This is a genomic window from Acidobacteriota bacterium (assembly GCA_020853395.1).
Lineage (GTDB): Bacteria > Acidobacteriota > Vicinamibacteria > Vicinamibacterales > SCN-69-37 > JADYYY01.
This window is the reverse complement of the sequence record JADYYY010000018.1, coordinates 1-57,671: the sequence shown is the minus strand read 5'-3', so window position 1 is coordinate 57,671 and position 57,671 is coordinate 1. Positions and strand designations below refer to the sequence as shown.

51 protein-coding genes (1 of these 51 running past the window's edge) are annotated in these 57,671 nt (G+C 70.4%); 31 read left to right on the top strand and 20 right to left on the bottom strand.

All coding sequences use genetic code 11. From position 1 onward, the window contains the following. On the bottom strand, nt 1-251 hold the 5' portion of the coding sequence (locus IT184_16530; protein ID MCC7010417.1) for a hypothetical protein. 961 nt of this gene lie to the left of the window's left edge; only the first 251 of its 1,212 coding nucleotides appear in the window; it begins with the start codon at nt 249-251; its stop codon lies beyond the left edge, outside the window. A gap of 167 nt (nt 252-418) precedes the next feature. Then, complete coding sequence (locus IT184_16525; GenBank protein MCC7010416.1) at nt 419-2,419, bottom strand: ABC-F family ATP-binding cassette domain-containing protein; 2,001 nt, start codon at nt 2,417-2,419, stop codon at nt 419-421. A gap of 262 nt (nt 2,420-2,681) precedes the next feature. On the opposite strand from IT184_16525, the gene IT184_16520 reads away from it, so the two are divergent. From IT184_16520 to IT184_16500, 5 genes are read left to right on the top strand one after another with little or no spacing between them, the layout of a single operon-like run. Then, nucleotides 2,682-3,290, top strand: coding sequence for a sigma-70 family RNA polymerase sigma factor (locus IT184_16520; protein MCC7010415.1), 609 nt, complete (start codon nt 2,682-2,684; stop codon nt 3,288-3,290). Nucleotides 3,291-3,323: 33 nt separating this feature from the next. Continuing rightward, nucleotides 3,324-3,995, top strand: coding sequence for a zf-HC2 domain-containing protein (locus IT184_16515; protein ID MCC7010414.1), 672 nt, complete (start codon nt 3,324-3,326; stop codon nt 3,993-3,995). 9 nt (nt 3,996-4,004) lie between these two features. Beyond that, nucleotides 4,005-4,694 (top strand): hypothetical protein, encoded by a 690-nt coding sequence (locus tag IT184_16510; protein MCC7010413.1) that lies wholly within the window; start codon nt 4,005-4,007, stop codon nt 4,692-4,694. A 16-nt stretch (nt 4,695-4,710) separates the two neighbouring features. Beyond that, nucleotides 4,711-5,223, top strand: coding sequence for a hypothetical protein (locus tag IT184_16505; GenBank protein MCC7010412.1), 513 nt, complete (start codon nt 4,711-4,713; stop codon nt 5,221-5,223). Then, complete coding sequence (locus IT184_16500; protein ID MCC7010411.1) at nt 5,220-6,629, top strand: amino acid permease; 1,410 nt, start codon at nt 5,220-5,222, stop codon at nt 6,627-6,629. Before IT184_16505 ends, IT184_16500 begins: the two co-directional genes overlap by 4 nt. Here the strand turns inward: IT184_16500 and IT184_16495 are convergent. Beyond that, entirely contained in the window at nt 6,616-7,074 is a 459-nt protein-coding gene (locus IT184_16495) for a PEGA domain-containing protein (GenBank protein ID MCC7010410.1), read from the bottom strand. The genes IT184_16500 and IT184_16495 overlap by 14 nt on opposite strands. 601 nt (nt 7,075-7,675) lie before the next feature. Here IT184_16495 and hslV point away from each other — a divergent pair. From hslV to IT184_16415, 16 genes are all read left to right on the top strand, one after another. Then, a complete protein-coding gene (gene hslV / locus IT184_16490) occupies nt 7,676-8,209 on the top strand; it encodes an ATP-dependent protease subunit HslV (GenBank protein ID MCC7010409.1) in 534 nt (177 codons plus the stop codon). Further along, nucleotides 8,210-9,607: an ATP-dependent protease ATPase subunit HslU gene (gene hslU / locus IT184_16485; protein ID MCC7010408.1), complete on the top strand. Its 1,398-nt coding sequence runs from the start codon at nt 8,210-8,212 to the stop codon at nt 9,605-9,607. It abuts the gene before it with no gap. After that, a complete protein-coding gene (locus IT184_16480; GenBank protein MCC7010407.1) occupies nt 9,604-10,698 on the top strand; it encodes a hypothetical protein in 1,095 nt (364 codons plus the stop codon). Before hslU ends, IT184_16480 begins: the two co-directional genes overlap by 4 nt. A 150-nt stretch (nt 10,699-10,848) precedes the next feature. Then, complete coding sequence (fsa, locus tag IT184_16475) at nt 10,849-11,502, top strand: fructose-6-phosphate aldolase (protein ID MCC7010406.1); 654 nt, start codon at nt 10,849-10,851, stop codon at nt 11,500-11,502. Further along, nucleotides 11,499-13,067, top strand: a complete 1,569-nt coding sequence (locus tag IT184_16470; GenBank protein ID MCC7010405.1) for an acyl-CoA carboxylase subunit beta — start codon at nt 11,499-11,501, stop codon at nt 13,065-13,067. Before fsa ends, IT184_16470 begins: the two co-directional genes overlap by 4 nt. Before the next feature lie 6 nt (nt 13,068-13,073). Continuing rightward, on the top strand, nt 13,074-14,585 hold the full coding sequence (locus IT184_16465) for an acetyl-CoA carboxylase biotin carboxylase subunit (protein MCC7010404.1): 1,512 nt from the start codon (nt 13,074-13,076) through the stop codon (nt 14,583-14,585). Continuing rightward, on the top strand, nt 14,582-15,121 hold the full coding sequence (locus IT184_16460; GenBank protein ID MCC7010403.1) for a hypothetical protein: 540 nt from the start codon (nt 14,582-14,584) through the stop codon (nt 15,119-15,121). The genes IT184_16465 and IT184_16460 overlap by 4 nt, the downstream gene beginning before the upstream one ends. Before the next feature lie 109 nt (nt 15,122-15,230). Next, nucleotides 15,231-15,980, top strand: coding sequence for a hypothetical protein (locus tag IT184_16455; protein MCC7010402.1), 750 nt, complete (start codon nt 15,231-15,233; stop codon nt 15,978-15,980). Between the two features lie 20 nt (nt 15,981-16,000). Next, nucleotides 16,001-16,513, top strand: coding sequence for a hypothetical protein (locus tag IT184_16450; GenBank protein MCC7010401.1), 513 nt, complete (start codon nt 16,001-16,003; stop codon nt 16,511-16,513). A 152-nt stretch (nt 16,514-16,665) separates the two neighbouring features. Further along, complete coding sequence (locus tag IT184_16445; GenBank protein ID MCC7010400.1) at nt 16,666-18,513, top strand: phosphoenolpyruvate carboxykinase (GTP); 1,848 nt, start codon at nt 16,666-16,668, stop codon at nt 18,511-18,513. A gap of 8 nt (nt 18,514-18,521) precedes the next feature. Further along, the gene (locus IT184_16440; GenBank protein ID MCC7010399.1) at nt 18,522-19,574 is read left to right on the top strand and encodes an ABC transporter permease; all 1,053 of its coding nucleotides are present in this window, start codon (nt 18,522-18,524) and stop codon (nt 19,572-19,574) included. A gap of 64 nt (nt 19,575-19,638) precedes the next feature. Then, nucleotides 19,639-23,766: a translocation/assembly module TamB domain-containing protein gene (locus IT184_16435; GenBank protein MCC7010398.1), complete on the top strand. Its 4,128-nt coding sequence runs from the start codon at nt 19,639-19,641 to the stop codon at nt 23,764-23,766. Continuing rightward, complete coding sequence (locus IT184_16430) at nt 23,763-26,738, top strand: BamA/TamA family outer membrane protein (protein MCC7010397.1); 2,976 nt, start codon at nt 23,763-23,765, stop codon at nt 26,736-26,738. The genes IT184_16435 and IT184_16430 overlap by 4 nt, the downstream gene beginning before the upstream one ends. Then, nucleotides 26,738-27,238 carry a hypothetical protein gene (locus IT184_16425; protein ID MCC7010396.1) on the top strand — a complete coding sequence of 167 codons (501 nt, stop codon included), beginning with the start codon at nt 26,738-26,740 and terminating at the stop codon, nt 27,236-27,238. The genes IT184_16430 and IT184_16425 overlap by 1 nt, the downstream gene beginning before the upstream one ends. A 55-nt stretch (nt 27,239-27,293) precedes the next feature. Continuing rightward, a complete protein-coding gene (locus tag IT184_16420) occupies nt 27,294-28,040 on the top strand; it encodes a hypothetical protein (GenBank protein MCC7010395.1) in 747 nt (248 codons plus the stop codon). Then, nucleotides 28,037-30,742, top strand: coding sequence for a hypothetical protein (locus IT184_16415; protein ID MCC7010394.1), 2,706 nt, complete (start codon nt 28,037-28,039; stop codon nt 30,740-30,742). The genes IT184_16420 and IT184_16415 overlap by 4 nt, the downstream gene beginning before the upstream one ends. Before the next feature lie 242 nt (nt 30,743-30,984). Here the strand turns inward: IT184_16415 and IT184_16410 are convergent, their stop codons facing one another. Beyond that, nucleotides 30,985-31,476 (bottom strand): hypothetical protein, encoded by a 492-nt coding sequence (locus IT184_16410; GenBank protein ID MCC7010393.1) that lies wholly within the window; start codon nt 31,474-31,476, stop codon nt 30,985-30,987. Continuing rightward, nucleotides 31,473-31,655 (bottom strand): hypothetical protein, encoded by a 183-nt coding sequence (locus IT184_16405; GenBank protein MCC7010392.1) that lies wholly within the window; start codon nt 31,653-31,655, stop codon nt 31,473-31,475. The genes IT184_16410 and IT184_16405 overlap by 4 nt, the downstream gene beginning before the upstream one ends. Nucleotides 31,656-31,956: 301 nt before the next feature. On the opposite strand from IT184_16405, the gene IT184_16400 reads away from it, so the two are divergent. The 4 genes from IT184_16400 (at nt 31,957) to IT184_16385 (ending at nt 34,688) form a co-directional block, all read left to right on the top strand. Further along, nucleotides 31,957-32,601, top strand: a complete 645-nt coding sequence (locus IT184_16400) for a hypothetical protein (protein ID MCC7010391.1) — start codon at nt 31,957-31,959, stop codon at nt 32,599-32,601. A gap of 447 nt (nt 32,602-33,048) precedes the next feature. After that, nucleotides 33,049-33,492, top strand: a complete 444-nt coding sequence (locus IT184_16395; GenBank protein MCC7010390.1) for a carboxypeptidase regulatory-like domain-containing protein — start codon at nt 33,049-33,051, stop codon at nt 33,490-33,492. A gap of 657 nt (nt 33,493-34,149) precedes the next feature. Further along, nucleotides 34,150-34,479, top strand: a complete 330-nt coding sequence (locus tag IT184_16390) for a hypothetical protein (protein ID MCC7010389.1) — start codon at nt 34,150-34,152, stop codon at nt 34,477-34,479. After that, complete coding sequence (locus tag IT184_16385) at nt 34,464-34,688, top strand: hypothetical protein (protein MCC7010388.1); 225 nt, start codon at nt 34,464-34,466, stop codon at nt 34,686-34,688. Before IT184_16390 ends, IT184_16385 begins: the two co-directional genes overlap by 16 nt. Nucleotides 34,689-34,713: 25 nt before the next feature. Here IT184_16385 and IT184_16380 read toward each other — a convergent pair whose 3' ends face one another. Genes IT184_16380 through IT184_16340 form a run of 9 tightly spaced genes read right to left on the bottom strand, consistent with a single transcriptional unit; the run spans nt 34,714 to nt 46,353 of the window. After that, a complete protein-coding gene (locus IT184_16380) occupies nt 34,714-36,003 on the bottom strand; it encodes a glycosyltransferase family 4 protein (protein ID MCC7010387.1) in 1,290 nt (429 codons plus the stop codon). Nucleotides 36,004-36,006: 3 nt separating this feature from the next. Continuing rightward, nucleotides 36,007-37,278: a glycosyltransferase family 4 protein gene (locus tag IT184_16375; protein ID MCC7010386.1), complete on the bottom strand. Its 1,272-nt coding sequence runs from the start codon at nt 37,276-37,278 to the stop codon at nt 36,007-36,009. Next, the gene (locus IT184_16370; GenBank protein MCC7010385.1) at nt 37,275-38,426 is read right to left on the bottom strand and encodes a glycosyltransferase; all 1,152 of its coding nucleotides are present in this window, start codon (nt 38,424-38,426) and stop codon (nt 37,275-37,277) included. Before IT184_16370 ends, IT184_16375 begins: the two co-directional genes overlap by 4 nt. Then, on the bottom strand, nt 38,426-39,505 hold the full coding sequence (locus tag IT184_16365) for a methyltransferase domain-containing protein (GenBank protein ID MCC7010384.1): 1,080 nt from the start codon (nt 39,503-39,505) through the stop codon (nt 38,426-38,428). Before IT184_16365 ends, IT184_16370 begins: the two co-directional genes overlap by 1 nt. Further along, the gene (locus IT184_16360; protein ID MCC7010383.1) at nt 39,502-40,683 is read right to left on the bottom strand and encodes a glycosyltransferase; all 1,182 of its coding nucleotides are present in this window, start codon (nt 40,681-40,683) and stop codon (nt 39,502-39,504) included. Before IT184_16360 ends, IT184_16365 begins: the two co-directional genes overlap by 4 nt. 52 nt (nt 40,684-40,735) lie before the next feature. Further along, entirely contained in the window at nt 40,736-42,103 is a 1,368-nt protein-coding gene (locus tag IT184_16355; GenBank protein ID MCC7010382.1) for a hypothetical protein, read from the bottom strand. Nucleotides 42,104-42,106: 3 nt separating this feature from the next. Continuing rightward, the gene (locus IT184_16350; GenBank protein ID MCC7010381.1) at nt 42,107-42,895 is read right to left on the bottom strand and encodes a CPBP family intramembrane metalloprotease; all 789 of its coding nucleotides are present in this window, start codon (nt 42,893-42,895) and stop codon (nt 42,107-42,109) included. Between the two features lie 37 nt (nt 42,896-42,932). Next, nucleotides 42,933-44,468: a glycosyltransferase family 39 protein gene (locus IT184_16345; protein MCC7010380.1), complete on the bottom strand. Its 1,536-nt coding sequence runs from the start codon at nt 44,466-44,468 to the stop codon at nt 42,933-42,935. A gap of 46 nt (nt 44,469-44,514) precedes the next feature. After that, nucleotides 44,515-46,353: an O-antigen ligase family protein gene (locus IT184_16340; protein MCC7010379.1), complete on the bottom strand. Its 1,839-nt coding sequence runs from the start codon at nt 46,351-46,353 to the stop codon at nt 44,515-44,517. Between the two features lie 280 nt (nt 46,354-46,633). Between IT184_16340 and IT184_16335 the strand changes: the two genes are divergently transcribed. Both IT184_16335 and IT184_16330 read left to right on the top strand, forming a co-directional pair. Continuing rightward, nucleotides 46,634-49,456 (top strand): vitamin B12-dependent ribonucleotide reductase, encoded by a 2,823-nt coding sequence (locus IT184_16335; protein ID MCC7010378.1) that lies wholly within the window; start codon nt 46,634-46,636, stop codon nt 49,454-49,456. A 168-nt stretch (nt 49,457-49,624) separates the two neighbouring features. Beyond that, on the top strand, nt 49,625-49,780 hold the full coding sequence (locus tag IT184_16330) for a hypothetical protein (GenBank protein MCC7010377.1): 156 nt from the start codon (nt 49,625-49,627) through the stop codon (nt 49,778-49,780). 228 nt (nt 49,781-50,008) lie between these two features. Here the strand turns inward: IT184_16330 and IT184_16325 are convergent, their stop codons facing one another. The 5 genes from IT184_16325 to IT184_16305 form a co-directional block, all read right to left on the bottom strand. Next, the gene (locus IT184_16325) at nt 50,009-50,287 is read right to left on the bottom strand and encodes a ribbon-helix-helix protein, CopG family (GenBank protein ID MCC7010376.1); all 279 of its coding nucleotides are present in this window, start codon (nt 50,285-50,287) and stop codon (nt 50,009-50,011) included. After that, the gene (locus IT184_16320) at nt 50,212-50,598 is read right to left on the bottom strand and encodes a PIN domain-containing protein (protein ID MCC7010375.1); all 387 of its coding nucleotides are present in this window, start codon (nt 50,596-50,598) and stop codon (nt 50,212-50,214) included. The genes IT184_16325 and IT184_16320 overlap by 76 nt, the downstream gene beginning before the upstream one ends. A gap of 8 nt (nt 50,599-50,606) precedes the next feature. Beyond that, on the bottom strand, nt 50,607-51,542 hold the full coding sequence (locus IT184_16315) for a hypothetical protein (protein MCC7010374.1): 936 nt from the start codon (nt 51,540-51,542) through the stop codon (nt 50,607-50,609). A gap of 757 nt (nt 51,543-52,299) precedes the next feature. Then, on the bottom strand, nt 52,300-52,734 hold the full coding sequence (locus IT184_16310) for a type II toxin-antitoxin system VapC family toxin (GenBank protein MCC7010373.1): 435 nt from the start codon (nt 52,732-52,734) through the stop codon (nt 52,300-52,302). After that, nucleotides 52,710-52,937, bottom strand: coding sequence for a hypothetical protein (locus IT184_16305; protein MCC7010372.1), 228 nt, complete (start codon nt 52,935-52,937; stop codon nt 52,710-52,712). The genes IT184_16310 and IT184_16305 overlap by 25 nt, the downstream gene beginning before the upstream one ends. Nucleotides 52,938-53,655: 718 nt before the next feature. Between IT184_16305 and IT184_16300 the strand changes: the two genes are divergently transcribed. The 4 genes from IT184_16300 to IT184_16285 all read left to right on the top strand — a co-directional run bounded on the left by IT184_16300 (nt 53,656) and on the right by IT184_16285 (nt 56,717). Then, complete coding sequence (locus IT184_16300) at nt 53,656-54,423, top strand: hypothetical protein (protein ID MCC7010371.1); 768 nt, start codon at nt 53,656-53,658, stop codon at nt 54,421-54,423. A 125-nt stretch (nt 54,424-54,548) separates the two neighbouring features. Next, nucleotides 54,549-54,848: a hypothetical protein gene (locus tag IT184_16295; GenBank protein ID MCC7010370.1), complete on the top strand. Its 300-nt coding sequence runs from the start codon at nt 54,549-54,551 to the stop codon at nt 54,846-54,848. Next, nucleotides 54,845-55,258, top strand: coding sequence for a type II toxin-antitoxin system VapC family toxin (locus IT184_16290; protein MCC7010369.1), 414 nt, complete (start codon nt 54,845-54,847; stop codon nt 55,256-55,258). Before IT184_16295 ends, IT184_16290 begins: the two co-directional genes overlap by 4 nt. A 28-nt stretch (nt 55,259-55,286) precedes the next feature. Then, nucleotides 55,287-56,717 carry a winged helix-turn-helix domain-containing protein gene (locus tag IT184_16285; protein MCC7010368.1) on the top strand — a complete coding sequence of 477 codons (1,431 nt, stop codon included), beginning with the start codon at nt 55,287-55,289 and terminating at the stop codon, nt 56,715-56,717. Nucleotides 56,718-57,146: 429 nt separating this feature from the next. Here IT184_16285 and IT184_16280 read toward each other — a convergent pair. Continuing rightward, nucleotides 57,147-57,671 (bottom strand): hypothetical protein (locus IT184_16280; protein ID MCC7010367.1); only part of this gene is annotated, 525 nt, incomplete at its 5' end.

The following is a 57,671-nucleotide window of genomic DNA, read 5'->3' as shown; positions in this document are numbered from 1 at the left end:
TCCCGCGGCCGGTGCTGGAGCCCGAGCACGCGGTAGGCGAGGTCGTTCATCGCCGCCACGCGGCCGGCTCGCGTGATCGCCAGCACGCCCGTACGCAGGTTGAAGACGAGATGACGAAAGAACCGGTCGCCGACCTCGTCGGGAGCCGGGGACGCCGGGCCATCGGCGCCGGCAAGCGAAGTGGAATCCGCGCGCCCGGCCTTCGGGCCAGCCGGCGCCACGTCGTCCGCGTGAGTCGATTGACGAGGCATCTCCGTGATCTCCGGCGTTCGCACGTGGGGGCAGCCAAGGCAAGGCGCGTACCGCTCCGCAGCCTGGAAGGCCCACGAAATCTGTCCTGACTTGCCCGCCCGTTCCCCGAGTGGCCGGCCGGATGATGACAGAAGTCGCGCGGAATTACAAAGATGTAAGTTTCAGACTATTCGAGAATTCCCTGCGTTTGAAGGGCTTCCCACTGGTTCATCAGGTCGCCGACTTCCCACATGAGATTGCGATGCTCGGACACGATCGCGTCCGCTCGAGCGCGATCGTCGTAGAAGCCGGCGGCCGCCATCCTGGCCTCGAGATCCCGGATTCTCTGCTCGCGATCAGCGATGCGCGCCTCGAGGTCCGCGATGCGCCGGTCGCGTGAGTCCAGGTCCCGGCGGCGTTTGCGGGCTTCCGCGTCAGCCTTCTTCTTCTGTTCGTACGAGGGCGCCGGTGTGGTGGACGGCTGGGGCTCGGGCGCGCGCTTACGCGGCGCGGCCGGTGGCGTCGCCGGCGACGGCTGGCGCGCAGGCGCGGCCGACGACGATGGCGGCGGGCTCGCCGCCGAGCGGGTCTGGCGGCTCCAGAGGAACTGCTCGTAGGTGCCGGGATAGACCTCGATGGCGCCGTGACCGACGGCGACGATCTTGGTGGCGAGCTTGTCGACGAAATAGCGATCGTGCGACACGAAGATGAGCGTGCCGCCGAAATCCTGGAGCGCGTCGAGCAGCACGTCCTTCGAGTCGAGGTCGAGGTGGTTCGTCGGCTCGTCGAGGAGCAGCGTGTTCGAGGGCACGAGGAGCATGCGAGCGACGGCCAGGCGCGTGCGTTCGCCGCCGGAGAGCACGCCCGCCTTCTTGTAGATGTCGTCGCCGGAGAAGAGGAACCCGCCGAGGATGTTCCGGATCCCCGGCACCATCCCGACCGGCGAGTCGGCTTCCATGGTTTCGTAGACGGTCTTGACGGGATCGAGCCGGTTGGCCTCGTCCTGCGCGAAGTACTGCAGCACCACCTGGTGCCCTTCCCGCCGGGTCCCGCGATCGGGCGCCTCGGTGCCGGCCAGCAGGCGCATCAACGTGGACTTGCCGGCGCCGTTGGGCGCGACGAGCGCGATCCGGTCGCCGCGCTCGATGTGCAGGTCGACGTCGTCGAGCACGACGTTGTCGCCGTACGCTTTGCGCGCGCCCTGCAGCTCGAGCACCGTGCGGCCGCTCTTCGGGCACGACGGAAACGTGAAGCGCACGCGCTTCCGTTCCGGCGGGACCTCGATCGGCACGACCTTCTCGAGCATCTTGATCCGGCTCTGCACCTGGGCGGCTTTCGTGGCCTGATACCGGAAGCGATCGATGAAGGCCCGCATCCGGGCAATCTCCTCGTCCTGCTCCTGCTTGGCCTTGCGCAGCCGATCGAGCCTGGCGTCACGCTCGACGAGGTACTTGGAGTACGACCCGACGTAGTCGGTGATCGTGCGGAGCGAAAGGTCCGCGATGCGCGTGCAGGCCGCGTCGAGGAAGAAGCGGTCGTGCGAGACGAGGATGACCGGATGCGGATAGGACGAGAGGAACGTCTCGAGCCAGTTTCGTGCGTCGAGATCGAGGTGGTTCGTCGGCTCGTCGAGCAGCAGGAGCGTCGGGCGCCCGAGCAGCAGCTTCGACAGGGCGATGCGCATCTGCCATCCGCCCGAAAACGTCTGCGTGAGCCGGCCGAAGTCGGCCTTCGAGAACCCCAGGCCCTCGAGCACCTGCGTCACGCGCAGGTCGATGCTGTGTCCCTCACCCCGGCGAAAGGCCTCCGACACCTCGTGGTACCGGACGAGCAGCATCTCGTGCTCGCCGTCGGGCAGCGCCGGGTCCGCCAGCGCGTGTTCGATGCGATCGATCTCCGCCCTCGCCTCGAGCAACGGCTGAAAGGCGAGCGACGCCTCGTCGAACACGGTGCGGCCGCTGTGCTCGATGCCGTCCTGGGGCAGGTAGCCCACCGTCAGGCCGGCCGGCTTGACGATGGCGCCGCGATCGGGCTCGTCGAGGCCGGCCAGCATCCGGAGGAGCGTGGTCTTGCCGGCACCGTTGGGGCCGCACAGACCGACGCGGTCCCCGTCGCCGACCGTCCACGTGACGTCGTCGAGCAGGACCCGGTCCCCGAAAGACTTGGTCAGGCCGGTGAGCTGAATCATGGACGAGCGGTGATCCCGGCCCTCAGGCCGGTCGGCCCGTCCGGGGGTAATCCTGTACTGTACCATCCGGCCCGGTTCCGGGCCAGCCGCACGAGCCGGTATACTGAGGAGCACCGGCTCATTCGATGGTCGCCGCGGCTCCCGTCCATCTCCGGGTCCGCCGGCGGCGGCGTCGTACCGACTGCCGGGTGCCGCCAGCCGTCTAACACAGCGAGGGACGACGGATGCCAGCGCCTCCGCTTCGATCCCTGCTCGAGCCCTGATGATTCGGACCGATGAGGAACTGGTCGCCCGCGCGACAGGCGGCGACCTCGATGCGTTCAACCAGCTCGTCACGCGCTGGGAACGGCCGATCTTCGGCCTGGCGTACCGCACGCTCGGGCGCGAGGAAGATGCCCGCGACGTCGTGCAGGAAGCGTTCATGCGCGCCTACCGCGGGCTGCGCGGCTTCAAGGGCGAGGCGAAGTTCTCGTCGTGGCTCTATCGCATCACGCTCAATCTCTGCCGCGACTGGGTCCGCAAGGAGCGCCGGGCGCCGGTCGTCCAGATGCCTGAAGGCGCGGACGCCGTCGATCTGGCCGACGCGCAGCCGTCCCCGGCGGAGTCGGTCGAGGAGCTGGTCGCGCGCCGGGAGATGTCGGCTGCCGTCGCCAGGGCGATGGCCGAGCTGCCCGCCGAGCAGCGCCTGGCCATCGTCCTCAAGGAATATCAGGGCTTGACGTTCCAGGAGATTGCCGACCAGCTCGGCTGTCCGCTCAGCACCGTGAAGACGCGGCTGTACCAGGGACTTTCGGTCCTGCGGCGGCGACTGGAGCGGCAGCAGGGGCAGGAGGCCGCGCTCCGCCGGGCGACGTGGGAGAGCACGACGTGAAGCTCGTGGTGGTTGTCGAGAGGCGATGTCCGTATGTGTGAAGACCGGGAACGACTGATCGGGTACGTCTACGACGAATGCGAGCCCGCTGAGCGCAGGACGATCGACGCGCACCTCGGGGACTGCGTCGACTGCCGGCAGGAAGTGCGCGCCCTGCGCGCGACGCGGCAGGATCTGTTGGCCTGGGAGGTGCCGGAACCCGGTCCCCTCTGGCGGCCGTTCGCGGCGCAACGGCCGGCGTGGTCGTCGATCCCCGCATGGGCGATGGCCGCGGCGGCCGGTCTCGTCCTGGCGGTCGGTGCCGCGGGCGGCGCCATGACCCACGCCCTCCGTACTGCTGCGGCGCCTGCCGCGGTGGCCTCGAACGATCCCGCCGCAGCCGCGCCGGCGCTCCAGAGCACGGTGATGCGGCTCGAACAGCGCGTCCGCGATCTCGAGCGATCGAACGAGACGATGGGCGAGCTCGTGCGCGTGTTGTCGAGCCGGCCGGCCGCCGGCGCGCGCGAGGCGGAACCGGGCCAGTCGAACGTGGCCGATCTCGCTCATCAGCTCCGCGCTTTGACGGAACGCCAGGACGAGCTGTCGCGCACGGTGACGATGATGGGCATGGAGACCATGGACCTGAAGAGTCGTCAGGTCGGCCTCCAGCGGCGCAACGAGATGCTCGTGTCGCTCTCCCTTGGCCAGAGCGCGGCAACCCGATAGGTGAGGACCATGACGATGCGGCTGTGTGGGAGAGTGCTGGCGGCCCTGTTGGTGTCCGCTCCGGTCTCGGCGCAGACGGCGCCGCCGAGCGACCCGGCGAAGCCCCAGGTCCAGACGTTCGAGATGGTGCTGAGGACCGCGGTCGAAACCGGCGGGCAGAGCTTCGCCCGGCGCGCGGCCGAGATCACGCCGGACATCGCCGAGCTGAGCTTCTCCACCGGGGAGTCGCCGGTGGTCAGCGGCATCGCCGATCATCAGCTCGGGCTCTACGTCTTCCAGGTGCAGGTGCCGAGCGTGTCGCTGACGCTGCAGGTCATGAACCTGATGATCAATCGGCCGCCGCTCGGACGCCCGGCGTCTGGCCGCGTCGCTGCCGACGTCGTGCAGCCGGACGTGGCGGTGCCCGGCCGGCGCGACGCGGCCGTCGGCCGCCCCGACCTGGTGTGGATCTACCGATCGGCGGTCCGCGATGCGCTCGTCGACGCGATCGTGGACAACTCCGGCGGGCTGCCCGTCGGTCCCACTGACACGTTGCTCATCTACGCCAGCGGCATCGATCCGGCGATGCAGCCGTCGCTCCTCCGGGAGCCGACCAACAAGCTCGTGCTGAAGGCGAGCGGGGCCGACCTCATCGCCTATCGGCAGAACAAGCTCTCGCGCGAGGAGTTGAAGGGGCGTATCAGCGTCGGAAGCTTCTGAGCTAGAATCCCGACACATGTTCCATCGACTCCGGGCTCCGCTCGGGCTGGCGCTCGCCTTGGCCGCAGCCGCGGCATCCAGCGCCTGCGGGCCCGCCATCGACCTCACGAAGATCAGCGTCACCGACACGATGACCGGCTGGTTCGACGCGGGCGTCAAGGACGGGCTCAACAAGCTCGTGCCCAGCGTCAGCTTCCGGCTGAAGAACGACGGCACCGTGCCGGCCACCGAGATCCAGTTGACGATCGGCTTCTGGCGCGAAGGCGACGACGGCGAGATGGACGGAAAGGAAGTGCGCGGGCTGGGCTCCGAGCCGTTGCAGCCCGGCGCCGCCAGCGAGCCGATCCTCGTGCGCGCCGACACCGGCTACACGCTCGAGCAGCCGCGCTCCGAGCTGTTCACCCACAGCATGTTCAAGGACGTCACCGCGCGGATCCTCGCCAAGCGCGACGGCAAGATCGTGCGCATCGGGGACGTCCGGATCGACCGCCGCATCATCCCGCGCCTCGCCGCGTCCGCCGCCCAGTGAGCTCCTCCGCGGCCGGCACCGTTCCGGGCCAGGCCGAGGCCACGCTGAGCCGCCGCCTCGGGCCGGTGGACGCCGCCGCCATCGTCATCTCCAACGTCATCGGCGGAGGCATCTTCTTCGTGCCGATCCTCGTCGCGCGGCTCACGCCGTCGGCCGGTGCGATGCTCGGCGTGTGGCTCTTCGGCGGATTGCTGGCCTTCGCCGGGGCCATGGCCTACGCCGAGCTGGCGACGCTGCGGCCGCGCGCTGGCGGCGAGTACGTCTACCTGCGGGACGCGTACGGCAGCCTGGCCGCGTTCCTGTCGGGCTGGACGTCGTTCGTCGCCGGCTTCTCGGGCGCGATTGCCGCCGGCGCGGTGGCGCTCGCCGACTACATCGGCCGGTTCGTCCCTGCCGCGGCCAGCCGCGAGACGCTGCTCGTGCTGCCGCTGCCCTACGTGCCGCTGACCGTGACGCCGCAGGCAATCGTCGCCATCGGCGCCATCGTGGCGCTGTCGATGGTTCATCTCCACGGCACCGGCCGGATCGTGCACAACCTGCTCGCCGGCCTGAAGGTCTCGGCGCTGGCCGTCTTCATCGCCATCGGTCTGTCGCTCGGAGACGGCCAGGCCGGCAATCTGGCGAGCACGCACGACGTGCCGAATCCCAGCATCAACTGGCTGCTCGCGCTCGTGCCGGTGATGTTCAGCTACTCGGGATGGAATGCCGCGGCGTACGTCGCGGAAGAGGTGAGAGATCCGGGCCGCAACCTGCCGCTCGCGCTGTTCGGCGGCACGCTCGTCGTCGTCCTGTTCTATCTCGCGCTGAACGTGCTCTTTCTCTATGCGATGCCGGTGAGCGACATCGCGGCGCTCGACGGCCGGCTCACCGACATCGTTGCCGAGCGGCTGTTCGGGTTCGTCGCCGGCAACGTCCTCGCCGTGTTCACGATCATCAGCATCGCGGCGAGCGTGAGCGCGATGGTCTGGGCCGGTCCGCGCGTCTACTACGCGATGGCGCGCGACGGCGTGTTCTGGCCGTCGGCCGCGAAGGTGCATCCGAAGTTCCGCACGCCGGCGATCGCCATCGGCGCACAAGCAGCCTGGAGCAGCGTGCTCGTGCTCTCGGGCACGCTGTCGGCGCTCGTGGCCTACACGGGCTTCGCCGTCGTGCTGTTCGCCGGGGTGGCGGTGCTGGCGGTGTTCGTGCTGCGGCGCCGGCATCCGCACGCGGAACGGCCGTTCAAGGCGTTCGGCTACCCGTGGACGCCGGCGCTGTTCGTGCTGGCGAGCGCGCTGATGGTCGGCAACGAGATCTGGAACAGCCCGCGCACGTCGCTCGCCGGGCTGGCGGTGATCGTGGCGGGCGTGCCCCTCTACTGGGTGTTGACGCGCCAGCGGCGCGTTCGTCGTCTCACTTCTTCTTGAGCTTCGCGCGTTCGGTCGTCGTCTTGCCGGGCGTCACCACGACTTCCGTCCGATAGGTTTCGTAGCCCTCGGCGCGCACTTCGATCTCGTGCCGCCCCGCGTCGACCTCGAGGTGATCGCGCAGCCCGTCGAAGTCGTCGACCATGCCGACGAGCGCTCCGTCGACGTACACCTTCGCGTGCCGCGGGTTCATGCGGAGCCTGACCGATCCCATGAGCCGGTCGTCGTCCCGATCGCGGTCGCGATCGTAGGCGCCGCCGCCGGCGCCGCCGTACATGAACGGGTCCCACGGGTCAGAGTAATACGCGCCGTAGGGGACGAAGCCGTAGAGCCCGTAGTACCCGAACGGCGAGTAGCGCCAACCGAACGGGTTGTAGCCGTAGTATCTCGAGCTGTAGACGCTGCCGCCGAAGTACCAGGGCGAGTAGTAGCGCCCGACGAACACTGGTCGGGTCGGCCGAACCTGGACGAACGGCCGCGCGATGGCCTGACCGCGGAACTCCGTCGCCGCTCTCGCGCCGCGGCTCCGGGCGAGGCGGACGCTGCCTGGCTCGGAGGCGCGGGACGCACCGGCGTTTCCGCCGCCGCGTCGTTCAGAGGCGGCGGCCCCTGTCGATACCCCGCCCCGGGGTTGCGCGCCACCCGCGCTCCGCGGCTGCGCAGTGGCCGGCGCGCGCCGTGCCACGGGCGGCTCGTAGCTGCCGCCGCCGCTCGAGCTGTCGCCGCCCGACGAGCTCGAACCCGACCCGGAACCCGAGCTGCCCGAACCGGAAGACGAACCGCCGCCTGCGCTGCGCGGCACTGCCTGGCCCGCGGCCGGCGCGGCGAGCGCCGCGACGAGAAGCGAAGCGCCCGCGAACGTCAGGATCCTGGTCATGGGAGCCTCCTGGTACGTGACTGCCGCTACTGCAACTCTACTGCCACCACGACGCTGATGCGAGAGCGTTCGACGTTCCATCGGCGCGCGGAGTGTCCTCGTCGCTTGCCCTCTGCGGCTGACAGCACTACGATGCGAAGAGTCCCGTCGATCGCCGTCCTCCTTCCTCATGTCCGCCACGCATGCCACCACCGTTCTCGGCGTCCGCCACCAGGGCCGGGTCGCGCTCGCGAGCGACGGGCAGGTCACGCTGGGGCAGACGGTCGTCAAACACCAGGCCCGCAAAGTGCGCCGGCTCTATCACGAGCGCGTCCTGGCCGGGTTCGCCGGCACCGCGGCCGACGGCTTCGCGCTCTTCAGCCGGTTCGAAGGCAAGCTCGAGGAACATCGAGGCAACCTCGAGCGCGCGGCCGTGGAGCTCGCGCGCGACTGGCGGACCGATCGCGCGCTGCGCCGGCTCGAGGCGATGATGCTCGTCGCCGACGCGCGCGCGATGTACCTCGTCTCCGGCACGGGCGATCTGATCGAGCCGGACGACGGCGTGATGGGCATCGGATCGGGTGGGGCGTTCGCGCTCGCGGCGGCGCGGGCGCTCGTGCAGCACAGCGCGCTGGACGCGCGCGGGATCGTCGAGCGCGCGATGGCGATCGCGGCCGATATCTGCATCTACACGAACAGCCGGCTCGTGGTGGAAGAGATCTAGATGGTGCCGACGCCGGTCCGCGAGTCGCCCGTCTCGCCGGCGCACGCGCTGACGCCGCGACAGATCGTCGCCGAGCTCGACAAGCACGTCGTCGGCCAGGCGAAGGCGAAGCGGGCGGTGGCGATCGCGCTGCGCAACCGCTATCGGCGGCAGCGGTTGCCGGCCGACATGGCCGACGAGGTCGCGCCGAAGAACATCCTGATGATCGGACCGACCGGCGTTGGCAAGACCGAGATCGCGCGCCGGCTCGCCCGCCTGGCGCAGTCGCCGTTCCTGAAGATCGAAGCGTCCAAGTTCACCGAGGTCGGCTACGTCGGCCGCGATGTCGAGTCGATGGTGCGGGACCTCGTCGAGATCGCGGTGAAGATGGTGCGCGAGGAGCGCGAGGTCGAGGTGCGCGAGCGCGCGCGCCAGGCGGCCGAGGAGCGGCTGCTCGACCTGCTGCTGCCGCCCTCGCCTCCCGTCACCGCGTCGTACGGTGAGGCGTCCCCGAGCGTCCCCGGGGCCGCGGAGGCGGCGACGAGCACGCGCGAGCGCCTGCGCGAGCAGTTGCGGGCAGGCCGGCTCGACACGAAGTCGGTCGAGCTCGACGTCCGCGATCGCGCGATGCCGTCCTTCGAGATCGTGCAGGGCTCGTCCGTCGAGGAGATCGGCGTCAACCTGCGGGACATGCTGCCGGGGTTCTTCCAGGGGAAGACCAAGCGCCGGCGGATGCGGGTCCACGAGGCGTTCGAGTACCTCACGGGTGAGGAAGCGCAGAAGCTGATCGACATGGAAGGGGTCGCGCGGCTCGCGATCGAGCGCGTCGAGCAGTCGGGCATCGTCTTTCTCGACGAGATCGACAAGATCGCCGGGCGCGAGGGCGCGCACGGCCCGGACGTGAGCCGCGAAGGCGTGCAGCGCGACATCCTGCCGATCGTGGAGGGCACGACCGTCAACACGAAGTACGGCATGGTGAAGACCGATCACGTGCTGTTCATCGCGGCCGGCGCGTTCCACATCTCCAAGCCGTCGGATCTCATCCCGGAACTGCAGGGCCGGTTTCCGATTCGCGTCGAGCTCGAAGCGCTCGGCCGCGACGAGTTCGTCCGCATCCTGACGGAGCCGAAGAGCGCGCTGATCAAGCAGTACACGGCGCTCATGGCCACCGAGGGCGTCACGCTCGAGTTCACGCCCGAGGCGATCGCGCGCATCGCCGAGCTGGCGACGCTCGTCAACGAGCGGACGGAGAACATCGGCGCCCGGCGGCTCCACACCGTGATGGAGCGGCTGCTCGACGAGGTCTCGTTCCATGCGCCCGAGCTCGACGGCCAGTCGGTTCGCGTGGACGCGCCCTACGTCGATCGCATGCTCGAAGACATCGCGCGGAGCGACGACTTGTCGAGGTACATCCTGTGATCGTGCGCCCGGCCCGGGCGCTGTTGTTCCTCGTGAGCCTCGCGGCCGCCGCCGGCGGATGCGGCAAGAAGGGCAACCCGCTGCCGCCGCTCAGGCCCGTGCCGGCCAGGATCGCGGATCTGGCCGCCCACCGCGTCGACGATCGCATCGCGCTCACCTTCACGGCGCCGGGCAACGCCGACGGCACGACGCCTCCAGCAACGAGCCGCGTCGAGATCTACAGGGTGGCGACCATGCCGGGCGCCGCCGCGCCGTCGGCCGCGCAGATCCTCGCCGGCGGCAGGGAGCCCATCGCCGTCATCGCAGTACGGCCGGCGGCCGGCGGCGAGAAGCCGCCGTCGCCAGCGGCGACGACGGCGCCGCCAACGGCGGGTGAACGCGCGACGTTCGTGGACGTGGCCGACTCGGCCCGCATCAACGGCGCCGAGGCCTGGAGCTACGTCGCCGTCGGCGTCGCGGGGCGCAACCGCCGCGGCCCCGTATCGGCTGCCGTGCAGGTACCGCTGAGCGCGTTGCCGCCTCCGCCCGACGGGTTGGTCGTGACGTCGGATGCGACCTCCATCCGCGTGGCGTGGGACGCGCAGGCGGCCGGTCGAACGGTTCGAGTCTTCGCCGTCGATCGCGCTGGTACCGGCGCGCCCTCCGTGCTCACGGCGACGCCCATCGCCGGCGCGGCGTTCACGGCGCCCGTCGAATTCGGCCGAGAGCGCTGCTTCGCCGTGCGCGCCGTCACGGTGTCGGCCGCGACGACGACGGAGGGGCCGATGTCGGCGCCGGTCTGCACGACCCCCGTGGACAGCTACCCGCCGCCCGCGCCGGCCGGGCTGCAAGCGATCCAGGAAGGCGCGTTTGTGACGCTCAACTGGACCGGCGTGGAAGCGGCCGATCTCGCCGGATACGTGGTGCTTCGAGGCGACGACGAGGGGCGGTCGATGCTGCCGCTGACGCGCGCGCCAATCAAGGAGACGACCTACGTCGACCGGACGGCGCGGGCCGGCGCGACCTACACCTACTCGGTGTACGCGGTCGACACCGCCCCCACGTCGAACGTGAGCGAGCAGTCGAATCGCGTCACCGTCGCGGTCCGCTGACGCGTCGGGCTGACTTATCATTGATTCGAGACCCGCTCGACGAGACGGCGTGCGCGTTCAAGCTTGGCGCGCCGGTCCGGCATGCCATCGCAGGGCCGCCACGTCGACGCCAAGGCATTCCGTTGTCGCGCACTGCAGACAGGTGGCCTTATGAAGATCTTCATCGATACCGGAAACCTGAAGGAAATCGAGGCGCTCGTGCCGCTCGGCCTGATCGACGGCGTCACGACGAACCCGTCGCTGCTCGCGAAGGAGGTCGGGGATCCGCGCGGGATCATCAAGCAGATCTGTCAGACCGTCCGCGGCCCCGTGAGCGCCGAGGTCGTCGCGACCGACTTCGCCGGCATGGTGGCCGAAGGGCGCGATCTCGCGACGATCGATCCGCACGTCGTCGTGAAGGTGCCGTTCACGCGTGAAGGCGTGCGCGCCACGCGCACCCTCGCCGGCGAGGGCATCCGCGTGAACGTGACGCTCGTCTTCTCGCCGATGCAGGCGCTGTTCGCGGCCAAGGTGGGCGCGGCGTACGTCAGCCCGTTCGTCGGCCGGCTCGACGACATCGCGTCCGACGGCATGGGGCTCATCGAGCAGATCGCCGAGATCTTCGCGCACTACGCGTTCACGACCGAGATCCTGGTCGCGAGCGTGCGCCATCCGATGCACATGGTCGAGGCGGCGAGGATGGGCGCGCACGTCTGCACCTGTCCGGCGGCCGTGATCGAGCAGTGCTTCAAGCATCCGCTGACCGACATCGGGCTCGAGAAATTCCTGAAGGACTGGGAGAAAGCGCAGGCAGCGCGGGCGTGAGCGACCGCCCGCCTGCCGGGCCGGCGTCGGCGCGCGAGCGCCTCGCCGATCTGGAGCGCCGCGCCGAAGAGGGCGGCGGCACGGCCCGCCTTCGCCGCCAACACGCCGCCAACAAGCTCACGGCGCGCGAGCGGATCGACCTGCTGTTCGATCCCGGCAGCTTCGAAGAGCTCGACAAGCTCGTGACCCATCGCTGCCGCGATTTCGGGATGGAGCAGGAGATCGTCCCGGGCGATGGCGTCGTCTCCGGCCACGGCCGCGTGGACGGCCGTCCGGTGTTCGCCTTCGCGCAGGACTTCACCGTGTTCGGCGGATCGCTCTCCGAGACCAACGCCGCGAAAATCGTCAAGGTGATGGACCTCGCGGTCAAGCTCGGCGCGCCCATCGTCGGGCTCAACGACTCGGGCGGCGCCCGCATCCAGGAGGGCGTCGTGTCGCTCGGCGGCTACGCCGACATCTTCCTGCGCAACACGCTGGCCTCGGGCGTCGTGCCGCAGATCTCCGCGATCCTCGGGCCGTGCGCCGGCGGCGCGGTCTACTCGCCGGCGATCACCGACTTCACGATCATGGTGGACGGCAGCAGCTACATGTTCGTGACCGGGCCGGACGTCATCCGGACCGTGACGCACGAGGACGTCACGAAGGAAGAGCTCGGCGGCGCCACGACGCACAACGCGACGAGTGGCGTCGCGCACTTCGCCGTCCCCGACGATCGCGCGTGTCTCCAGCTCGTCCGCGAGCTGCTCGGCTACCTGCCGTCGAACAACCTCGACGACGCGCCGCGCCGCGAGACGTCGGATCCGTCCGACCGCGAGGAGGCCGCGCTCGACGCGCTCGTGCCCGAGCAACCGAACCAGCCGTACGACATGCACGAGCTCATCGGCGCGGTCGTCGACGACGGCGTGTTCCTGGAGGTGCAGCGCCAGTTCGCGCGGAACATCATCGTCGGGTTCGCGCGGCTGGCCGGCCAGCCGGTCGGCATCGTGGCGAACCAGCCGGCCGTGCTGGCCGGCTGCCTGGACATCGACGCGTCCGTGAAGGCCGCGCGGTTCGTCCGATTCTGTGACGCGTTCAACATCCCGCTCGTCACGTTCGAAGACGTGCCGGGGTTCCTGCCCGGCGTCCGCCAGGAGCACGGCGGCATCATCCGCGCGGGCGCGAAGCTGCTCTACGCCTACGCGGAAGCGACCGTGCCGAAGATCACGGTGATCACGCGCAAGGCGTACGGCGGCGCGTACTGCGTCATGGCGAGCAAGCACATCCGCACCGACTTCAACTACGCCTTTCCGACGGCCGAGATCGCCGTCATGGGGCCCGAAGGCGCGGTGAACGTGCTCTATCGCCGCGAGCTGGCGGAGGCGGCCGATGCGCCGGCGCTCCGCGCGGAGCTCGTCGCCGAGTTCCGCGCGAAGCTGGCGAACCCGTTCGTCGCCGCGTCGCGCGGGTTCGTCGACGAGATCATCGCGCCGCGGCGAACGAGGACGAAGCTCATCGCCGCGCTGGCCACCCTCGCGCACAAGCGCGATCGCAACCCGCCGCGCAAGCACGGGAACATCCCGCTCTGACGCGACATGAAGGTGCTGGTCGCCAACCGCGGCGAGATCGCGGTCCGGATCATCCGCGCCTGTCACGAGATGGGCCTGCAGGCGGTCGCCGTGTACTCGGACGCGGATCGCGACGCGCTGCACGTGCGGCTCGCCGACGAAGCCGTGCACATCGGTCCGGCGCCGGCCCAGGACAGCTACCTGCACGTCGAGCGGCTCGTGGACGCCGGCTGTCGCGCCGGCGCGGCGTTCGTGCACCCGGGCTACGGGTTCCTCGCCGAGAACGAGGCGTTCGCCGACGCGTGCCGGCAGGCCGGCTTGACGTTCATCGGCCCGCCGCCGTCCGCGATCGCCCAGATGGGCGACAAGAGCGCGGCACGGCGTGTGGCCGCGGCGGCCGGCGTGCCGGTCGTTCCGGGATCTGGCGCGCCGTTCGACGAGGCCGCGCCGGTTGCCGCGATTGCGGCCGAGGCCGCGCGGCTCGGCTATCCCGTGCTAGTGAAGGCCGTTGCCGGCGGCGGCGGCAAGGGCCTGAGGATGGTGCAGCAGCCGGATGAGCTCGCCGCCGCGGTTCGGCTGGCGCGCTCCGAGGCGCGGTCGGCCTTCGGCGACGGCACCGTCTATCTGGAGCGCCGGATCGCGTCGCCCCGGCACATCGAGGTGCAGGTGCTGGCCGACGATCACGGCGCCGTGCTGCCGTTCGTCGAGCGGGAATGCTCGATCCAGCGCCGGCACCAGAAAGTCGTGGAGGAGTCGCCGTCGCCGGCGATCGATCCGGCGACGCGGCGCGCGCTGGCCGACGCCGCCGCGCGGATCGTACGCGCGGCCGGCTACACGAACGCCGGCACGATCGAGTTCCTGCTCGACCCGTCGGGGGAGCTCTACTTCCTCGAGATGAACACGCGGCTGCAGGTCGAGCATCCGATCACCGAGATCGTGACCGGCGTCGATCTCGTGCAATGGCAGATCCGGATCGCGCGCGGCGAGCGGCTCGGCATCCCGGCCGAGCAGGCGCTCGTGCCCCGCGCCCACGCGATCGAGTGCCGCATCTACGCCGAGGACCCGGACGCCGGATTCCGCCCGTCTCCGGGCATCGTCCGCGCGCTGTCGGTCCCGGGTGGACCGGGCGTGCGCGACGATCGCGGCGTCGCCCCGGGCTTCGAGATCCCGGTGCACTACGACGCCATGATCTCGAAGCTCGTCGTCTGGGGCGACACGCGTGCGGAGGCGATCGCCAGGCTCAGCCGCGCGCTCGACGAGTATCGCGTCGTCGGCATCGCGACGACCGTGCCGTTCTTCCAGTGGCTCGTGCGTCAGCCCGAGTTCCTCGCCGGCCGCGTCGACACCACGTACCTCGACGGCGTGCTCGCCGCGCGCGGCGGCCGCCGCTTCGTCGAGCCGACGCCGCGCGACGAAGACGACGCGGCGATGGCGGCGGCGTTCGCGGCGTGGTGCCGCGCGCACCGCGCGCCGGCGGACGCGACGCCGCCGTCGTCGGGCACCTGGCGGCGCGCCGCCAGGCTGGGCGCGCTGCGATGACGTTCGACGTCGAGATCGACGGCCGCGTCCGCGTGGTGTCGATCGAGCCGGTGGAGGGCGCCGGACCAGCCGGCGGCGTGTTCCGCGTGCGCGTGCAGGAGGCGGGCGCGGCGCCGGCCGGCGAGCCGCGCGAGGTCGAGATGCGCGCCACCGACCTCGGTGTCTGCATCGTCCATCGTGAGACCGGCCGCTGCGTGGACGCGGCGCTGACGCCGCGGCCGGACGGCGAGTGGCTGATCCAACTGCCGCACGTGAGCGTCGCGGCCGTCGTCGACGGGCGGCGCCTGCGTCGCGGCGCCGTCGGGAGCGCCGGCGGATCGGGCGAGCAGCGCCTCGTGTCGCCCATGCCCGGCCGCGTCGTCCGGGTGCTGGTGCGGCCAGGGGATCGCGTCGAGCCGCGTCAGGGCGTCGTCGTGATCGAAGCGATGAAGATGGAGAACGAGCTCGTCGCCGCCCGCGGCGGTACGGTCGTCGAGGTCGCCGTGGCCGACGGCATGTCGGTCGAGGCCGGCCGGCTGCTCGTACGGATCGACTGACGCGGAATCACGCCAACTATCAAAGACTTTTTCGGAGCGTACCGATAGAGTGACCGGCGTGGCGAAACCAGTGGTACGATCAAAAGGCGAATCCCCTAGGAAGCGCCCCATGATGCCGCAGGTTTCCTTCGAGTTCAGGTTGGATGCCTACTCGCCAGATACGATTCCGATGGAGCGTCTGGCTCAGTACCTTCTCGAACTGTCGCGGTTGATGGGAGAGACGCAGTCTGTCCACTTCGACAAGCTGATCGCAGGCAGCACGCGAGCGGTCGCCAGAGCGAATTGGGAAGCCGCACCGAAAATCAAGAAGCGAGTCGCCGAAGCGCGGGCCAATGAAGGTCCAGAGGAGGCTCGACGCGCTCGACGACGCATCGACGAAATGCTGGTCGAGGACGGGTCGAGCGGCGAGCTAGCCGATGTGAGCGGCGAGGCTCGTAAGCGGCTGATCTACTTTCCGGGCGCGAAGCGGTCCAGCGATCTGTCGTATGGACCACTGCAGCAACAGGCAACCCTCGACGGTATCCCGATTGTGATCGGCGGTGAAGGCGATCCGGTTCCGGTTCACTTGGAGGACGGCCATCGCGTCTACAACTGTCTCGCCGCTCGCTCGGTAGCCAAGGATATTGCGGCCTATTTGTTTCAGGCTCCCATTCGCGTTACCGGGGTCGGAACGTGGTTCCGAGAGGCGGATGGAGAGTGGCAGATGCGCCGGTTCAGAATTCAGGCGTTTCGACCGCTGAAGGATGAATCTGTCGGCGAGGCGGTGCGGCGAATTCAAGGGCTCGGTACGTCGCTTCGTAGCCATGCTGACCCGATTGCCGAACTTCTCGCCATCACGCACAGCGGAGACGACGAGTGAGGGTCGCCTTCGATGCCGTGATGTTGACGCTGACGTTCCGTCCAGATGCGAGACCGCCGAAACCGGTTCCGGATCTACAGCGCCGGATCGAACATTTCATCGAAACGCTGTCGGCCGAACGGTCGAAGATCATCGTCCCCGCCCCGGTCCTTGGAGAATTCCTTGTCCTCGCTGGCGATGACGGGCCGGAATACTTGGCGCAGATGGCTGACAACGTCGCGTTCGACATTCAGCCGTTCGATACTCGTGCAGCCATAGAAGCCGCATCGCTGATGCGGAAAGCTCGCGATGCCGGCAACAAGCGCGGTGGAGCGACAGGCGCGTGGCAGAAGGTGAAAGTTGACTGGCAGCTCGTGGCTATTGCAAAGGTCAACCAAGTCGATTGCGTCTACTCAAACGACGGCGACCTCGTAGCCCTGTGCGCCACAGCGGGACTCACCCGCAAAGGGCTCGACGACCTCCCGCCGCCTCCACCTCAGCAGCTGGACCTTCCGGCGACAGCAGAGCCGCCCCAGAAACCGAGAAAGCCCTAATCCGGCCGTAACGGGCCGCCGGGCTTTCTTGGCGATGGCCTTCCGCGTCTTCTCCGCTATCGCGATCCAAGGATTCGAAAGGAGCCCCCTACCGCGCATCGCCGTTGCTGCGGCGTCGAGCGTGAGTGCTGTAAGCTGGCTGCCACTCACCGATGTCGTCGCCCGTGGCCAAACCTCCGTCCCTGTCGCGCGATCCGTCGGCGCCGTTGGCCTCCAACGCGCACCTGCTGAAGTGGGTCGACAAGATGCGGGCGCTGACGCGGCCCGCGGCGGTGCACTGGGTGGACGGCTCCGACGAAGAGCACGAGTATCTCTGCGCCGGCCTCCTGCGCGCCGGGACGTTCACGAAGCTCGACGAGGATCGCTGGCCCGGCTGCTACTACGCGCGCTCGCACCCGAGCGACGTCGCGCGCGTCGAGCAGCGGACGTTCGTCTGCTCCCTCTCCAAGGACAGCGCCGGTCCCACCAACAACTGGGTCAACCCGTTCGAGATGCGCCGCCGGCTCAAGGAAGTCTTCGACGGCGCCATGCAGGGCCGGACGATGTACGTGCTGGCGTTCAGCATGGGCACGGTCGGATCCGCGATGTCGCAGATCGGCGTCCAGCTCACCGATTCGCCGTACGTGGTCGTGAGCACGCGCATCATGGCCAGGATCGGCCTGCCGGTGCTGCGCGAGATCGATCGCGGCGTCAAACGCGTGGTGCCGTGCCTGCACAGCGTGGGCGCGCCGCTCGCGCCCGGCGACGCCGACGTGCCCTGGCCCTGCAACGAGGAGAAGTACATCGTCCACTTCCCGGAGACGCGCGAGATCTGGTCGTACGGATCCGGTTACGGCGGCAACGCGCTGCTCGGCAAGAAGTGCTTCGGCCTGCGGATCGCGTCGAACATGGCGCGCGACGAGCACTGGATGGCCGAGCACATGCTGATCCTCGGCCTCGAGGATCCGCACGGCGAGAAGACCTACATCGCCGGGGCGTTTCCGAGCGCGTGCGGCAAGACCAACCTCGCGATGCTGATCCCGCCCGACGGCCTGCGCGACTGGAAGGTGACGATGGTCGGCGACGACATCGCCTGGATCAAACCGGACGCGAGCGGGCGCCTGCGGGCCATCAATCCCGAGGCCGGCGTCTTCGGCGTCGCGCCGGGCACGTCCGCGCTGACCAACCCGAATGCGATCGAGACGATCCGCCGCAACACGATCTTCACGAACACCGCGCTCACGCCCGACGGCGGCGTCTGGTGGGAGGGCATGACCGAGGAGCCGCCGGCCGAATGCCTCGACTGGCAGGGCAAGACCTGGTCGCCCGAGATCGCGGCCCGCACCGGCGCGACCGCCGCGCATCCCAACGCGCGCTTCACGGCGCCGGCCCGCCAGGTGCCGATCATCGACGGCGACTGGGAGCGCCCCGACGGCGTGCCGATCAGCGCGTTCGTCTTCGGCGGACGCCGCGCGGCGACGATGCCGCTCGTCTATCAGTCGTTCAACTGGACCGCCGGCGTCTACGGCGCCGCGACGATGGGATCGGAGACGACCGCGGCGGCGGCCGGGGCCGTCGGACGCGTCCGCCGCGACCCGATGGCGATGCTGCCGTTCTGCGGCTACCACATGGGCGACTACTTCCGGCACTGGATCCGCATGCAGCGCGAGCTCGCCGAGACGCCGAAGATCTTCCACGTGAACTGGTTCCGCCGCGACGCGCAGGGCCGTTACCTCTGGCCGGGATTCCGCGAGAACCTGCGCGTGCTCGAGTGGATCGTCGGCCGCGTCCGCGGCCGGGTGCTCGCCCGAGAGACGCCCATCGGGTGGATGCCGCGCTACGAAGACGTGGACTGGACCGGGCTCGCGTTCCCGCGAGACGAGTTCGAGACGCTGCAGGCGGTCGATCGCGCCGAGTGGCGCCGTGAGGTGATCGAGCAGGAAGAGCTGTTCTTCGATCTGCACGACCGGCTGCCGCCCGAGCTGGTGTACGAACGCGAGCTCTTGATCTGCCGGCTGTAGCGTTGCGCATGCTCAAGCGGATGCTCGCCTCGCCGCAGGCCGGACTGGTGCTCGTGATCCTGCTCCTCGGCGCCGTCCTCACGGCGTTCGCCGGCTCGCACGTCGACCCGCGCACGGGCCTCGAGGTGAACAACTTCCTGAATTCCTACACGCTGATCCAGACGGCGACCGATGCGAGCTTCTTCGCGATCATGGCCGTCGGCGCGACGATCGTGATCATCGCCGGCGGCATCGATCTCTCGGTGGGCTCCGTCTACGCGCTGGCCGGCGTGCTCACCGCGATGGCCCTGCGAAGCGCGGGCGGCGCCGACGCGGTCTCGGTCGTGGGGCTCGGCCTCGTCGTCTCGCTCGGCGTGGGGCTGGCCGTCGGCGCGCTCAACGGCCTGCTCGTCGTCGGCCTCGGCGTGCACCCGTTCATCATCACGCTCGGCACGATGTGGATCGTCCGTGGCATCGCGTTCGTCGTGAGCGGCGCGGAGAGCATCCTCGTGCCGAACCTGCTCACGCGCGTGACGAAGGCGTCGCTCGGCCTGGGCGAGTCGCTGTATCCGGTCCCGATGCTCGTCATGCTCCTCGTCGCGATTGCCGGGAGCCTCTATCTCTCGTACACCGTCGCGGGACGGTACGTGTTCGCCGTCGGCGGCAACGCCGAGGCGAGCCGTTTCTCGGGCGTCCCGGTCGGCCGCGTCCGCATCGGCGTGTTCGTGCTGTCGGGGTTGACCGCCGGGATCGCCGCCTTCATGGGCGCGAGCTTCTACGGCTCGGCATCCTGCGCCGACGCCACCGGCTACGAGCTCTACGTCATCGCCTCGGCCGTCGTCGGCGGCGCGTCGCTGTCTGGCGGGAAGGGGAGCGCCGTCAACGCGCTGCTCGGCGCGTTGCTCATCGTGCTGATCCGCCAGTCGATCCGGACGCTGCACTTCGACCAGAACTACGAGTGGATCATCATCGGCTGCGCCATCATCGTCGCCGTCGTCATCGATCAGGCGAGCGCGCGGCTGGCGGCGGGGAGGCTGAAAGACACCGGACGCGATGCCCGGAGCAGGCGCCGGCCAGCCTGACAGCAGGCGGTCCGACGTCAGAGGCGAGGGCCGACCCCTGCCTTCATTCTTGTAAGCTGGACGAGTGAGCGAGGCTTCTCCCCCGCCCGCCAATGCGTCCGAAGCCGGCGCGCCGCCATCGGGAAGCGGTCGCCGCACGCTGCGTTGGGTCAGGCGGCTGCTGGCCGTCGCCGCCGCCGTGGTGGCGGCGATGCTGCTGCTCGTCATCACGATCGATCTGGGCCGGTTCCCGCAGGTCAAGCCCTTCGTCGAACGCCGCGCCTCGGACTACCTCGAGCGGCCGATGCACGTCGGCCGCGTGAGCGCCACGCTCGTGCCCGGCGTCTTCGCGCTGGACGATGTCGTCATCGAGGGGAAGCACGCGGGCGATCGGCCGTTCTTCACGGCGGGCCGGATCTACGCCGTCGTGTCGCCGTGGACGCTCGTCCGCCGCCAGGTCACCGTGTGGCTGTGGCTGACGAGCTGGCACATGGTGATCGAGAACTGGGCCGACGGATCGAGCCAGCCGCGCCTGACGCCGAAGGGGCCGCCGAGCGGGCGGAAATCGCCGTTCACCGTCACCGTCAACGTGTTCGCGAACCGCGGGCACTTCACCTACGACGACCACCTGACGCCCTGGTCGGTCGACGCGCCGAACCTGCAGTTCGCGCTCGTCCGGGCGGAGAACTTGAAGCAGTACGTCGGCACGGCGTCGTTCTCCGGCGGCGCGGTCGCGATCCAGAGCTATCGGCCGATGAAGACGGATCTGAGCACGCGGTTCGTCCTCGACGGCCCGCGCGTGTCGCTCCACCACATCGACCTCGTCACCGACGGCAGCGTCTCGCACGTCAGCGGCAACGTGGACTTCACGCGCTGGCCCGAGCAGACCTACAACGTCCAGTCCACGGTCGATTTCGAGACGATGCGCGGCATCTTCTTCGCGAACGAGGCGTGGCGGCTCCGGGGCCAGGGGGAGTTCACCGGCGTGTTCCACCTCTTCAAGGGCGGCCGCCGGCTCGCGGGCGAGTTCACGAGCGAGGATGCGAGCGTGAACGGCCTGGAGTTCCACCGGCTCCACGGCGCGCTCGAGTGGACGCCCGCGCACTTCGTCGTGCCGCACGGCGAAGCCGACCTGCTCGGCGGCGAGACGCGGTTCAGCTACGCGATCGCGCCGCTCGGCCAGCCCGGCGGATCGACGATGACCTTCACCGCGGAGTACCGGGACGTCGCGCTCCTCCAGGTCAATCAGCTCGCGAGCCTGAAGAGCCTGGAGCTCGCCGGCCGCGCCGACGGCAGCTTCAATCTGACGTGGCCGAGCGGCAGGTTCGGCTCGGAACGGCGCGGGCACGGTCACACCGTCGTCCGAGCGCCCGACGGCGTGGAGGTCGCCAGTGCCGAGCTCTCGCCGGTGCCGCGCGCGATCGTCGAGGAGCCGGAGCCGTTCGTCGCCGCCCGGCCGCTGACGCCGCTCCCGGTCGCGGCCGACGTCGAGTACGACCTCGGTCCCGATGGCTGGACGTTCCAGGACAGTTGGGCGGCGACGCCGTTCACCTACGTGCGGTTCAACGGCCGGCTCGGGGGCACGGGCGCGTCGGAGTTTCCGTTTCGCGTGACGAGCCACGACTGGCAGGAGAGCGATCGCGTGCTCGCGCGGATCATGACCGCCCTCGCCGGGCCGACGAGCGCGATCCAGGTCGGCGGCCGCGGCACGTTCGACGGCGTGATGACCGGCAGCTTCTCGGCGCCGCGGATCGCCGGCCGCGCCTACGGCGAGTCGACGCGCGTCTGGGACGTCACCTGGGGCACGGCGCAGGCCGACGTCGTCATCGAAGGCGGCTACGTCGACATCAGGAACAGCCGCGTGACGAACGGGAGCGGCGGCGCCATCGTGGCCGACGGCCGGTACGCGCTCGGCTTCCGCCGGGACGACCGCGAGGAGATCGCGGCGCGCGTGCGGCTGACCGCGTGGCCCATGGTCGATCTGCGTCACGCGTTCCAGCTCGACGACTGGCCGGTCGACGGCGTGATCGGCGAAGCCGATCTGCAGCTCGAGGGGCAGTACCGGCGGATGTTCGGCGCCGGGCGGCTGCGCATCGATCGCGGCGCGGCCTGGGGCGAGCGGTTCGAGGACGCGCAGGGCGATCTCGAGCTCGAGGGCACGGGCCTGCGCGTGCACCGGATCGAGATGCGCAAGGGCCCCGGCCTCATCCGCGGCGACGCGCGCATCGGCTGGGACGGCACGTACGCGTTTCAAGCCGACGGCGAGGCCGTCGCGGTCGAGCAGCTCGACGCCTTCAAGCTCGAGCAGGCGCCGCTGTCGGGCCGGCTGCGGTTCACCGCGACGGGCGCCGGCGCGTTCTCGTCGCCGACGTACGCGTTCCGCGGCGTGATCGACGACCTGTTCGCCGGCGACCAGGGCGTCGGCCGCGTGCAGGGGCAGTTCCGCGTCGCGGGCCGCACGCTCGTCATCGAGCGCGTCGTCGCCAACTCGGGCCTGCTCGACGTGGACGCGCGCGGCGCGATCTCGCTCGACGAGCTGTACGACGGCACCCTGCACTTCCGGTTCACCGAGAGCTCGCTCGATCCGTATCTGAAGTTCGTCGCGCCCGCCATCTCTCCCTATACGCGGGCGATCGTCAGCGGGTCGCTCGACGTGTCGGGGCCGCTGCGCACGCCCATGGACCTCACCGTGGGCGTCACGATCGACGATGCCGCGCTGACGCTGTACGACTACGAGCTGCGGAACGACGGCGCCGTGCAGCTCGCGTTCGGCGAGGGCGGCTTCGCCATCCAGCGGTTCGCGCTCCGCGGCAGCGACACCAGCCTGGTTCTCTCGGGCGGCGCCGACGTGCGCGGCCGCCGCTGGCACATGAGCGCCGCCGGCGACGCGAGTCTGTCGATCCTGCAGCTCTTCTTCCAGGGCATCACGACGTCGGGCGGCGCGACGCTGAACGCCGCCCTCGAAGGCTCGTTCGAGGCGCCGGCGCTCACCGGCCAGGCCGTCGTCGCGAACGGACGCCTCCGGCCGCTCGCGTCGATCCACAGCCTCGAGGCGATCAACGGGCCGATCACGTTCGACGGGACGGCGATCCGCATGGACGGCCTGACGGGCCGGATCGGCGGCGGCGACGTGACGTTCGGCGGCACCGTCGCGATCGACGGCTACCGCCTCTCCGAGTACAACCTCACCGCGGTCGGCCGCGCGATGCGGCTGCGCTATCCGGCCGGCTTCACCTCGACCGTGAACATGGACCTCGTGCTGGGCGGCCCGCTCGCCGCGCCGCGGCTCACCGGCACGGTGGACGTGCTGCGCGCGCAGCTCACGAGCGGCGTCGTCGACGGCGACCTCCTGGGCCTGGCCGCCGCCGGGGCGGCCGGCGGCGGGGGCACGGGCGAGGCGGGCGGCGCATCGCTCGCCGAGCAGGGCACGGCCCTGCAGCTCGACATCCAGGTGCGCGCGCCGCGCATGGCGTTCGTGAACACGAAGACCGCCCGCATCGAGGGATCGGCCGACCTGCGCATCGGGGGCACGTTCGATCGGCCGTCGATGACGGGCGCCATCGACATCGCCGGCGGTGAGTGGCTGTTCAACGGCAACCGCTACTTCATCCGCGAAGGATCGGTCGACTTCGCGAACCCGAACCAGGTGGAGCCGATCTTCGATCTGCGGGCCGAGACGCGGCCGCGGCTGAGCGGGCAGACCTACAACATCGACATCCGGATCACCGGGCAGTTCGATCAACTGACGCCGACGCTGACCTCGGATCCGTTCCTGCCCGAGGCCGACATCCTGGCGCTCATCTTCGGCGCGCTGCCGAACGCCGACACGGCCGAGCAGCGCGCGCTGCTGTCGCCGCAGGAATCGCAGCAGCGCTGGATGCAGACGGCGATGGCGACGCTGCTGGCCAGCCCGATCTCGTCGCGCGTCGGCGAGGTCGTCGAGCGCTTCTCCTCGCTCGACACGGTGCAGATCACGCCGCTGCTCGAGAGCGAGGTCGCGTTCCAGCAGTTCAACCCGACCGCGCGCATCACCCTCGGCAAGCGGATCGCCCCGCGCGTGTTCCTGACCTACTCCCGCACGGTCGGCACCTCCGCGCTCCGCGACGAGATCATCGTGCTCGAGTACGACCAGAACGACCGCGTGTCGTGGGTGCTCTCGCGGAACGAAGATCGCACCCTGGCGCTCGACTTCCGCATCCGGTATCTCCGTTGACGACGCGGCGGTGGCGGGGCGGGTGGGGGCTCGTGGTGCTGCTGCTCGCGGCGGCGGCGCCGGCCCGCGCCGCACAGGGTGGCGTCGAGCAGTACTACGGCCGCACCATCACGTCCGTCCGGTTCGAGGTCGACGGCCGGGTCGAGCCGTCGGCCGATCTCGAACGCCTGGTGGACGTGCGCGCCGGCGCGCTCCTGACGCGCGAGGACGTGCGCGCGAGCATGGATCACCTGTTCCAGCTCGGCCGCTACGACGACATCACGCCCGTGGCCGCCGAGAGCGGCGCGGGCGTCGCCGTGGTGTTCCGGCTCGTGCCGCGTTATCCGATCACGCGCGTGGAGATCGAGCCCGGCGACACGGGCGTGCCGCCGAACCTGCTGCGCGACGAGCTGCGCCAGCGGTTCACCGGCGTCGCCACCGGCATCCGCCTGCCGGTCGTCGAGGAGGCGGCGCGGCGGTTCCTCAACGACGCCGGATATCCGGACGCCGACGTGACGGCCCGCACGGTGCCGGAGCCCGCGGCCGGCCGATCGACGCTCCTCGTCGGCGTCAGGGCCGGCCGGCTCGCGACGATCCGGCAGAGCAGGATCGAGGGCGCGTCGCCGCTCGAGCCCGACGCCATCCTCGCGCGGACGGATGCGCGCCCCGGCCGCCCGTTCCGGCGACGCGACATCGAGACGCGCCTGACCGAGATCGAAGACGACCTGCGGGCGCGCGGCTACTACGACGCGCAGGCGGCGCTCGTCTGGACGCCGGCGCCGGACGGCGCGGTCGACGTCGTGCTCGACGTGGACGCCGGGCCGCGCGTCGACGTGCGGCTCGAGTCCAGGACGCCGCTGCCACGCGGGCTCGACGATCTGATCCCCGTCAAGCGCCAGCGGTCCATCGACCTGGACCTGCTCGAGGACTCGAAGACCGCCATCGAGCAGGCGCTGCGGCGCGAGGGGTACGCCGCGGCGTCGGTGGCGTTCAGCCGTCAGCCGAGCGCCGACGGCGCCGTACTCGACGTCGTCTTCACCGTCGACCGCGGGCCGCGCTATTACGTCGATCGGATCGAGCTGCCGGCGTCGATGAGCCTCGCGCCCGCGACCGTCCGCGCGCTCGTGGGCATCGAGCCCGGCGACGTCCTGAATCAGGCGGCGTTCGAGGCCGGGCTGGCCAAGGTGATCGACGAGTACCGCCGGCTGGGGTACTACCGCGTCAAGGCCGAGCCCGAGCGCCAGACCGTCGAAGGCAGGCGGACGACGGAGGCTGCGTGGGTCGTGCTCGTGCCGAACATCACGGAGGGGCCGCGCGGCACCGTCACGGCGATCGCCTTCGCGTTCGACGGTCCGCACGAGGTGCCCGAGCGTGACGTGCGCGCGGCGATGCGGTCGCGCGCCGGCGCCCCGTTCGTCGAGCAGGACGTCGCCCTGGATCACCGGGACATCCAGTCGCTCTACCGCGAGCGCGGCTACCTCGGCGCCATCGTCGCGCTGGAGCCGACGATCTCGGAGGACGGCACGAGCGTGGCGCTCGCGTTCGAGATCAACGAAGGGCCGCAGGTCGTCGTCGGCCGCGTGACGGTGATCGGCAACACGCGCGTGTCCGAGCAGCAGATCCTCGAGGTCGCCGCCTTGACGACCGGCGCGCCGCTCGGGGCCAGCACGCTCACCGAGGCCCAGCGCCGGCTGAACGCCATGGGCGTGTTCCGCCACGTGTCGATCACGACCGAGAGCCGGCTGACCGGTGAGTCGGAGGCCAACATCCTGATCTCGGTCACCGAGGCGCCAACCGTGACGCTCGGGTTCGGCGGCGGGCTCGAGGGCGGCACGCGCCTGCGGACCGTCGCGCCCGATACGTTCGAGGATCACCTCGAGCTGTCGCCGCGGGGATTCTTCCAGATCGGCCGCCGCAACATCGGCGGCCGCAACCGATCGGTGAACTTCTTCTCGCGCGTGTCGCTCAAGCCGCGATCGGCGCCGGGCGATCCGGAGCGCGACGGTCGCGGGTTCGGCTTCGCGGAGTACCGCGTGACGCTCACGTACCGTGAACAGCGGCTGCTCCGGACCGAGACGGATCTGCTCGTCGGGCTGCTCGCCGAGCAGGTGGTGCGCACCACGTACAGCTACCAGCGGCGCGGGGTCAACGCCGAGTTCCTACGGCGAGCCTCGCGGCGAACCAACGTGTCGGGACGGTACGCGCTGGAGTTCACGCGGCTGTTCGACGAGCGCATCAACGTGGAGGATCAGCCGATCATCGACCGGCTGTTCCCGCAGGTCCGCCTGTCCACGATCTCGACCGGCATCTCGTGGGACGGCCGCGACAACCCGATCGTCTCGACGACCGGCGCGTTCCTCAGCGCCGACATGGAAGTGGCGGCGCGCGCGCTCGCGTCCGAGGTCGGCTACGTGAAGGGGTTCTTCCAGGGATCGACGTTCCGGCGGACCGGCAGCTCATCGCGGACGGTCGTGGCGTTGCGCGGGCAGCTCGGCCTGGCGCGCGGGTTTCCACGGACGATCACGAGCGTCGACGAGGCCGGCGTGCCCACGACGACGGTCGAAGTGCAGAACCTGCCGGTGAGCCAGCGGTTCTTCGCGGGCGGGGGCACGTCGGTGCGCGGCTTCCAGGTGGATCGGCTCGGCGTGTTCGATCCCGGCTGCGCGGCGTGCAGCGTCATCGATCGCACGACCGGCCTCTCGGTCGGAGGCACGGGCTTGATCGTGCTGAACGCCGAGATCCGGCACGTGCTGACGAAGCTGCGCAACCGCAACCTGGCGGTCGTGACGTTCCTCGACGGCGGCAACGTGTTCGCGAAGGCGGCCGACGTCGACCTCGCGAAGATCCGCGGCGCCGCCGGCTTCGGCGTGCGCTACGACTCGCCGCTCGGTCCGGTGCGGCTCGACTTCGGCTTCAAGCTGCGCCGCCAGGTCATCGACGACCGGCGCGAGAGCGGCTGGGAATACCATCTCAGCATCGGCGAGGCCTTCTGATGCGCACACGACCGTCGGTCGCCGTCGTCCTCTCCCTCGCGATCCTCGCGGGCTCGTCGTCCGCCCTCTCCGCGCAGGTGGTGCTCGATCGCATCCTGACGCGGATCAACGGTCAGATCGTGACGCAGTCCGACGTGGATCGGGCGCGCCTGCTGAAGCTCGTCGACGACCCGTCGTCGGACGCCACCGCCAGGAAGGGCCTCGAGGATCGCATCCTCGTGCTCGGCGAGATCGCGCGCCTGCCGCCGCTCGCGGTCTCGGAGCAGGATCTCGCGGCGCGCCGCGCCGAGTGGGAGGCCGCGATCGGCGGGCCGGAGGCCGCGGCCGCGCTGCAGGGCCGCACGGCCATGAGCGACGGCGCGCTCCGCGCCTGGCTGCGCGACGACGTGCGGATCGGGATGTACCTCGCCAGACAGTTCGGCCAGGTCTCCGAGCGCGACCGCGCGAACGCCGTCGCCGACTGGATCGGACGACTGCGGCAACGCGCCGGCGTGAAGTGAGCCGCGCGCGGCGGCGCTCTCGAAACGGTCCGGGCTGGTGTACCATCTGCGGCCCATGAAGGACCGTCGCTTTCGCCGCGCCGGTTCGGCTGCCCTGGCCCTGGTCCTCCTGGTGCCGTCGGCCGCCGCGGCTCAGTGGTACGCCGCCGGCTATCTCGGCGCCAGCCACACGCAGAGCTCGACCGTCTCGATCCGGCTGCCGGACGACGGGATTGCTCTGGACTTCCACGACGTGCGGTTCTACTCGCTCTCCACGCAGCCGCGCCGGTACTACGGCCTGCGCATCGGCCGCAGCGGCTGGCCGCACCGCCGGCTCGGCCTGGAGCTCGAGATGATCCACATGAAGGCCTACGCGGACACGACGCGTGACTACGCGGTGACGTCCTCCGGCCCGTCGCTCGCGCTGCTGGACACGTCGCCGATGAACGGCTTCGTGCAGGAGTTCGCGATGAGCCACGGGTTGAACTTCGCGCTCGTCAACCTGGTGGTGCGCCGGCCGCTCGGCGGCGATGACGCGCGCGCCGCCGTGACGATCCGTGCCGGCGGCGGTCCGATCTTTCCGCATGCGGAGACGACGGTCGGCGGCCGGACGGTCCACGAGTACCAGTACGCCGGCGTCGGCACGCAGGCGGCGGCTGGCCTCGAGCTTCGGCTGGGCTACCGCACCTCCGCGATCGCCGAGTACAAGCTCACGTACTGCCGTCCGGAGCTGGAGATGGCCGCCGGGCTCGGCGCGACGACCGCGATCTCGCATCACGTGAGCCTCGGGTTGATGCTCGCGCTGTCGCCAGCGGTTCGATGAAGACCGTGCGGCTCGAGGCGCTCACCGCCGTCGGACTGTTCTGCGTCGCGACCCTCGCGGCGCCGCGCGGGGCCGTCGCCCAGGATCAGTCCACCGCGACGATCAAGGTCTACGCCACCGTGGAGGGCCAGCCGGACGGTCGCGCGTCGGTCGCCATCCGATCGCTCGACGACGGGCGGCAGCCGGTGCGGACGCTGGAGGCGGGCGCATTCCTGCCCGCGGAGAGTCGGTTGCTGCCGGTGGGGCGCTACCGCGTGGAGGTCTCGCAGGACGGCTACGCCGCGGCGGCGATCGAGACCGCGGTCGATCCCGGCGAGATCGTCTGGCTCCGCGCCACGCTGCGGCGCTCGGGACAACCGTCGACGATCGAGCTGCTCGATCGCTGGCACGCCGGCGAGGCGGTCGTCATCGGCGAGGACCTCTTGAACGGGTTGCCGGCCAGCGGCCACGTGTGGTCGCTCATCGACGCGCTCGTGCCCTGGACGCTCGTCGACGGCGTGGACAACGGCGGATCGGAAACGGGCCGCCGCGGGCTGTTCGGGGCGCGCGACGCGTCCTGGCTGTGGAACGCCTTCGTGCTGGACGGCATCGACATCACGGATCCCGATCGGCCGAGCGGCCCGCTGCTCTACGCGGATCCCAAGGCGATGCAGGCGGTGAGCGTCACGTCGGGCCTGGCGCCGGCGGCCGTGGCGGTGCCGGGCGCGCAGGTGACCTTCGTGCCGCGGCGGCCCGGCGCGACGCGCCACGGCAGCGTCGAGGTGTCGGGCACCGCGCCGGGCATGGTCTTCGCGCGCGAGAACGTGGTCGCGCCGTTTCTCACGAAGGTGCACGCGTACGGCGACGTCAACGCGCAGCTCTCGTCGCCGGTGTCCGAGCGCGTCGGGGCGTACGTGTCCGGGCGGATCACGAGGTCGAGCTTCTTCGATCGCGGCCGCGACGAGATGCGGCCCGCCGATGCGGCGTCGCTCTTCGCGCACGTTGTCGCCCGGCCGACGCCGCGCGACGAGGTGCGCGTGATCGCATCGGCGGCGCAGACGAAGCGGCCGCTCGAGGGCGGCGACGCGTTTCTCGGCAGGCTCGTGGACGAGCGCGACACGTTCGCGCACGGCCAGGCGCGGTGGGATCGCGTCGGCCGGCGCGGATGGGTGGGATCGATCGCGTTCGGGCTGGACCGCGGCGACTTCGCGCCGGACCTCGACGCGCCGGTCGGCGGCGGCGTCGTCGACCGCGCGTTCGACGGCCCGGTGCCGCTGCCGGTCGCGCAGCGGCGCACCAGGCGCATGGACGGCGCGGCGAGCGTGGCGCTGCCGCCGTACGCGATCGGCGCCAGCCGTCACTCGTGGCGGATCGACGGGTCGCTCACCTCCGCGCGCGCGACGTCCGACGTGCTCGCCTCGCCCGAGGTCGCCGAGCTCGTCGCCGGGCTTCCCGCGCGCATCTGGCAGTTCCAGACGCCCGCGGCCGAGGCGGTCCGTCGTCTCACACACGTCGGGTGGTCGATTGCGGACGATTTGCGCCTCGGAGAGCACTACGCGATCGACGCGGGCGTGCGCGTGGATCACTGGGACGGGCGCGCCCAGGGCGCGCCGGCCGGGATCCGCAAGGCGGTCGTGTCGCCGCGGCTGGCCGTGCGCTCGAGCTTCCCGTCGAAGGGCATCACCGCGTACGGCGCCATCGGTCGGTACCACGCGCGGCTGCCGCTCGAGTGGCTGGGGTTCGGCGATCCCAATCAGCCGTGGGCACGGCTGTACCGTTGGACCGACGCCAACGGTAACGGGCGCGCCGATCCGGCCGAGCGCGGACCGCAGCTCGCGCTCGCCGGATGGGGCGGGCCGCTCGGGTCGATCGATCCCGACCTGCGGCTGCCGGCGACGAACGAGTACGTGCTCGCGGGCGAGCTGCGCGTCGGCACCGCGACGTTCCGCGGCACGGCCACGATCCGCCACGAAACGTCGCTCGTCCGCGCGGTGAACGTCGGGATCCCGCTGGCGGACTACACCCGCACGCTGATCCCCGATCAGACGAACGAGCGGCTGATGATTCCGGTCTTCAACCGGCCGCCGGGCCGTGAGGATCTCGATCGGTACGTGCTGACGAACCCGGCAGACGATGGGCTGAAGTCGCACATGCTCGAGATCTTCTACGAGCAGCGGTTCACGCCGCGCTTTCGGATGCGCGCCTCGGCGCTGGCCTGGTGGGCGGCCGGCCCGACGGCGGCGCCCGGATTCCACGTGAACGAGAACGACCAGGGGCTCGTCGGCGAGCAGTTCCAGGATCCGAACACGCTGTCGAACGCCGGAGGCCGCACGTTCTGGGATCGCGCCTACGTCCTGAAGTGGTCGGGGACGTACCTCGCGCCACGCGACGTGTGGCTGGCCTTCACCGCGAACTACCGCGACGGGCAGCCGTTCCCGGGCTTCCTCGTGCTGCCCGATCTCGTGCAGGGCCCCGAGGTGCTGCAGAACTACCTGAGCGGCCGCACGCGCTTCACGTTCACGATGCTGGTCGACGCGCGCATCGAGAAGCGGTTCACGCTCGGCCGCGGACGCCGCCAGGCGGCCGTGTGGCTCGACGTGTTCAACGGGCCGAACATGTACGAAGAGCTCGAGGAGAACCCGGTCGTCGGCCCGAGCTTCCGCGCATCGACCGTGTTACAGCCGCCGCTGACGTTCCGCGCCGGGGTGCGGGTGGGATTCTAAGCATCGGGTTATCGGGGCATCGGGATACCGGGACAGCGCATCGGGGCATCGGAACATCCGGATATCGGGATATCGCATCAGGGCATCGCCTCGGCGCATCGGGACAATCTATCGACTGGCGCGATCGGCGGAAGGCCGTTCGGTCGCCGTGCGTGCCGAGGTCGGATTCTGAACGGGGCGCTGCTGCCCTCGGGTCTGCGACTGTCCCGATGCAGGCGATGGGCGGCGCGCGCGCGGGTTCGTCAATGCCGCGCGCGTTCTTCGCGGACGGCTTCGAGCTCCGCCAGCGCTTCGAGATCCTTCGGCCGGCCGGCCGCCCGTTTCATCCGGATCAGCGCCTCGACGGTCGCGAGGCGGCAGCGCGATCCGAAGAGCGGCAGCTCCTCCGACGCTGGCAGCAACTCGTCGTACGTGCCGCCGCCTGCCACGTCTCCGAGGAGGTCGATGTCCCCCCGCGTCGTGGTCAAGGTGAAGTTCAGGCCGCGGCGCAACGTGTCGGCATCGAACGTGAACGGCAATCCCGGCGGCGCACCTCGAAGGTAGGGTTGGAACGGAGACAACGCAGCCACGAGACGCGCGAGGTTCTCGGGTGAGCGCCGATACACCACGTCCACGTCATAGGTCGCTCGGGCGGATCCCTGCACGTTGGCCGCGACGCCGCCGACCAGGATGAACTCGACATCGCCGGACAGCAGTTGCCGCAGGAGCCCCGCGAAGTCGGTCGGCGCGGTCATTCGCGCGCCCGCCGGCGCGCCTCGCGCAGTTCAGCGGTGAACCGGACGAAATCCTGCAGCTTCATCAGCCGCTGCTCCGGCGTCAGCCGGAGATTCTCGCGCAGGAGCGTCCGATCGACGTCGCGCTTGTACGCCTCGACGACCGGATCGGCGTCGAGCGAAATCGGCTCCTCCGACATGCCGGCACTATAGCACCCGGCTGATGGGCCGGCGGTGTCCGAGAATCTCCGAAACAGCATCGGCGCATCGGGCTGTCGAATATCGAGAGGTAGCACTTCCCCGAACATGAACATTCCCGCGGTGGCAGCGGGTTTCTTCGGGGCGCCGCCTCGAGGGCCTCCGCGTTGAGCCTCGGCAGCCAGAAGCGCCGTGCGGGACCGGCGAGGCCGAAGAAATCTCGTTCTTGCTGAGCGTAGTGACGCGCTTCGATTCACGGCGGCATCGAGACTTCTCGGCCTTCGAGGCCGAAAGGAGGGAGTTGTGCGATTACCTGTCATTACGTTGTCGTCGACTCTACTACTCACCCTCATCGCGCTTCCAGCACACGCGCGGAATGGCTGCCGGTTGTTCGTCGGTATCGACAACAGGGATCGGTTTGTTACGGGTCCCATCAACTCTGAATGCGGAATCCTTCATCCAGGCCCGTGGGGAAACTGGGGCGTAGAGGGGCCGTTTAGTTCGCGCCAGGATGGCGATCAGTTCGCCGGATGGTACGACGAAGACGGGCACCAGCAGTGGAACAGCTGCTATGACGAGTACCCATCGGGTAGCGACGGATACTTCAATTGGGGGGACGACGAAGCTCAAATTACCGACGTCGGTGATCAGTGGTACACGTACGGGTTGGGCGGATACCTGATCAATATCAGCTGCGCAGTCTTCAACAACTACGTCGTCACCGTCGAGGCGCACGAAATCGACGTCTACGAGCTGGATCCAGCTTCGCCAGATGACTACCTGGCGTCGATAATCTACGACGAGCAGTCCTTCACCCTGTCGTGTTCAGGTTCTGGTACGTCCGCAACGTGCTATGGAGAGACCACCTTTCAGGAGCCCCTCGCCGCGCCGAGTGAGTTCACGGCGCTGGGCCGAGCGTGGGGCCACGCCAACTGGGGACCCATATAGCAGGAGGAATCCGATGGCCTTCTCACGTGCCGGGTTCAGAATGCCGCTCTTGGGCTTGCTCTGCGGAATGGCCGCCGTTGTCGTGCTGGCAGGGGCCGCGGCCTCCCAGTTGGGGACTACCGTGCGTGGTGTAGTCGTCGATTCCCTGACGGGCCTGCCAGTACCCGATGCCCGGATTTCGCTCCAAGAGGGTGCGACAACTCGAATACTCGCAGCGGCAACGACGGAGGCAGATGGCGCGTTTGCCCTTCCTGGATCCGCCCTCACGGTCTATCTTAATTGTGAGAGCGACAGGGGTATGCAGTGTACCGGCTTGGTGTTGATTCCGGGGCGAACCTCACTGTCGCCCTTGAGAGGGGGGCGGTGCTCGCTGGCACGGTGGTATCCGAGGACGGGCATCCTCTGACCGGATTCTTGACTGTCTACTCCATCAACGAGCGGAACCACGTGACCAAGACGCTGCGGTTCGCTGGAGGGATATTCGAGATCGACAACTTGTTACCAGGTCAGACCGTTCTTGTCGCGCGCGGGGAGCAGATGGCGCCGACCGCGTTGCGTATTGCACTGGCCGCGGGCGAACTGCGTGCCGGGCTGATCCTCCGATTGAAACGAGCCGGGACGGTTCGGGGTTCAATTACCGATGCGAACGGTTCGCCGGTTCGCGGCGCCAGAGTCCGGCTAGCGTATACGAGGGCAGACGACAGCAACGTGTTCCTGGGCGGATTCATCGGAGGAAGATTGATCACCCGCTCGGACGGAGTGTTCGTGGCACGGAACGTCATTCCCGGTGTTCCCGTGCTCGTACTTGTGGATTCCGATCGGGGGCACGCCGAACGAACCCTTGTACTGAGCGCGGGACAGGCACAGGCACTGTCGGTGGTCCTGCCATGAGGCGGTTCCTTCTGTATCTTGGTCTACTGTTCGTGTTGTCAGGCGCGTTGCCAGCCTGGGCAGGCGCGCAGCAGCCGCCTGGCGCTTTCGCTCCTGCCGGACCCGATCGCCCGAGCGACGTCGCGGCGCGTGTGTCATGGAGCCTGAGGCACCCGGTCCTCGAGGTCGGCGGACGTTCTGCCACCGCAGCGCGCTCGCAGGTCCAGCGCAAGCCGCGCGTTCGCAAGGCCGCGCTCCTCGGGCTCGGGTTCGGCGCGTTCATCGGCGGGGTGTACGCGGCCGAGACCTGTTCGCGCGCGTCGGAACATCCGGACTGTGAGCGCGCCAGCCTCCTGGTGGGCGTGCCGTTGTTCGCGGCCGCCGGGGCAGGCGTGGGTGCCTTGATTGGCTCGTACCTCGATCGGCACGATCGCCGGTACCCCGCATCGCCAGCCGTTCAACGCTCAGGTCCGGTGACGGGTCTCGGCGTTGACGACGCGCGGCACGTCCCTCGCCCGCGGCGCTGAAGTCCTCGCGGCCGCGGACGTTGGCTGCCTCGGACGTTCGGGCCTGACCGTCTCGGTTCCAACGGCCCTTCGTAGAGCCCGATCTGACGCTCGACGAGCACGTCCAGGAGAAGTCGCGCCCGACGATCTGAACGGTGAGTGTCTGTGCGGCGTGTGTGTGCTCGACACGGTCAAGGACATCGCGCAGTCGCTGAGGAGCGTGCAGAAGCGGAGCAAGTCCGTGCTCTTCATCGGGACGGAGCTCACGACGGAGTCGCCGATCGGGGAGTGCAACGCGCTGGTTCGCGACGCCAGGCGGAGACTCTTCCAAGTGCTCGACACCGTGCACGTCACGGTGCACGTGTTCGACGCCGCGGGGCTCGAAACGGGCACGTTCGCCGCCAGCTCGAACGTGCGGGCGCGTGACTTGTTGAAAGCGACGCTGCGGCAACCCGCGACCGGCTCCTTCGACAAGGCAATCTCGGCGTGCTGCCCGATGTGACCGGCGGGCGCACCGTGCTCAACTCGAACGATCCCGATCGCATGGTGCCGGCGATCTTCGTGGAGAACTCCACCTACTATCTCCTCGGATTCGAGCCGCGCGCACCTCGCGATGGGAAAACCCACGCGATCGTCGTCAAGGTCGACCGCAAAGACCTCATCGTCTCGTACCGCCGCAGCTACGCGAGTGCGGCCGAGAAGCGCTTCTGAGCCGGGCACCTGTAGCCGCAGGCCTTCAGGCCCGCGGAATCGTTTCGTGTCGCTGGTGAAGCCGCCGTTCCAGGAGCTCCTCGTAGAGCGCGATCTGGCGATCGACGAGCACCGTCCAGGAGAAGTCGCGCTCGACGATCTCGCGGCTGCGCGCGCCCATGTCGATCAGCCGCGCCGTGCTCGCGGCCGCCTCCTCGATCGCCGCCGCGAGCGCGGTGTCGTCGCCGGGTTCCACGAGCCAGCCGTTCACGTCGGGGTGCACCTTGTCGGGCAGGCCGCCCGCCCGTGACGCGATCACCGGCCGCCGGTGCGCCATCGCTTCGAGCGTGACGAGCGAGCTGCCTTCGTACCTCGTGGGGTGCACGAACACCGAGGCGGCCTCGTACCAGCCGTGCAGGACGGCGTCGCTCGCTCGGCCGGCCCACACGACGTGCGAGGCGATGTTGCGCTCGGCGACGTGCCGCTCGAGCTCCCGTCCGTACGGGCCGGCGCCGACGATGACCCAACGCCAGCCGAGCGCCGGCAGCGTGCCGCCCGCGGCCGCGGCGCGCGCGAGCGCCGCCGCGAGCACGTCGAAGCCTTTGTTGAACTCGAGCCGTCCCACGCTGAGGAACACGAGCTCGCCCGCGCCGATGCCGTGCCGCTGCCGGAGCAGCCGGCCGTCGGTGGGCCCCGCCATGCCGGTGACCGCCGCGAGATCGATGCCGTTCGGGATCGTGCGAACCTGCCCGGGCCGAGGCCGGAGATGGCGCGCGACCGTGGACTCGAGCGCGACGTCGGTTGCGATGATCGCGTCGGCCGCGCGGGCGACGCGGCGCACGGCCCAGCGCAGCGGCGTGTAGCCGATGCGCTTCAGCCGCCCCTGTCGCTCGGCCGTGGCGCCGAACTCCTCCAGTCCCTGGGGATTGAGCACGAGCGGCACCGGAAGATCGGGACGCGCCGCGCCGAGCACGCTGGCGCCGAAGCCGTGGATGACGTCGACCTCGCCGGCCCGGGCGAGCGCGCGCGCCATCGATCCGGCGCGCCAGCCGTACAGCAGGTACGCCGTGCTGCGGTCGAGCACGGTGGTGCCGCGGCGGTTGGCCGCGGGGAACGTCCAGTACGGCACGTGGCGGATCCCGATCAACGGCGATGCGAACGGGTCGGCCGCCGCTTCCCGGCGCACCGGCGCGGGCGGCGGCACGATCAGCGTCACGCGCACGCCTCGCGCTGCGAGGTGCCGCACGAGGTCGTGCACCGATCGTTCGAGCCCGCCGACGCCGTGGAGCGGCATGACGGCGCGAGCGACGACGGCGACCGAGAGCGGGCGGGACATGGCTCAGGCGGCGCTCGGCTGAAGGAGCTGGCGATAGACCTGCTCGATGCGCTCGACGACCGAGGTCGCCGAGAACCGGGTGTGCACGTCGGCGCGCGCCGCGTGCCCGAGCGACGCGCGCAGCCGCTCGTCCGCCGCCAGCGCCGCGAGATCGCGCGCGAACCCCGGCGCATCGTCCGACAGCAGCCCGGTGACGCCGGCGCGGATGATGTCGCGCGTGCCGCCGGTGTTCATGGCCGCGATCGGCGCGCCGAGCGCGGCCGCCTCGATGAGCACGCGGCTGAGCGACTCGGGGCCGTACGAGGGGAAGGCGAGGAGCGTCGCGTGCCGCATCCACGCCCACACGTCCGCGCGGTCGCGCCAGCCGAGCACGCGCAGGTCGATGCCGAGGCGTGTGGCCTCGGCTTCGAGCGCCGCGCGCAGCGGGCCGTCGCCCGCGATCACGACCGGCCACGTGATCCCGGCCCGCGCGATCGCGGGCAGCAGGTACTGGACGCCCTTGTTCAGCGCGAGCTTGCCCGCGTAGAGCACGTAGGGCCCGGCGAGCGGCGGATCGGCTGCCCGCGCGGCATCGAGCGCGGTCATGTCGATCGGGTTCGGGATCGTGTAGAGCGGCGTGGACGCGAGCTCGGGCGCGCGCGCTCGCAGATCCTCCGCGATGACCGAGCTCACCGCGATGACCGCGCTGGCCTTGGCGAGCGTGGTCCGCTTCGTCCGGAGGTTCGCGCGCATGTACGGAATCAGCGGCCACGCGGCCAGCGACGCCGCGCCGGCGCGCGGCCGCACGCACCTCGTCATCATGCTGACGGAGCAGGCCGGGCAGAGCTGCGGCTGCGACGGATCGTAGATCAGGTCCGACCAGTAGCAGACGGGCCAGTAGTCCCTCACGGTCGCGACCACCGGCGTGCCGCTCGCGAGCCCGGTGCGGATCGCCGGCACGGTGGTCATCACGTGCTGGGCGTGCACGACGTCGACCGGCTGGCGCCGGAGCCGCTCGTCGAGATATCCGGACAGCGCGCGCCAGAGCTGTTCGTTCTTGACGAGGTTGCGCACGACCGGCACGTTCGGCGCGCCATGGCGGAACGTCGTGACCCGCACCGATTCGTGCTCGCGCTCCTCGGGCGGCCCGGACGTCGTCGCGTCGGCTTTGATCACCTCGACGTGGTGGCCGAGCGCCATCAGGCCGCGCGCGAGCTCCCACGTGCTCCAGCCGCTGCCGCCGCAGCCGGGCGGAAACGAATCGGTGACGATCAGCACGCGAAGCGGCGCGCTCATCGCCCGGACACCAGCGCCTGCAGGCGCGCGTCGAGCGCGGCGCAGTGCGCCGCCCAACTGAAGTCCCTGACGACGCGCGCGCGCGCGGCCGCGCCGAACCGGCGCCGCACGTCAGGGTCGGCGAGCGCCTGCAACGCGCGATCGATGCCGCGCGGATCCTCGGGATCGTAGAGCATGCCCTCGACGCCGTGCGAGACCAGCCGCTGCAGGCGGGGCAGCGCCGGCGCCACGACCGGCAGGCCGGCCGCCATGTACTCGAACACTTTGAGCGGCGACCAGTAGAAGCCGAGCTTGAGCGCGGCGTGCCGGCTCGGATCGAACGGCGCGACGCCGATGTCGCCCCACGCGAGCGCGGCCGGCAGCCGGTCGTGCGCCAACGCGCCGGTGAACACCACGCCCGGCACGCCGCGCGCGACGCGCTCGGCGGCCGGCCGCTCCGGGCCGTCGCCGATGAGCAGCGCTCCGAAGCGATCGTCGCCCGCGGCGTGCAGGCGCGCGAGCGAGGCGACCAGGTGCACGACGCCGTGCCACGAGCGGAACGCACCGGCGAACACGCACTGGATGCGCGCCGGGTCCATGGTGAACGGGCTCGGTGTCGACCGATCGGGACGGAAGTGCTCCACGTCCGCGCCCCACTCGATCTCCAGCACCTTGCCGCGATCGACCCACGCCGGCAGGATCGACGCCATCGGCGTGACGAACAGATCGGCGGCGCGGCAGATCCGCTCCCGCCAGCGGCGCATGGGCTCGACGACGAGCGCGTGGTCGAGCCGGGCTTTGAGCGCGCGGTCGTGATCGACGACGGGTGCGTTCACTTCGAGCACCGCCGGCAGGCCGAGCCGCTTCGCCGCGAAGACGCCCTCGCCGCCGAAGTTGTAGTAGCGCTCGATGACGACGTCGGCGCCGATCTCGCGTGCGAGGCGCGCGAGCCGGCGCGTGCGGGTCCAGCGAAGGACGTCGCGCCCGAACGGCGGGCCGAGCGGATGCCACGTCACGCGTCCCTCGGGCCAGCGGCCCGCCCCCGGCTGAACGGCGACGTGCACGTCGTGTCCGCGTGCGGCCAATCCAGCCGCCACGGCCTGGACGTGGACCGATCCGCCGAGCGATCCCGGCACGCGCTGGTCGATCGCGCAGTACAGAATCCGCATCAGGTCCCCGCCGCCTCGGAGGATCGCGTCGCCGGCATCGACCCGGCCGGCAGCTTGCGGAGCAGCGCGAAGTACGGACCGGATCGGAACCGGCCGAAGAGCCGTACGTCGAGCGCCATCACGGTCGAGACGGCGCGCAGGCCGCGGTAGGCGACGCCGCCCTGGCGCACGCGCGCCTGCGCCGTCGATCGCACGTGCTTCAGCGTCGCGCCGGCGTCGGCCGCCGGCTGCGCCCGCATCGCGCGGCGCGTGAGCAGCCGTTCGGCCATCCGCACGAGCACGTTCTCGACGAAGGCGCCGACGATAGGCGTGTAGTACGTGATCCGCTCGATCGCGAAGCCGCACTCGCCGACGACGCGGCGGAGCTCGTCGTGATCGGCGATCGGATTCAGGTGATCCGACTTGCGCAGCCGCTCCTGCCGGAGGTCGAGCAGCCCGGCGCGCTCGCACAACCGGGCGAACCGGTTGACGAGCCGCACGCCGCCGGCGATCCAGCCGTTCGTCCGCACGTGCGTGTAGACGAAGAGGCCGCCGCCCGGCTCGAGCACGCGCGCCGCTTCGGTCAGCACGTCGCGGAACGCCTGCGGCGACACGTGCTCGAGCACGTCGAGCGACCACGCCTTGTTGAACGACGCGCTCTTCAGCGGCAGGCGCCTGAGATCGCCGAGCACGAGATCCGACTGCGCGACCGCCTCCGGCGCGAAGTGCGGGCTGATGTCGATGCCGCAGAGCGCCGCGCCGGAGCCGGCGTTCCAGACGATCGTCCGGCCGCTCCCGCAGCCGAGATCGATGATCCGATCGCCCGGCCCGGGACGCAGGAAGCGGCGCAGCATGTCCTGCCGGATCCGGGACCCGAGCAGCGGCGGCGCGATCGCCTCGTGCCGCGCGTCGGCGTGGAGCGCTTCGTCGAGGTACTTCGTCTGCTCGGCGAACGCGGTCAGCGGCCGCAGATCGAGGACGCCGCCTCGCGTCGCGAACGTGCGCCCGCACCCGAGGCAGCGCACGGCGTCGTCGCGGCGCGCGATGCGCCCTTGGCACTCCGGGCACTGCGCGATGTCGAGGAGCGCGTCCGAGATCACGCCGTGCCCCCGGCCGCGAGGAGCGCCTGCTCGAGCCGTTCGGCCCGCCGGGCCCAGGTGAACGCCGGCGCGAGCTGCCGGGCCCGACGTCCGAGCGAGGCCGCCAGCGCCGGATCCGCCGCGAGCCGCTCGAGCGCGGCGCCGAGCGCCGCGGCGTCGCCGGGCGGCACGAAGATCGCCGCCTCGGGCGTGAGCACCTCGCGCAACGACGGGAGATCCGACGCGACGATCGGCCGCGCGAGCCAGAGGTACTCGAACAGCTTCAACGGCGACGTGTAGCGCTCGGAGATCGCCGACGCCGTGTTCGGCAGCACGAGGATCGACGCGCGCACGAGCGCACGCGCCACGCCGGCGGGAGGCAGCGGTCCGGTCATCTCGAGCCGGTCGCGCACGCGGCACTCGCGCGCGAGCGCCTCGACGCGCGACAGGTCGGCTTCCTGCCGATGGCCGCCGACGATGAGGCCGCGGACGTGCGGCGCCGCCGCCAGCGCGCGCACGAACACGTCGACGCCCTTCCAGGGATAGAGATGCCCAGCGTACGCGGCAACGGCTGCGCCATCCGGCGCCCTGTCGGCGCCGCCGACGCCCGGGTCGTCGGCGCCGTCCGGCGCGACGACGACGTGGTCGCGGGGCCCGTAGCGCGCCGCGAGATCGTCGGCCAGGCATCGGGTGATCGTCACGTACGCGCCCGCGCGCCGCCACACGAGCTGCTCGCGGCGATCGAGCCGGTCGAGCTTCGCCGGCGACGGCGCAAGGTCCGGCCGGCCGAGCAACGCGGGCATCTCCCGGCTCACGACCGGCGCGATGCCGTGCGATTCGTACACGAGCCGCCGGGCATCGAAGCGGCGGTCGCCCAAAAGAAACGATGCGACGCCGAGATCGCGGGTGTAGATCGTCGCGTCCGGCGCGGCTCGCACGCGTCGCCTCGCCGCGAGCAGGAACGTGAGGCGCCGATACCATCCCGGCCCCGACGCCGGCACCCGCTGCACCGCGAGGCCCGTCACCGGGGCCAGCCCGTAGAACGCGAACGGATCGCGCGGCGGCACGGCCGAGTCCGGGCGCACGACGAGCGTCGTCTCGTGGCCTCGCGCCGCCAGCGCCCGGCACGTCGCCATCGTCTGCGCGCCGTTGGCGCGTTCGATCGGGAACCTCGTGTCGGCGAAGTACAGGACGGTCACGTCGCTGAGCGCGGCTCCATTATGTGCCCGGCGGCCAGCGTGATCCGGCGCGTCACCGCTGCGGCAGGCCGTAGAACGACGAGCGATCCGCGAAGTAGCGCCACGCGAGCGAGGGCAGCGTCGCGGGCAGCTCGAGAAACGTGGCGCGCGCGTTGTCGCGGAGCGACAGCCGCTGCCGATCCATCGTGTGCAGGCCGAACTGCGCGATCAGGCCGACGTTCCACCACAGGCAGAGCGCGAGCACGGCCGCCCACGCCGCGCGCGCGGCGGTACGGCGGCGGAGGGCGGCAGTGAGCGCGGCGAGGCCGAGCGCGACGAGCGGCGTGAGCGCGACGAAGCGGCGCTGGCCGAACGAGCCCGCGACCGTCCACGACTCGACACAGCCGGAGACGTAGACCTGGAGCAGCCACATGACGATGGCGAGCGCCGCGATCCAGCGCAGGTCGGACGAGCCGGCCGCGGCCGCGAGCCAGATCAGCCCGGCCAGGCCGGCGAGCGCGAGCGGCGTCCAGAAGAACAGACCGTGCTGGGGCGAGAGCAGCACTTCCAGGAAGTGCGGCGACGTCCAGCTCATCTTCCTCACCACGGCCGTCGTCGGACCGGGATGGCCGTTGAGGACGGTGTAGGCGACGAGCTGCGGCGCGTACGCGAGGAGGAACGCGGCCGCGCCGGCCGCGGCGGCCATGAAGCGTTGCGGCGCGGTCGCGAGGCGGAGCGCGCGCAGGTAGTCGAGCGCCGGGCCGGCGAGGAAGAAGGCGTCCTGCTCGCGCACCATCGCCATCAGGCCGCCGGCCAGCCCGAGCGCGACCATGCCGGCGGGGCTCCAGCGATCGCGCACGCGCAGCCAGACGTAGAGGAACAGCGACACCGCGAGCGCGGAGCAGGCGTGCGAGAAGCCCGGCGCGACGTACATGTAGAAGACGAGCGGCGTGCCCAGGCAGACGAGCAGGGCCGTGCCGAGGCCGTGGCCGACCAGCCGGCGCAGCATGGCGGCCGTCAGAACGAGCGCGAGCCAGCCGTACCAGGCCGAACCCCACGTGACGGCCGTGATGTACGGCGCGCTGTAGCCGTCGGCGGGCGCGCCGGAGAGGAGCGCGGCCGCGTGGCCCGCGGCGAAGAACGGCGCCCAGAGCACCGCCGTGCCGATCGGCGCGAAGTTGTAGCGGCGTCCCGCTTCGTTGATCCGCTCGAGGAACGTCTCGTGGAAGCCGGCGTTGCGCATCGCGCCCGACTCGTAGAAGTGCGTGTACTCGTTCTCGAAATCGGCGTCGCGATCGAAGGCCGCCGACCGCAGCCACGCGTAGTACTCGACCTCGTCGTTCGCGTAGAAGCGCGTCGTGACGGCCGGCAGCGTGAGCAGGACGAGCAGCGCGGCGAGCGCGACGGCGCGCCGGCCGGCCGGGTTCGAGGCCGCCGCCATCCGTCAGGCGCCGAGCGTTCTGGCGAGGACGGCCTGCAGCACTTGCGCGGCGTTGAAGCTGGCGTGATTGACCATCGAGAGCACGACCGACTGGCGGCGAATGTACATCACGCCCCAGAAGAGGCCGAGCAGCCCGACGGCGATCGCCACGTCGAGGCCCTGATCGACGTGGAGCGCGCCGAACAGGATGGTGAAGAGCGCGAGCCCGAGCCTCACCCCGCCGAGCCGCTGCTCGAACCGGTGGAGGATGAACCCCCGCTGCAGCTCCTCGCGCACGCCGCCGGCCAGCACGGCCACGAGCAGGAAGATGCCGGCCGTGAGCGGCGAGGCCATGTAGGCCTCGAACGGGCTCTTCGACACGGTGTGCAGGCCGGGCGCCACGGCCCGGATGAGCAGCACGACGCCCGTGACGGCCAGAAAGGCGACCGGCAGCAGCGCGAGGCCGAGGAGCACCTCGCCCTTGATGGGACGCGTGCCGACGAACACCGGTCCCGACTGCTCGCTGCTCAGGATCAGGAAGAGGCGGATCAGGAGCGCGATGAGCGCGGTGTCGACCAGGCTCACGACGGCGATGAACTCGAAGGCGATGCCGCCGCTCGCCGGATCGATGAGCGGGATGCCGGCGCCGAACGCCACGGCCGACGCGGCGGCGAGCTGCGTCGGGATGCCCGACACGAGGAAGACCTGGAGCGCCGCCCACCAGCGGGGCATGACGAGGGCGCCGGGGCCGGCGGCGAGCGCCGCTGCCGGCGGGCCGGGCGGCAGCGGCAGCGTAGCCTGGTGCTCGTCCACGGTCTCACTCTATCAGGGCGCGCACGTGAGGGACGTCTCAGGGCAGTTTCAGGACCGTGATGGTCGGGCCGGGATGCTCCGTGCTCGAGGGGAACGCGTGCACGATCTGCGCGCCGCGCGCGAGCGCGGCGTAGCCGCCGAGGCTGCCGCCGCCGGCCGCGCGATCGCCCGGCGGGTGCGTGGAGACGGCGACCACGTAGGTGATGCCGCGCGCGCGAAAGTCCTCCACCGGCGTGTCGGCGATGCGCGTCGAGAACTCGACGCCGACCGAGGGCGGCAACTGGACGTTCTCGAGGCCGTGCGCGACCTTCTCGCCGGGGCGCACGACGCTCGCCAGCCATCTCGCGGCTTGATCCACCGTCGACAGCTTCCGATCGCCGACGTTCCGGCCGATGCTCGAGCCGAGCGGGGGCACGAGCACGAGGAGCAGGGCCGCGGCGGCGAGGCGGCGCGCGCGCGACGGCGCCGGCGCGGCCAGCCACGCGGCGCGCAGGCGGCCGATCGCGATCGCCAGGAAGATCGACAGCATCGGCGCGATCGGCATCGCGTACCGTCCGAACTGCAGCGCCCCCTGGCGCGAGATGAACCAGAGAAAGACCGGAGGAAAGACGACGAGCGCGAGCGCGGCCGCGCGCAGGCCGCGATCGCGCAGCATCAGGATCGAGAGGACCGCGCCGGCGGCGCACAGGCCGACGCCGATCCACCCGATCTCGAGCCAGACGACGGGCGGCGCGGCGAACCAGCCGCGCATGTACTTGAGGTACGTCACGAAGCTGTCGACGGTCGACCGGCGCGCGTTGTAGTGCTGCATCAGCGAGGCGAAGCCGTTGAGGAAGCCCGGCAGATCCAGCACCGAGTACGGCGCGCCGAGCAGGAAGCCGGCCGCGGCGCCGCCGAGGGCCGCCGCGACGGCCCGCGCGGCGATCGCCGCATGCGGGAGCACGAGCGCCGTCGCGATCGGCATCAGCAGGGCGAGCACGCCGTGGTACTTCGTGGCACCGGCCGCACCCGCGGCGGCACCGGCGAGAAGGTACACGCTCAGACGTCCCGTCTCGGCGCCGCGGATGGCCAGCCAGAGCGTCAGCGTGATGAAGAAGGTGAGCGGCGTATCGGTGAGCGCGAAGTGCGACTCGCGCACGTGCTGCGGCTGGACGGCCATCGCGCCCGCGGCGATGAGCGCCGTGGCGACGCCGAAGCGCCGGCCAATCAGGTACACGAGCCACACCGTGGCGGTGCCGAGCACCACGCTCACGAGCCGCGCGCCGACGAGCAGGTCGCCGATCCACATCTGATCGAGCGACGCCCACTGCCGGTCCATCGCGCCGGCGAGGAACGTGATGGCGCCGACGGCGGTGTGGAGGTAGAGCGTGAGGCCGCCGTAGTCGTAGAAGTGCGGGTTGAAGTCGCCCGTGCGCATCATGCGCAGCGCGATCTCGAGGATGACCGGCTCGTCGACGCCCATGCGGTACGGCGCGCCGGCCGAAATGCCCGAGATTCGCAGGCCGGCCGCGGCCGCCACGATCGCGCACGCGAGCAGGCGCGTGCGCCGGGAGGCCGGGAGGGCGGGGAGCACGCGCGGGATTCTAGTCGTGGCGCCGCCGAACGGCAAACACCGGTCGTCACCGCTGCGTCAGCGTGCCGACGAGGAGCGTGCAGCGCGCGGGCTCGACGGTCAGATCCAGGCGTCGCCATGAGCGCGGCCGGTCGGCCGGCGGAAGCTGCAGGGTCGTCGCGCCCCAGGCCGCGTCGCCGGCGACGACCTGGCCGGCGGGCCGGCCGTCGATCGCGATCGAGACCCGGCAGTCGGCGATGCCGTCCTGACGCGCGCGCAGCGGCAACGTCACGGTGCGCGTCGTGCTGGCGAGAAACCAGGTCGACCGCGGGTCGGCGACCCGGTACGTCACGCCGTCGAGCGGCGCGGGCGCCTCTGGCGCGCCGCGCGAGAAGCCGGCGATCGGCTCCATCGCCCGCTGCGCGTCCATGCGCGCGGGCAGCGCGATCGCGATCGCTCCGATCGCCAGGCCGGCCAGCGCGGGCCGGGTGCGCGAGCCGGCCGGAGCCGGCACCGACATGCCGGTCACGAGGCCCACGGCCAGGAAGAACGACGCACGGATGTGCGGGTCGAGCAGCGGATGGCCGAGCAGCGCGCTCACGAGCAGCGCCGCGATGCCGCCGGCCAGGGCCGTGGCCTCGGGCGCCGCGTGGGGCGCGATCCAGCCGCGGCTCGCCGCGCTGCGAAACGGCGTGCCGATGAGCCAGAGGAACCCGAGCAGCCCGACGAGGCCCAGCTCCACGAGGATCTGCAGGAAGTTGTCGTGCGCGTTCTCGCCCCGCGCCGCCCAGCGGAAGCGCTGGCCGAAATCGGCCGGCAGGTGGCGCAGGGAGGCGGCCTTGAAGTTGTCCAGGCCGATCCCGAAGAGCGGGCGCTCGGCCGCGAGCGCGAGCCCGGCCCGCGTCATCTCCACCCGGAACCCGCCCGCGCGGAAGACCGACGCGTTGCGCGTGCCGAGCGCGGCCACCACCGCGAGCACCGCGACGGCCGCGACGAGGGCGCCGAGCACGAGCGCGATCCTCGGGCGCGAGGCGGAGAACCAGGTCAGGCCCAGGCCGCCGACGACGCCGCCGAACGCCGCGCGCGATCCGGCGAGCCAGACGGCGAGCAACAGCAGGCCGGCTGGCGCCAGCCAGAGCCGGGAGCGGCGCACGGCCAGCCACACCGCCGCCACGGCGAAGAGCGCGTAGATCGAGCCGGCGGCGTTGATGTCCGGGTAGAACGCGTTGAGCCGCACGTCGCGGAGCACCGCGAGCGCCGCAACCGATGGCGCCTCCTGACGGAGCGAGATTTCCGCGAGGCGGATCGCCGACGACGCCGAGAGCACGGCGCCGGCGAAGACGAACATCCGGACGAACCGGCGGCCTGCGCCGGGCGCGTCGCGCACGATCCGCTCCGCCACGACGGCGAGCGCAATCGCTTCGAGCCACGGGAGGACCGACCGCACCACGCTGGCCTCGTCCTGGGGGCTGAAGTAGGACCACGCCGTGTCGCGCGCGACGGTTTGGAGGAGCGCGCCGGGCGCATCGCCGGTCCACAGTTGGCGGGCAGACAGCGCGACGACGGCCCAGCCCACGAGCGTGGCGCCGAGGACGAGGGCGGGCGCGGCGAGCTGGAGCGGGGCTCGCCTGGCGGAGACGGCGCCCTGGAGCAGGGCCGCGACGAGAAACGTCAGGAGGAGCGGCTCGGCGATGGCCGGCGTGCCGAGGAGCAGGTTCAGGGCGGGGGCCATCGGGAACAGGCCGGCGACCACGAGCAGCCCGGTGGCGGGACGGGCGAGCGTGGCCGCGGCGACCACGGTGAGGAGGGTGGCCGCCGGCCACGACAGGCCGGGATCGCGCCACAGGCCCACGAGCGGCAGCGCGAAGATCGTGCTCGCTGCCGCTCCCAGGACCCGCCGCATCACCTCGCGACGATACACCAGGAGCCCGGCAGCCGAGGGTCTCGGCCGCTGGAAGAGGCCGGCGAAAATAGGGCACCTGAAAGAACGGCCGTACTTACCGGCGTCACTTCAACATGTGGCGTAGGGCCGCTGCGTGGGGCACAATATGTCGTGGGATCCGTCTTGACAACCGCGTAACGCGGGCGCATAGTTCCTGCTCCCGCGGCGCTCCCCTCGCGACCGAAACGACAGCACGGTCACGACGAAGGTCAGCAGCGCCGTGTACGGATCCCTGGAGGACGAAATGCAGCACGCGCAGCAGTTGGACACGCCGGCGTTGAAGGCAGCCCGGACGTTCGGTCCGGGCCGGTCGGTCTCCGGGCTCGAGTTCGAACGCTATTTCACCAAGGACGGCGTCGACCCGTTCGACGAGGTGGAGTGGGAGCTGCGTGCGGCGGTGATTGCCAACGAGCGCGGGGAGCTGGTGTTCGAGCAGCGCGACGTCGAGTTCCCGAAGTTCTGGTCCCAGCAGGCCACCAACATCGTCGTCTCGAAGTACTTCCGCGGGCAGATCGGCACGCCGGAGCGGGAGCGGTCGGTGCGGCAGTTGATCGGGCGCGTGGTGGAGACGATCACGCGGTGGGCGCGCGAGCAGGAGTACTTCGCGTCGGAGGACGATCTGCAGGCGTTCAGCGACGAGCTGAAGCACCTGCTCGTGTACCAGAAGGGGTCGTTCAACAGCCCGGTCTGGTTCAACTGCGGGTTCGAGAAGGCGCCGCAGTGCTCGGCCTGCTTCATCAACTCGGTGCAGGACACGATGGACTCGATCCTGCGGCTGGCGCGCACCGAGGGCATGCTCTTCAAGTTCGGCTCGGGCACGGGCACGAACCTGTCGCCGATCCGGTCGTCGAAGGAGATCCTGGCGGGCGGCGGCACGGCGTCGGGGCCCGTGTCGTTCATGAAGGGCTTCGACGCGTTCGCGGGCGTCATCAAGTCGGGCGGCAAGACGCGGCGCGCCGCGAAGATGGTCATCCTCAACGCCAATCACCCCGACATCGTCGAGTTCATCAACTGCAAGGTCGAGGAGGAGAAGAAGGCGTGGGCGCTCATCGACGCCGGCTATGACGGCTCGTTCACCGGGCCGGCGTACTCGTCGGTGTTCTTCCAGAACTCGAACAACTCGGTGCGCGTGACCGACGAGTTCATGCGCGCGGTGCTCGACGACGGCGAGTGGCGGACGCAGGCGGTGACGACGGGCGAGGTGGTCGACCGCTACAAGGCGCGCGACCTCATGCGGCAGATCGCGGACGCCACGTGGATCTGCGGCGATCCCGGCATGCAGTTCGACACGACCGTCAACGACTGGCACACCTGCTCGAACACGGCGCGCATCAACGCGAGCACCCCGTGCTCGGAGTACATGTTCCTCGACGACTCGGCGTGCAACCTGGCGTCGCTGAACCTGATGAAGTTCCTGCGGCCGGCCGGGGAGGGGGCGTCGCGCGATCTCGCCGGCGAGTTCGATGCGCCGGCCTTCGCGCGGGCGTGCGAGGTGTTCATCACGGCGCAGGAGATCCTGGTCGACAACGCGAGCTACCCGACGGCGGCGATCGAGCGCAACAGCCACGATTACCGGCCGCTCGGCCTCGGGTATGCGAACCTCGGCGCGCTGCTGATGTCGCGCGGCCTGCCCTACGACAGCGATGCGGGCCGCGACTACGCCGCCGCCATCACGGCGATCATGCACGGCGCGGCGTACGCGCAGTCGGCGCGCGTGGCGCGCGATCACGGCGGGCCGTTCCCCGGCTACGCGAAGAACCGCGAGCCGATGCTGCGCGTCATGCGGAAGCACCGGGCCGCGCTCAAGGACATCGACCGGCTCAACGTGCCGAAGGATCTCTTCGAGTACGCCAAGCAGGTCTGGGACGAGTGCGTCGAGCTCGGCGACGAGCACGGCTACCGCAACGCGCAGGCCACCGTGCTGGCGCCGACCGGCACCATCGGCTTCATGATGGACTGCGACACGACCGGCGTGGAGCCCGACATCGCGCTCGTCAAGTACAAGAAGCTCGTCGGCGGCGGGCTGATGAAGATCGTCAACAACACCGTCCCGATGGCCCTCGCGAAGCTCGGCTACACGCCGGCCGAGATCAAGGAGATCGTCGACTACATCGACGAGAACGAGACGATCGAGGGCGCGCCGCACCTCGAGGACCGGGACCTGGCGGTGTTCGACTGCGCGTTCAAGCCGGCGCGCGGCGTCCGCTCGATCCACTACATGGGCCACATCAAGATGATGGGCGCCGTGCAGCCGTTCATCTCGGGCGCGATCTCGAAGACGGTCAACGTGCCGAAGGCCGCGACCGTGGGCGAGATCGAGCAGGCCTACATCGACGCCTGGCGGATCGGCGCCAAGGCCGTGTCGATCTACCGCGACGGCAGCAAGCGCACGCAGCCGCTCAACACGTCGAAGGACAAGGAGAAGGCGTTGGCCGTCGAGGCCGCCGGGCCGCGGCGCCGCAAGCTGCCCGACGAGCGGCGCTCGATCACGCACAAGTTCGACATCGCGGGCCACGAGGGCTACATCACGGTGGGCCTCTACGAGGACGGCCAGCCGGGCGAGCTGTTCCTGACGATGGCGAAGGAGGGGTCGACGATCTCGGGCTTCGCGGACGCGTTCGCGCAGGCCATCAGCTACGCGCTGCAGTACGGCGTGCCGCTGCAGGATCTGGTGGACAAGTTCAGCCACGTGCGGTTCGAGCCGGCCGGCATGACGAAGAACCCGGACATCCGGTTCGCGAAGTCGATCGTCGACTACATCTTCCGGTGGCTCGCGGCGAAGTTCCTGTCGCCCGAGGCGCAGTACCGCGCGGGCGTGAACAACCGCGACGAGGTCACGACGCCCGAACAGCTCGTGCTCGACGTCGCGGCGGCGGCCTCCGCCCCGAAGAGCGGCGCGCCAGCCGGCCTCGCCGACGCGGCGTCAGCCGCGAAGACGGCCTCGAAGTTCGCGGCGATCCAGAACCAGGAGGACGCACCGCCGTGCTCCACGTGCGGGTCGATCATGGTGCGGTCGGGCGCCTGCTACAAGTGCCCGAACTGCGGCACGACGAGCGGCTGCGCGTAAACGCTGAGCACCTGTAGCCCGGCGGCCTTCGGGCCGCCGGGCCTCGCTTCCAGAGGCGCGGCGGGGAAATCAGGGCCCGGCCTCGCGCTCCTTCCGCTCCGGCTTCGGACTGCCGCCCTCGCGGTGCTCGCATCCGGCCGGGTCCTACATCGCCGCCGGGAAGCTGTGGTGGTCCCGTCCGTCCTCTACCTTCTCGGCTTTCACGGCTCGGCGGCCGCCGATGGCAAGGTGCACTCGCTGTCGGTCAGGGTCAATCGGCGTGACGTCACGGTGTCGACCAGGCGAAGCTACGTGCGGTCGAAGAAGGGCGCACGCCTGGAGTAGCGGCAAGGATTCCTTGTTCTTCTCGAGCCCGACGAGCCGTGGGGGTATGCGAGGTCGATCTCGCTGAGCGTGCGTTTCAAGACTCCCGCGGCGGGGGTAGCGCCGGACGGGGCGCCCTGCGTGGCGCGCAGGCGACGCCCGTGATCACGCGCGTCGTGCCGCGCACCACGTGGGGCTGTCCGGCGACAGGACCCGCGCTCGCCGAGTCTTGAAACACGCTCCGAAGGATCAGCCGACGATCTCGAGCAGACCTTCGTCAGCCAGCCGTTGTTCTGCGTCCGGATCGAGCTTCGCGCACTCCTCGGCCAGTCGCGTTCGTACCAGACGCGCCAGCTTCTCCGCCAGCGCGGTTTCGATCGCCTGGCTTCGATTCCGGAAGCGCTGCCGGGCGACGAGACCGTCTACGCGGTCGAGCAGATCGGCATCGAGCGTCAGGTCGACTCGTAATGCTTCGCGTTGTTCGTGATGAGAGTCAGGCCGTGGTGGATGGCGCAGGCCGCGATCCATCGGTCATTGACACCCATAGTCCGGTCGCTGCGAGTAGCCGTCTTTTCCAAGACGAGTCGCCCATAGGCGCGGCAGATGTCAATGTTGTACGGGACTATGACCACTGTCTGAAGCTTGGCCTGCACGGCCTCGAACCGCTCTGGATTCGCGCCAGCTTCGTAGAGACCGGAGAACAACTCTCCGACCGTGATGAACGACACCGCGGCTCGTTTGTTGTGGACGTGTTTGCGATATCGGTCGGCGTTGTCGCCCTTCCCTTTGAGCAGATAGGAAAAGACGTCCGTGTCGAGGAGCACTGACTCGTCCGGCATCGGCCATCCTAGTGGCGTTGACGATAGATACCCTCGACCATCGCGTCAACATCGAAGTCATCTGGAAGGGCACCAGCCAACACGCTGGCGTCACGTAGCGGCTCGATGCCCTGTTGCTGCGCCAATTGCTCGAACGTTGGGTGTGCGAAGAAGCTACCAGCGTCCATCGTCAACGGATCAATCGGATGGACATCCACGATGTCTAGGGTCTCAATTCGTTTTGAGTAGGCGTTGATCGTCGCGTTCCCCTCTAGCCTGACAGGGCGACGGAGATTGTCCTGCACCTTCTTCGCCAATTCCGGCGCGAACGTGCAGATGATAGCCGGTTCGAGCGCGAGCCGTAGTCGGCAGCGGTAATCGTCGGTCTTGAAGTCAGCCATCTCTAGGACGCCGTCCTTGCTGACGTGCGCGGCCCGTGGTGGCTCGAGCCGAGCCTCGATGCGATCCCGAACGTCTTTCGTGAGCAGCGCGCGTTGCTTGGGCCGTGACGTCGATCGCGAGCGACGACGCATCGCCGGAACCCACTCGACTGATGTCACCTTGCCGTTCAGGACATGGCCGAGGTTCCGGATGCTATCGAGCACCCCTGCGTCGGTGTCTCCGATTCGCCCGGCTGCAGCATTCTCGATGGCCTCGCCAACCTTCGAGATGGCATCGCGGCTGATGCTCATCACGTCCGGTAGTTGACGTTGCGGCTGCGCCAAATCGAAGCCCAACACCGTAGACCCCTTGCCGAGTGACACGAGTTCGAGTTCACACTCGACTTTCACCTTGCCGGTCGGCGGCCCTGGCCGAAGTGTCTGTGTCTCGCCCTCAATCGCTGCCGCCTGACGGTTGATGGCGGTCTGTGCGTGCTTTGCGATGTCGATCAATTCAGATACGCCGATCCGCCCAGGCCGTGGGCCGTGGATGCGGAGCGTGAGTACCTTCGTGGGACGCTTCACGTTCACCTTGTGTCTCCGTCGCCGTCGTTCCCCGGCGCGAGCGTTCGCCATACGCGGCCTCCCACCCCTCGTGGGGTAGGCCGTGCCCAACGGCTTATCGTTCGCGACCCTGAAAGTGCGTAGTCCTCGCCCCTGCTTCGGTATCACTGACGGCCTGCTTCCCGATCGGTGCGCTGCCAACGCACAGAGTCGGGGCCTTGCTCTGGACCGGCAATCCTAACCGCTTCGCACGTCCACCACCAGTCTCATCATGACTGGCCGGTATGACGGGGCGCGACAGGCGGTCCGCTGATGGCCGATGCAACACGCGCGGGGTTCGACTCCCTGGCACTTCACCTAACCCTTTGATGTAGCCGCCCTTCTTGACGGTCTCCTAGCCTTCCGGGCTGGCTTCTGCTTCCTGGTGGCCGGATGGCCCGGCGGAGGCGGAGGCGTGCGCAGAAGGGCCCTGACGGCCGTCTCGAAGGACGCGCCGATCTCGGCACGAGGCGCGTGATCACGGGCGTCGCCTGCGCGCCACGCAGGGCGGCCCCGTCCGGCGCCACCCCCGCCGCGGGAGTTTCGAAACGCACTCTGAGCCGTGCTCATTACGTGATGACGGCATCGTGCCGCCATCGAGCGGCTCGCTCGTCACACGCGTGCCTGCCGCCGAACGACCCCACGTGGCCATTTCCGGTCGCGGCACTCGCGACGCCGTGGCGTGGTGCGCTCCGTCCGCGCACGCGTCGTGCCTTGCCAGCGCCTCGTCAATCGACAATCAACGAAGCCGCAGTCCGCGAGGGCGACACGCGAGCTCCGGAAATGCCTTCAGCACGGTCTTGTCGAACGTGACGAGTGGGCTGGCAGTGCGGGCGGCGAGCTCGACGAAGAGCGTGTCGTACACGGTCACCCCAGAGTCAATCGATCGCAGCAGAGCGCCTTGGAGGAGGGTGGCCGTGGCCACCGACTCGATGCCGAGCCGACGTGCGAGCCCAAGGCGCGCCGGGGCGTCGCCCGGGGCCAGGACCCCAGCGCGTGTCGCCATCCACAGGACGTTCGTGAGCTCGGCCTCCCAATGCGCGGGCGCGAGCGGCGTCGCCACGTGCTCGAAACACAGGCGGGCCTCGTCGACGAAGGCCTCCGTGCCGAGAAGCAGATAGGCAATGACGTTGGTGTCGATGACGGCCTTCACGGCCGGCCGACGGCCATCCACCTATCGACCTCCGCCGCCGTTGGCCGTTGCGTCTGCGCCTGCCAGCCTGCCTCGATCTGGTCGAGCACCGCGCGGCGTTCGACGACGTAGCCTTCGAGGAGCTCACGCACTTCCTGCTCCATGGAACGGTTGTGTCGCTTGGCGAGCGCTTTCAGCGACTGCACGACCTTCAGGGGCACATTGCGAACCGTGATTGTCGGCATGGAGACCTCGCTGCTAGCAGTATGCTAGCACACGGGCCACGATGTTCGAGCGAGAGCAATCCAACGTCCGCGGATGCGTGTCGCGCGGGATCATCAGGTTCGATTGATATGTCGAATCAGACAATAGGCGTTCCGGCCGCCTGAGCCGTGCGGCTGCTCTTCGACGAACAGTTGAAGCGGCACGTCAGCCAGAACGGACAGCACCTCCCGGTTGGGCTGCTCCTGCCTCTGCGCGCGGCCCGAGCCGATCCGGCTGGATCCGCGCATCGCGCTGGTGGCGTTGGTGTCCGATCGGCCGGCTGGGTGCGGCGGCGGCGTTGGCCGTCGGGCGGCTCGAGGTTGAGCTCGTCCGCGCCGGCTTCGAGCCGACGCGAGCCGCGGCCCTCGATGTGGGGCCGATCCACGGCATCGTGCCGCCACCAACCGGCGTTCACTCCCCGATGACGCGCGCGTCGCCGCCGCGTTGGCACGGTTCCGGTTGCCCGCCGCGTGGTTCAGCGGCAGATCCGCACGGTTCACGACGAAAGATCCACGGGTTGAAGGCGCGCACGCCGCCGTCAGCCGCCAGCGCAGGGCGGTGAGCACCGAACGATCGACGGTGAGCGGCGAGCGATCCGCGGTGAGCTGCCGCCGCGGACGCGATTTCAGAGTAATTCAGGGAAACCTTCAGGACTTCCGGCGCGAGCGGCGCGACCATGGCGCCCAAGGAGGCAACACCATGACTCGCAACGTGAAGCAACGATACGAGATGTTCCTGAAGGTCCGGGATTTCGGCGTGATGCACCGCGCGTGGTTCCCGGACGCATCGCCGGCCGGCAAGGCGTTCGCGGCGCTGACCGCCGCGGTGGGCGAGGTCGATGCCATCACCACCGGCACGGCCATCGCCGAGGCGGCAGACAAGAAGACGAGGGCGGAGCTGCGCGACGCCATCGTCAGCCGCCTGAAGACCATCGCGCGGACCGCGCGCCTGGCGAAGAAGACGTCGCCCGACGCGGACCTGGCGTTCGCCCTGCCGGTGCGCCAGGCCGACGACGCCCTCGTGGCGGCGGCGCGGCAGTTCGTCAAGAAGGCGGAACAGGTGCAGGAGCTGCTCCAGCACCTGGGCGTGGCCGTGAACGTCTTCACCGAGCTGCCGGTGCTGATCGATCGTCTCCAGCGGGCGATCGACGGCCGGCGCAAGGACAAAGACGGCCGCGCCACGGCGCAGGAGGGGATCAGGAACGCCATGACGCACGCCCTCGACGCCGTCCGCACGCTCGACGTCCTCGTCGTCAACGTCCTGGAGCACGATCCCGTGCGGCTGGCGGCGTGGAAGCGCAGCCGCCGGGTCACCCCGAAGACCAGAAGCCAGGGCGACCCGGTGGCGACGGACACGACAGCAGCGCCGCCAGCGCCGCCCACGCCGCCCAAGAACGACGCGCCGCCCGTGCCGCCCGTGCCGCCCGCGCCGCCCAAGAACGACGCGACGCTGCCGAAGGCGTCGTGACCGCCTCACCACACGCCGGCGGGTCCTGCCATCGGGGCAGGGCCCGCCGGTGACGTATCCGGCTTCGATGCCGCGCGCGGAGGCGGCCGTGTCTGGGCGGCGTAAATATGTGCTATCTTTACACCATGGGTTCCCGGCTGGTGAACGTCCGTCTGGATCAGGGCCGGCTGCGCAAGGCCGCCCGGCTCCGCACCCGCGGCATCGCGTTGTCGGACCTCGTTCGTGACGCGATCGACCTTCGGTACGAGGAGCTGACCGGCCCGCCGGTGGCCGACGACGTGCGTGGCAGGTTGGCGCGGCTCCTCGCACGTCATCCGGATCCGCCCGGGCTGCCGGCGAGGGAGTACGACGTGCACGACCGGCGGCAGGCTCGCGAGGCCATCGCGCGCACCCTCGATCGGGGGCGCGGCAAGCGCCGCGGATGACCCTCATCGACACGACGCCGCTCGTCGCGCTCTGCGATCCGCGCGACTCCTGGCATGCACGCGCGACAACCCACCTCGAACGGCTGAGCCGGGGCGGGCTCTGCACCTCCGAGGCCGTGCTCGTCGAGGCCTCTTTTCACCTCGCGCACCCGGCCCAGCGCCGGCGGCTGCAGGCCTTCCTCGCGGAGTTCGGCGTGGTTTCCGTCGAGACGCTCAGCGACGAGATCACGTGGGCGGAGGTGCTGGACTGGCTCGCGAAGTACGGCGACCACGAGCCCGACTGGGCCGACGCCGCGATCGCCGTCCTCTCGGAGCACCACGCCGGCATCGCGGTGTGGACCTACGATCGGGAATTCCGCACGATCTGGAGGCGGCCCAACGGCACCGCCATTCCGATGGCGGTGAAGTAGCACGCGCCGGGTGCCGTAGAATGCCGCCGTGCCGGCTGCCGGCGGGTTCGGGTTCGGTCCGTTCCTGCTCGACCCACGCGCGAAGCGCCTGACGCGCGACGGCGCGGACGTGCCGATCGCGCCGCGGCCGTTCATCCTGCTCCACGCCCTCGTCAGCCGCGCCGGCGAGACGCTCGGCAAGGATCCGCTCATCCAAGCGGCCTGGCCGGACGTGATCGTCGGCGACAACAACCTCGAGCAGGCCATCTCGCAGCTCCGGCGCCTGCTCGACGCGACCCAGCCGCACCGCTACATCGAGACCGTCCCGCGCCGCGGGTACCGGTTCGTCGCGCCGGTCACGCGCGTGACCACGCGCGCGTCCGATGCCGTGCTCCGGGAGCTCGTCGCGCCGTGGCGGGCTCTCGTCGAAGGCCGCGCCGCCATCGAATCGCTCGACCGCCACAAGCTGCCGTCCGCCCGCTCGGCGCTCGAACGGGCGCTGGCGTCGCACCCCGACGATGCGACGCTGCGCGTGGCGCTGGCGAACGTCTGCGTGCTCCAGTTCGAGACCACGCGTGCGGAGGCCTCGCCCGATCGGGACGCGCTCGGGCACGCGGCCGGCCACGCGCGCGAGGCGTGCCGTCTCGATCCCGACTACGGCGAAGCCTGGGCCACGCTCGGGTTCGTCCTCGAGCGCACCAGCGAGCGGGCCGAGGCCCTGGTGGCGCTCGAGCGGAGCGTGCGGCTCGAGCCCGACAACTGGCGCCACACGCTGCGGCTCTCGGCCGGCAGTTGGGGCGAGCGCCGGCTCCGCGCGGCGCGGCGCACGCTGGCGCTGATGCCGGGCCTGGCGCTCGCGCACGGCCTCGCGGCCACGGTCTACGTCGCCCGGCACCTCTTCGCGGAGGCCGGCCGCGAGATCGAGGCCGGCCTGGCGGCGGCCTCGATCGCCGGCGCGTCACGCTTCTCGGCGGTGGCGCTCTACTGGCTCGAGGGGCTGCTGTGCCTGGCGCGCGGAGACGACGAGCGGGCCCTGGGGTGGCTGGAGCGGGAGCTCGCGGAGGAGGCGCGCGGGCATCTGTACTCGCGTGAGTGCTGCGCGAACGCGTGGTACGCCGTGGGCGCCGTCCACCTGCGGCAGGGCGACCACCCGCGTGCGCGGTCGGCGTTCGCCGAGGCGGTTGCGCGCGTGCCGGGGCATGCCATGGCGCAGGCCGGGGTGATGCTGATCGAGCGAGGCGAGCGGTACGAGGTGCCGGCCGCCGCGGCGGCCGACGTGGACGTTGCGATGGCGCGTGCGGTGCGGCTCGTGGCCGAGGGCGACTCGCCCGGTGCCGCCCGGCTGGTGGCGTCGGCCCTGGCCGTCGCGCCCGACGGCAACGCCGGCTGGCTGCTGCCGCTGGACCCGCTCCTGGGCGTGTCGCGCGCGCCCGACGCGTGGGCTCCTGCGCTCGCGGCGTTGCGGATGCGGGCCGTGTGAGCGATCGGCGGTGAGCGCCGGCGGCGTCGAAGCCGTCTCACAACAGGGTCTTGTTCCTCAGCTCCACAGGATGGTTTCCAGTACTTGGGCGTGCACGAGGCCGATCCCGCGATGCCAACCTGGAGCGTGGCGTTGCCGTCGGCGTCGGTCTTGGTGCCGTACGTGTTGGTGCCGAAATCGAGGGTGAAACCGAGCCCGGCGAGCGGCCGTCGGGTGAAGAACTCCTCGGCCGTGGTCGTGACGGTGATGGTCTGGGTGACGGGCGTGGGCTCCGTAGCGTGCTTGCCGCGACAGGCCTGCGCAACCACCCCGATGCCTGCAAGGGCCGGATACTTGCCGATCGTTTCAAGAAACTGCCGTCTGCTTGGGGGTAATCAGGTGCTCGAGCTTCATGAGATCGCGCCGTTTCGTCGCCGCCATCTGCGCGTGTCACGGCCTCTGACGCCGTCGATTTCGCCGGCCCGCTCGCCGTCTCGTGGTCGCGCCGATCGCCTCGAGCGGCCCCCACGCTCGCGCGCCAGGCCGGGACGGTCCGCCGCCGAATACGGCAGCGCTGGGCTCGATCTCGACGCGCACGTCCCGCAGCCGCCACGAGTCGGTGGCCGTCGTCGCGCCTTCGAACGCGAACCGGACGTGAACGACGAGGCCGCGGAACGCGGACAGGTCCACCTCCACGTCCTGCCAGGCGTCGCTGACGCCGACGAGCGCCAGCGTCATCCAGGTCTCGCCGTCGAAGCTGACCTGCACGTGCGCCCGGGCGTCGATCGCCGAGAGCTGCGACTGGAACGTGAGCCGCGCGTCGTCGCCCGGCGTAAGTTCGACCGGCCGCGTCCACCGCAGGACGTGCAGCGTGCCGGCCTCCGGCGCCGTGGTCGTCCACGCGTCGCCGTCCTGCGTCCACGTGTCGTCGGGCGAGGCGAGCGGCTCGTCCCCGAGCCGCGCCGCGGCGTCGCC

What these genes read in the sequence shown, in the direction of transcription:
- IT184_16290 (MCC7010369.1), top strand. Translation starts at nt 54,845, where the DNA reads ATGACCCTCATCGACACGACGCCGCTCGTCGCGCTCTGCGATCCGCGC.
- fsa (MCC7010406.1), top strand. Translation starts at nt 10,849, where the DNA reads ATGAAGATCTTCATCGATACCGGAAACCTGAAGGAAATCGAGGCGCTC.
- IT184_16450 (MCC7010401.1), top strand. Translation starts at nt 16,001, where the DNA reads ATGTTGACGCTGACGTTCCGTCCAGATGCGAGACCGCCGAAACCGGTT.
- hslU (MCC7010408.1), top strand. Translation starts at nt 8,210, where the DNA reads ATGGTGCCGACGCCGGTCCGCGAGTCGCCCGTCTCGCCGGCGCACGCG.
- IT184_16375 (MCC7010386.1), bottom strand. Translation starts at nt 37,278, where the DNA reads ATGAGCGCGCCGCTTCGCGTGCTGATCGTCACCGATTCGTTTCCGCCC.
- IT184_16505 (MCC7010412.1), top strand. Translation starts at nt 4,711, where the DNA reads ATGTTCCATCGACTCCGGGCTCCGCTCGGGCTGGCGCTCGCCTTGGCC.
- IT184_16510 (MCC7010413.1), top strand. Translation starts at nt 4,005, where the DNA reads ATGACGATGCGGCTGTGTGGGAGAGTGCTGGCGGCCCTGTTGGTGTCC.
- IT184_16455 (MCC7010402.1), top strand. Translation starts at nt 15,231, where the DNA reads ATGATGCCGCAGGTTTCCTTCGAGTTCAGGTTGGATGCCTACTCGCCA.
- IT184_16335 (MCC7010378.1), top strand. Translation starts at nt 46,634, where the DNA reads ATGCAGCACGCGCAGCAGTTGGACACGCCGGCGTTGAAGGCAGCCCGG.
- IT184_16515 (MCC7010414.1), top strand. Translation starts at nt 3,324, where the DNA reads ATGTGTGAAGACCGGGAACGACTGATCGGGTACGTCTACGACGAATGC.
- IT184_16320 (MCC7010375.1), bottom strand. Translation starts at nt 50,598, where the DNA reads ATGCCGGACGAGTCAGTGCTCCTCGACACGGACGTCTTTTCCTATCTG.
- IT184_16380 (MCC7010387.1), bottom strand. Translation starts at nt 36,003, where the DNA reads ATGTCCCGCCCGCTCTCGGTCGCCGTCGTCGCTCGCGCCGTCATGCCG.
- IT184_16370 (MCC7010385.1), bottom strand. Translation starts at nt 38,426, where the DNA reads ATGCGGATTCTGTACTGCGCGATCGACCAGCGCGTGCCGGGATCGCTC.
- IT184_16415 (MCC7010394.1), top strand. Translation starts at nt 28,037, where the DNA reads ATGAAGACCGTGCGGCTCGAGGCGCTCACCGCCGTCGGACTGTTCTGC.
- IT184_16405 (MCC7010392.1), bottom strand. Translation starts at nt 31,655, where the DNA reads ATGTCGGAGGAGCCGATTTCGCTCGACGCCGATCCGGTCGTCGAGGCG.
- IT184_16525 (MCC7010416.1), bottom strand. Translation starts at nt 2,419, where the DNA reads ATGATTCAGCTCACCGGCCTGACCAAGTCTTTCGGGGACCGGGTCCTG.
- IT184_16520 (MCC7010415.1), top strand. Translation starts at nt 2,682, where the DNA reads ATGATTCGGACCGATGAGGAACTGGTCGCCCGCGCGACAGGCGGCGAC.
- IT184_16410 (MCC7010393.1), bottom strand. Translation starts at nt 31,476, where the DNA reads ATGACCGCGCCGACCGACTTCGCGGGGCTCCTGCGGCAACTGCTGTCC.
- IT184_16460 (MCC7010403.1), top strand. Translation starts at nt 14,582, where the DNA reads ATGACGTTCGACGTCGAGATCGACGGCCGCGTCCGCGTGGTGTCGATC.
- IT184_16305 (MCC7010372.1), bottom strand. Translation starts at nt 52,937, where the DNA reads ATGCCGACAATCACGGTTCGCAATGTGCCCCTGAAGGTCGTGCAGTCG.
- IT184_16300 (MCC7010371.1), top strand. Translation starts at nt 53,656, where the DNA reads ATGACTCGCAACGTGAAGCAACGATACGAGATGTTCCTGAAGGTCCGG.
- IT184_16420 (MCC7010395.1), top strand. Translation starts at nt 27,294, where the DNA reads ATGAAGGACCGTCGCTTTCGCCGCGCCGGTTCGGCTGCCCTGGCCCTG.
- IT184_16440 (MCC7010399.1), top strand. Translation starts at nt 18,522, where the DNA reads ATGCTCAAGCGGATGCTCGCCTCGCCGCAGGCCGGACTGGTGCTCGTG.
- IT184_16465 (MCC7010404.1), top strand. Translation starts at nt 13,074, where the DNA reads ATGAAGGTGCTGGTCGCCAACCGCGGCGAGATCGCGGTCCGGATCATC.
- IT184_16355 (MCC7010382.1), bottom strand. Translation starts at nt 42,103, where the DNA reads ATGGCGGCGGCCTCGAACCCGGCCGGCCGGCGCGCCGTCGCGCTCGCC.
- hslV (MCC7010409.1), top strand. Translation starts at nt 7,676, where the DNA reads ATGTCCGCCACGCATGCCACCACCGTTCTCGGCGTCCGCCACCAGGGC.
- IT184_16295 (MCC7010370.1), top strand. Translation starts at nt 54,549, where the DNA reads ATGGGTTCCCGGCTGGTGAACGTCCGTCTGGATCAGGGCCGGCTGCGC.
- IT184_16425 (MCC7010396.1), top strand. Translation starts at nt 26,738, where the DNA reads ATGCGCACACGACCGTCGGTCGCCGTCGTCCTCTCCCTCGCGATCCTC.
- IT184_16445 (MCC7010400.1), top strand. Translation starts at nt 16,666, where the DNA reads ATGTCGTCGCCCGTGGCCAAACCTCCGTCCCTGTCGCGCGATCCGTCG.
- IT184_16325 (MCC7010376.1), bottom strand. Translation starts at nt 50,287, where the DNA reads ATGGATCGCGGCCTGCGCCATCCACCACGGCCTGACTCTCATCACGAA.